At 40.7% G+C, this 57,671-nt stretch carries 45 protein-coding genes and 3 pseudogenes; 13 read left to right on the top strand and 35 right to left on the bottom strand.

What is annotated here, in order from left to right; genetic code table 11:
• The first annotated feature begins 92 nt into the window (after positions 1 to 92).
• The 3 genes from DYI03_RS01665 to DYI03_RS01655 are packed head-to-tail and all read left to right on the top strand — an operon-like array spanning position 93 to position 2,013.
• Positions 93 to 446: a plasmid mobilization protein gene (locus DYI03_RS01665; protein ID WP_021669723.1), complete on the top strand. Its 354-nt coding sequence runs from the start codon at positions 93 to 95 to the stop codon at positions 444 to 446.
• Positions 443 to 1,363: a relaxase/mobilization nuclease domain-containing protein gene (locus DYI03_RS01660; RefSeq protein WP_115367871.1), complete on the top strand. Its 921-nt coding sequence runs from the start codon at positions 443 to 445 to the stop codon at positions 1,361 to 1,363. Before DYI03_RS01665 ends, DYI03_RS01660 begins: the two co-directional genes overlap by 4 nt.
• Positions 1,364 to 1,365: 2 nt before the next feature.
• Entirely contained in the window at positions 1,366 to 2,013 is a 648-nt protein-coding gene (locus DYI03_RS01655) for a hypothetical protein (RefSeq protein ID WP_025064749.1), read from the top strand.
• A 61-nt stretch (positions 2,014 to 2,074) separates the two neighbouring features.
• Here the strand turns inward: DYI03_RS01655 and DYI03_RS01650 are convergent, their stop codons facing one another.
• From DYI03_RS01650 to DYI03_RS01615, 8 genes are all read right to left on the bottom strand, one after another.
• Positions 2,075 to 3,571, bottom strand: a complete 1,497-nt coding sequence (locus DYI03_RS01650) for an RNA-binding domain-containing protein (protein WP_021669280.1) — start codon at positions 3,569 to 3,571, stop codon at positions 2,075 to 2,077.
• Positions 3,572 to 3,634: 63 nt separating this feature from the next.
• Positions 3,635 to 5,101 carry a DNA-directed RNA polymerase subunit alpha C-terminal domain-containing protein gene (locus tag DYI03_RS01645; RefSeq protein ID WP_021669281.1) on the bottom strand — a complete coding sequence of 489 codons (1,467 nt, stop codon included), beginning with the start codon at positions 5,099 to 5,101 and terminating at the stop codon, positions 3,635 to 3,637.
• A gap of 3 nt (positions 5,102 to 5,104) precedes the next feature.
• Complete coding sequence (gene brxL / locus DYI03_RS01640; protein ID WP_021669282.1) at positions 5,105 to 6,568, bottom strand: BREX system Lon protease-like protein BrxL; 1,464 nt, start codon at positions 6,566 to 6,568, stop codon at positions 5,105 to 5,107.
• 13 nt (positions 6,569 to 6,581) lie between these two features.
• The gene (gene pglZ / locus DYI03_RS01635; RefSeq protein WP_021669283.1) at positions 6,582 to 9,002 is read right to left on the bottom strand and encodes a BREX-4 system phosphatase PglZ; all 2,421 of its coding nucleotides are present in this window, start codon (positions 9,000 to 9,002) and stop codon (positions 6,582 to 6,584) included.
• Entirely contained in the window at positions 8,995 to 12,396 is a 3,402-nt protein-coding gene (locus DYI03_RS01630; protein ID WP_021669284.1) for a hypothetical protein, read from the bottom strand. The genes pglZ and DYI03_RS01630 overlap by 8 nt, the downstream gene beginning before the upstream one ends.
• A gap of 13 nt (positions 12,397 to 12,409) precedes the next feature.
• Positions 12,410 to 12,799, bottom strand: a complete 390-nt coding sequence (locus DYI03_RS01625) for a hypothetical protein (protein WP_021669285.1) — start codon at positions 12,797 to 12,799, stop codon at positions 12,410 to 12,412.
• 50 nt (positions 12,800 to 12,849) lie between these two features.
• Positions 12,850 to 15,294, bottom strand: a complete 2,445-nt coding sequence (locus tag DYI03_RS01620) for a phosphoadenosine phosphosulfate reductase domain-containing protein (RefSeq protein WP_244916329.1) — start codon at positions 15,292 to 15,294, stop codon at positions 12,850 to 12,852.
• 49 nt (positions 15,295 to 15,343) lie between these two features.
• On the bottom strand, positions 15,344 to 15,553 hold the full coding sequence (locus tag DYI03_RS01615; protein ID WP_025064748.1) for a helix-turn-helix transcriptional regulator: 210 nt from the start codon (positions 15,551 to 15,553) through the stop codon (positions 15,344 to 15,346).
• Positions 15,554 to 15,683: 130 nt separating this feature from the next.
• Between DYI03_RS01615 and DYI03_RS01610 the strand changes: the two genes are divergently transcribed.
• The gene (locus DYI03_RS01610; protein WP_458693109.1) at positions 15,684 to 16,919 is read left to right on the top strand and encodes a transposase; all 1,236 of its coding nucleotides are present in this window, start codon (positions 15,684 to 15,686) and stop codon (positions 16,917 to 16,919) included.
• Positions 16,920 to 17,116: 197 nt separating this feature from the next.
• Here DYI03_RS01610 and DYI03_RS01605 read toward each other — a convergent pair whose 3' ends face one another.
• The 8 genes and pseudogenes from DYI03_RS01605 to DYI03_RS01565 all read right to left on the bottom strand — a co-directional run bounded on the left by DYI03_RS01605 (position 17,117) and on the right by DYI03_RS01565 (position 26,969).
• Positions 17,117 to 18,340 carry a site-specific integrase gene (locus tag DYI03_RS01605; RefSeq protein WP_021669115.1) on the bottom strand — a complete coding sequence of 408 codons (1,224 nt, stop codon included), beginning with the start codon at positions 18,338 to 18,340 and terminating at the stop codon, positions 17,117 to 17,119.
• 454 nt (positions 18,341 to 18,794) lie between these two features.
• Positions 18,795 to 19,871: a transposase gene (locus DYI03_RS01600; RefSeq protein ID WP_458693108.1), complete on the bottom strand. Its 1,077-nt coding sequence runs from the start codon at positions 19,869 to 19,871 to the stop codon at positions 18,795 to 18,797.
• A gap of 229 nt (positions 19,872 to 20,100) precedes the next feature.
• Positions 20,101 to 20,898, bottom strand: coding sequence for a cytochrome c biogenesis protein CcsA (ccsA, locus tag DYI03_RS01595; RefSeq protein WP_021668119.1), 798 nt, complete (start codon positions 20,896 to 20,898; stop codon positions 20,101 to 20,103).
• Complete coding sequence (locus tag DYI03_RS01590; protein ID WP_021668118.1) at positions 20,895 to 22,202, bottom strand: cytochrome c biogenesis protein ResB; 1,308 nt, start codon at positions 22,200 to 22,202, stop codon at positions 20,895 to 20,897. Before DYI03_RS01590 ends, ccsA begins: the two co-directional genes overlap by 4 nt.
• Positions 22,203 to 22,249: 47 nt before the next feature.
• The gene (gene nrfA / locus DYI03_RS01585) at positions 22,250 to 23,746 is read right to left on the bottom strand and encodes an ammonia-forming cytochrome c nitrite reductase (protein WP_021668117.1); all 1,497 of its coding nucleotides are present in this window, start codon (positions 23,744 to 23,746) and stop codon (positions 22,250 to 22,252) included.
• A 12-nt stretch (positions 23,747 to 23,758) separates the two neighbouring features.
• A pseudogene (nrfH, locus tag DYI03_RS01580) lies at positions 23,759 to 24,364 on the bottom strand (cytochrome c nitrite reductase small subunit).
• A 193-nt stretch (positions 24,365 to 24,557) separates the two neighbouring features.
• Positions 24,558 to 25,844, bottom strand: a complete 1,287-nt coding sequence (locus DYI03_RS01570; protein ID WP_115367856.1) for an IS1380 family transposase — start codon at positions 25,842 to 25,844, stop codon at positions 24,558 to 24,560.
• Between the two features lie 378 nt (positions 25,845 to 26,222).
• Positions 26,223 to 26,969, bottom strand: coding sequence for a hypothetical protein (locus DYI03_RS01565; RefSeq protein WP_244916328.1), 747 nt, complete (start codon positions 26,967 to 26,969; stop codon positions 26,223 to 26,225).
• A gap of 187 nt (positions 26,970 to 27,156) precedes the next feature.
• Between DYI03_RS01565 and DYI03_RS01560 the strand changes: the two genes are divergently transcribed.
• Together DYI03_RS01560 and DYI03_RS14005 are read left to right on the top strand one after the other, a co-directional pair.
• Positions 27,157 to 27,696 (top strand): beta-class carbonic anhydrase, encoded by a 540-nt coding sequence (locus tag DYI03_RS01560; protein ID WP_025064926.1) that lies wholly within the window; start codon positions 27,157 to 27,159, stop codon positions 27,694 to 27,696.
• 769 nt (positions 27,697 to 28,465) lie between these two features.
• Positions 28,466 to 28,615 (top strand): annotated as a pseudogene (locus DYI03_RS14005) (IS1380 family transposase); the annotation flags it as partial.
• A 195-nt stretch (positions 28,616 to 28,810) separates the two neighbouring features.
• Here the strand turns inward: DYI03_RS14005 and DYI03_RS01555 are convergent.
• The 8 genes from DYI03_RS01555 to DYI03_RS01520 all read right to left on the bottom strand — a co-directional run bounded on the left by DYI03_RS01555 (position 28,811) and on the right by DYI03_RS01520 (position 37,416).
• Positions 28,811 to 29,125 (bottom strand): hypothetical protein, encoded by a 315-nt coding sequence (locus tag DYI03_RS01555; RefSeq protein WP_147287657.1) that lies wholly within the window; start codon positions 29,123 to 29,125, stop codon positions 28,811 to 28,813.
• 151 nt (positions 29,126 to 29,276) lie between these two features.
• Entirely contained in the window at positions 29,277 to 30,161 is an 885-nt protein-coding gene (locus tag DYI03_RS01550; RefSeq protein ID WP_021669353.1) for a hypothetical protein, read from the bottom strand.
• 14 nt (positions 30,162 to 30,175) lie between these two features.
• Positions 30,176 to 31,726: a DUF438 domain-containing protein gene (locus tag DYI03_RS01545; protein WP_021669354.1), complete on the bottom strand. Its 1,551-nt coding sequence runs from the start codon at positions 31,724 to 31,726 to the stop codon at positions 30,176 to 30,178.
• A gap of 46 nt (positions 31,727 to 31,772) precedes the next feature.
• The gene (locus tag DYI03_RS01540) at positions 31,773 to 32,471 is read right to left on the bottom strand and encodes an HmuY family protein (RefSeq protein WP_025064743.1); all 699 of its coding nucleotides are present in this window, start codon (positions 32,469 to 32,471) and stop codon (positions 31,773 to 31,775) included.
• On the bottom strand, positions 32,468 to 34,819 hold the full coding sequence (locus DYI03_RS01535) for a TonB-dependent receptor (protein WP_025064744.1): 2,352 nt from the start codon (positions 34,817 to 34,819) through the stop codon (positions 32,468 to 32,470). Before DYI03_RS01535 ends, DYI03_RS01540 begins: the two co-directional genes overlap by 4 nt.
• 78 nt (positions 34,820 to 34,897) lie before the next feature.
• Positions 34,898 to 35,539 (bottom strand): DUF4903 domain-containing protein, encoded by a 642-nt coding sequence (locus DYI03_RS01530; RefSeq protein WP_004356095.1) that lies wholly within the window; start codon positions 35,537 to 35,539, stop codon positions 34,898 to 34,900.
• Positions 35,540 to 35,544: 5 nt separating this feature from the next.
• Positions 35,545 to 36,009 (bottom strand): hypothetical protein, encoded by a 465-nt coding sequence (locus tag DYI03_RS01525; RefSeq protein WP_021668167.1) that lies wholly within the window; start codon positions 36,007 to 36,009, stop codon positions 35,545 to 35,547.
• A gap of 15 nt (positions 36,010 to 36,024) precedes the next feature.
• Positions 36,025 to 37,416, bottom strand: a complete 1,392-nt coding sequence (locus DYI03_RS01520) for a leucine-rich repeat domain-containing protein (protein WP_021668168.1) — start codon at positions 37,414 to 37,416, stop codon at positions 36,025 to 36,027.
• A gap of 460 nt (positions 37,417 to 37,876) precedes the next feature.
• On the opposite strand from DYI03_RS01520, the gene DYI03_RS01515 reads away from it, so the two are divergent.
• Positions 37,877 to 38,266, top strand: coding sequence for a 4Fe-4S cluster-binding domain-containing protein (locus tag DYI03_RS01515; protein ID WP_021669123.1), 390 nt, complete (start codon positions 37,877 to 37,879; stop codon positions 38,264 to 38,266).
• Positions 38,267 to 38,635: 369 nt separating this feature from the next.
• On the opposite strand, the gene DYI03_RS01510 is transcribed toward DYI03_RS01515, so the two are convergent.
• From DYI03_RS01510 to efp, 6 genes are all read right to left on the bottom strand, one after another.
• Positions 38,636 to 39,400 (bottom strand): UDP-2,3-diacylglucosamine diphosphatase, encoded by a 765-nt coding sequence (locus DYI03_RS01510; RefSeq protein ID WP_021669122.1) that lies wholly within the window; start codon positions 39,398 to 39,400, stop codon positions 38,636 to 38,638.
• 30 nt (positions 39,401 to 39,430) lie between these two features.
• Positions 39,431 to 39,751, bottom strand: coding sequence for a metal-sulfur cluster assembly factor (locus tag DYI03_RS01505; protein ID WP_025064746.1), 321 nt, complete (start codon positions 39,749 to 39,751; stop codon positions 39,431 to 39,433).
• A gap of 213 nt (positions 39,752 to 39,964) precedes the next feature.
• Positions 39,965 to 42,094, bottom strand: a complete 2,130-nt coding sequence (locus DYI03_RS01500; RefSeq protein ID WP_021669119.1) for a TonB-dependent receptor — start codon at positions 42,092 to 42,094, stop codon at positions 39,965 to 39,967.
• Between the two features lie 816 nt (positions 42,095 to 42,910).
• Entirely contained in the window at positions 42,911 to 43,600 is a 690-nt protein-coding gene (gene radC / locus DYI03_RS01495) for a RadC family protein (RefSeq protein WP_004356028.1), read from the bottom strand.
• Between the two features lie 3 nt (positions 43,601 to 43,603).
• The gene (locus DYI03_RS01490) at positions 43,604 to 44,656 is read right to left on the bottom strand and encodes a glycosyltransferase family 2 protein (protein ID WP_021669880.1); all 1,053 of its coding nucleotides are present in this window, start codon (positions 44,654 to 44,656) and stop codon (positions 43,604 to 43,606) included.
• A 106-nt stretch (positions 44,657 to 44,762) separates the two neighbouring features.
• Positions 44,763 to 45,329 (bottom strand): elongation factor P, encoded by a 567-nt coding sequence (efp, locus tag DYI03_RS01485; RefSeq protein WP_004355999.1) that lies wholly within the window; start codon positions 45,327 to 45,329, stop codon positions 44,763 to 44,765.
• Positions 45,330 to 45,549: 220 nt separating this feature from the next.
• Between efp and rpmH the strand changes: the two genes are divergently transcribed.
• The 6 genes from rpmH to DYI03_RS01455 all read left to right on the top strand — a co-directional run bounded on the left by rpmH (position 45,550) and on the right by DYI03_RS01455 (position 50,640).
• Positions 45,550 to 45,705: a 50S ribosomal protein L34 gene (rpmH, locus tag DYI03_RS01480; RefSeq protein WP_004354441.1), complete on the top strand. Its 156-nt coding sequence runs from the start codon at positions 45,550 to 45,552 to the stop codon at positions 45,703 to 45,705.
• Between the two features lie 116 nt (positions 45,706 to 45,821).
• Positions 45,822 to 46,598 carry a PASTA domain-containing protein gene (locus DYI03_RS01475; protein WP_021669878.1) on the top strand — a complete coding sequence of 259 codons (777 nt, stop codon included), beginning with the start codon at positions 45,822 to 45,824 and terminating at the stop codon, positions 46,596 to 46,598.
• Positions 46,599 to 46,606: 8 nt separating this feature from the next.
• Positions 46,607 to 47,695, top strand: a complete 1,089-nt coding sequence (locus tag DYI03_RS01470) for an RluA family pseudouridine synthase (RefSeq protein WP_373277507.1) — start codon at positions 46,607 to 46,609, stop codon at positions 47,693 to 47,695.
• A 48-nt stretch (positions 47,696 to 47,743) separates the two neighbouring features.
• Entirely contained in the window at positions 47,744 to 48,739 is a 996-nt protein-coding gene (locus tag DYI03_RS01465; protein ID WP_021669876.1) for a D-alanine--D-alanine ligase, read from the top strand.
• A 94-nt stretch (positions 48,740 to 48,833) separates the two neighbouring features.
• Entirely contained in the window at positions 48,834 to 49,988 is a 1,155-nt protein-coding gene (locus tag DYI03_RS01460) for a 1-acyl-sn-glycerol-3-phosphate acyltransferase (RefSeq protein ID WP_004356027.1), read from the top strand.
• Positions 49,981 to 50,640, top strand: a complete 660-nt coding sequence (locus tag DYI03_RS01455; protein WP_021669875.1) for a NigD1/NigD2 family lipoprotein — start codon at positions 49,981 to 49,983, stop codon at positions 50,638 to 50,640. Before DYI03_RS01460 ends, DYI03_RS01455 begins: the two co-directional genes overlap by 8 nt.
• Before the next feature lie 239 nt (positions 50,641 to 50,879).
• Here the strand turns inward: DYI03_RS01455 and DYI03_RS01450 are convergent.
• From DYI03_RS01450 to DYI03_RS01430, 5 genes and pseudogenes are all read right to left on the bottom strand, one after another.
• A pseudogene (locus tag DYI03_RS01450) lies at positions 50,880 to 51,293 on the bottom strand (L-lactate permease); the annotation flags it as partial.
• A gap of 411 nt (positions 51,294 to 51,704) precedes the next feature.
• Positions 51,705 to 52,202 (bottom strand): 2-C-methyl-D-erythritol 2,4-cyclodiphosphate synthase, encoded by a 498-nt coding sequence (ispF, locus tag DYI03_RS01445; RefSeq protein ID WP_021669873.1) that lies wholly within the window; start codon positions 52,200 to 52,202, stop codon positions 51,705 to 51,707.
• A gap of 2 nt (positions 52,203 to 52,204) precedes the next feature.
• Complete coding sequence (gene porV / locus DYI03_RS01440) at positions 52,205 to 53,383, bottom strand: type IX secretion system outer membrane channel protein PorV (RefSeq protein WP_021669872.1); 1,179 nt, start codon at positions 53,381 to 53,383, stop codon at positions 52,205 to 52,207.
• An 85-nt stretch (positions 53,384 to 53,468) separates the two neighbouring features.
• Positions 53,469 to 57,011, bottom strand: coding sequence for a type IX secretion system sortase PorU (gene porU, locus DYI03_RS01435; RefSeq protein WP_021669871.1), 3,543 nt, complete (start codon positions 57,009 to 57,011; stop codon positions 53,469 to 53,471).
• Positions 57,012 to 57,046: 35 nt separating this feature from the next.
• Complete coding sequence (locus DYI03_RS01430; RefSeq protein WP_004355997.1) at positions 57,047 to 57,664, bottom strand: fumarylacetoacetate hydrolase family protein; 618 nt, start codon at positions 57,662 to 57,664, stop codon at positions 57,047 to 57,049.
• Between the last annotated feature and the right edge of the window lie 7 nt (positions 57,665 to 57,671).

Genomic DNA, 57,671 nt, shown 5'->3' with positions numbered 1-57,671 from the left:
TTGGGCATACCAAAACCACTTGCTCCACCTCCTATCACTCGGTTTGGAGGATTATCCCGTTGGTCTCCATCAAATCAATAAACGAAACAAGTATGATAAGAACAGAATATAAAAAAGGTGGTCGTCCAACCAAGGGCGTAGCCGAAAAGAAGAAATACCGTATCACGGTGAAACTGAATACGCAGGATTACTATACGCTCAAAGGCAAAGCTAAAAGTGCAGGAGTAACCATGAGTGAGTTTGTAAGAAAAGTTCTTGATAAAGGAAATGTCATTGAACGGCTGACCGTAGAGCAGGCAAACTTCATCCGTAAGCTGTGTGGCATGGCAAATAATCTCAATCAGTTGGCACATCGTGCTAATGCGGAAGGATTTCATACCATTGCTCCTTTCCATAAAATCATCATTAGCAAGATTGATGAAATCCTAAATCTGATACGAAGATGATAGCAAAGATAATGAAAGGTTCGGGCTTCAAGGGTGTAATCAATTACATCCTTGACCCGAAGAAAGGAACGGAGCTTATAGACTGTTCCGGAGTGCGGACAGACAGTATTAGTCATATTGTCCAAAGTTTCATCGACCAAACAGAACTTAATCCGCGAGTGGGTAAGGTTGTGGGACATATCTCCCTAAGTTTCTCTGTACAGGATTCTTCCAAACTCAGTAATGAATGGATGGCGCAGATCGCTTGTGAATACATGGAGAAGATGGGAATAAAAGATACGCAGTACATTATCGGTCGCCACTTTGACAAGGAACATCCACATGTTCATATCGCTTTCAATCGGATAGATAATAACGGAAAGACTATCTCTGACCGTAACGATAGGTTCAAAAGTGAGAAGATTTGTAAGGAACTGACCACCAAATATGGTTTATACTTTGCTGATGGCAAAGAGAAAGTCAAAGAGTATCGCTTGAAAGAACCTGATAAGACCAAGTATGAAATCTATCAGACGTTGAAAGCAGAGATTGCTCAGTGCAGGAATTGGAAAGACCTTCTTGCTCACTTGAAAAAGCAAGATATTGATGTCCGCTTTAAGTTCAAAAGCAACTCACAGGAGGTGCAAGGTATCATCTTTGAAAAGAACGGTTATCATTTCAACGGTTCAAAGGTGGATAGGGGTTTCAGTTATTCCAAGATAGACTTTGCCCTGCAACAAAATAACAGGGAACACAAACAGCAGATGCAAGGAACGATAAATCTTATATCTAATGTTGCAAGTGTTACGAGCGAAATTACCAACAACCTCATAGAAGGAGGATTGGATTTGTTTCAAACTCATGGTACTGTCCCTGCGGAGGTTTACAACACACTTGATAAAAAGAAGAAAAAGAAAAAACGTAAAATACATTTATAACTATGGCTGATAATAATACATTTGTCCTCTTTGAGGAAATCAAAAACAAACTGGAGACAATTTACAGGGAGCTAAAGGAGTTGAAAGAAAAGGAGAACGGTTCTGTTTCCCTCCCTGTTCAATCTACACTAGCACAAAGTGATGAGCAGAAAGAACAGGAATTGCTTAATCAGTATGAACAGCGTACAAAAGACGTGATTAACAAGTATATTGGAGTACAAGTACGCATCAAGGACGAGGAGGCTAAATCCATGGACAAATTGGTGGCAAGCGTCTTGACCATGTTGCACGAATGGCAGGAACAGAAAGAGCATCCAATACCGCAGAAACTACTTCACAGGCATAGCTTTGACATCAAGTCATCGAAAGCATTTACTACTATGGTGGCAGTATCTATGCTTTGTTTTGTTTCTTTGGTCGGTAATTACTTCTTGTGGCAAAGTAAACAGCAATACAAGGATGATGCCTTGAAATTTCGTATCATTAGAGTATGGAGAGGTTGTAGCCCTAAGGAAATCCTATGGCTTAACGATGTGTTTGACATTCATCGCAATGAAAAGATTATTAAACTAATCAAGGAAAAAGCAGATGATTACGATATGGAATTGAAGCACAAGGCAGATAGTCTGATACAAAGAAAATTGAGGTAGTTCTCCATATGTAACAAGCCCAACCAAAATTCTCGTTTGGTTGGGCTTGTTATGCAATATTTTAGTATATGATTTCCCAAAAACCATTTTTATCAGAGCCTACTCTACGAAGATATTTGCCACGCATTTTTTCAATATTTCGCATGATAGTACTTCCATTCAGCCCTGTAATTGTTGCCATTTCATCCTTAGTTATATAAGGATTTTCAACCATTAACTGCAAGATGGATATACGATTAGTTGTGAGCTTTTCTCCATTTACAGTTGCCTTTTCAATTAACCTCTTAATAAGGTTCTTGCTGTTTACAGTTGCATTTTGGGTATTTACAGTTGCATTTACAGTCCTCTTTTCTGCATTTGCAGTTGCATTTATTTGGTTTTTAACTTGAGATGAACCCTTCGGTATTGTAATTTTCAAAATAAAATCATCAAGATGGAAAGATAAATGTGGTGTACCATTAGCTTCCAACTCTCTGCACACTCGATCCACACCCTCACCAAATTCCTTCACGAAGTCGTATGCTTTAAGAAATTGGGCTATTTTAGGATTTCGTGAGAAATGCGTATGTCGGATGTTAGAGGGCTTGACCGTTCCTGGCAATCTACCCGGCGACTCGAATACAAGGCGATTGTCAAACATCTTAATTTGGATTTCCGTACCTTTAATATTGTAGGCACGGTGGCAACAGGCATTGACAACCATTTCTTGAATCACAAACTTTGGGTAATCCCTATTGGTTACAAACTGTCCATGCTGTCCAAGAAAGGTGTGTTCCTCTACTTGGGTTTCAAGATAAGCTATCGTGGCTTTCACCTGATCAAGTATCGTTCCTTCAAAAGTTACGTCCTTAATCACGTTCATTTCTGCGCCCACCCTTTCTTCTGTGCCTTTATAACGGATAAAGCGAGTACGCCCACGAGGAAAGAACTTTTGAGGATATTTACCAAACAACAGGATACAAGCCACACTAACTTGCTCCTCTCCCTTAACATTGGTAGTTATGAAGCCATTATTCTCATGTAGATATTGATTGGCAGACTTGGTATAACCAATCAATTCTGTATATCTTTCTACAGCAGCTATATCAATGTCATCAACCGTAGCACCATACACAGCCGTATCTTCATAGTAGCGCTCGCCCTTGTCATACATCAGCTGTATGCGCTCCTCAAAAGACAATTTCCTACTTTTGTCACCGACACGCATAAAGGCTTCATCAGCTTGATTGACATGCAATTCAGAGCTGGCAGGAATGTGCATCAATAAAATATGGTTCTCGTTTCCATCCTTATCCGTGCATGATAACAACTCGCTGGTAATAGCCACAGAAGGATTACAGAAATCTAAGGGCACACGCAACAATTCATTCAATTTTTCCGTATGCTGGTCAACCCCTTCTGTCTTCCTTGTCTTGTCAGACACACCGATAGCGATATCACCACCGTCAGCATTAGCAAACGCCACAATGGTAATAGCCAAAGCCTTCGAATCAATTTGAATGCTTTTGCAATCAAAAGTCTGGTCTTCCTTGCGAGTCTGTATTTCTTGTATCGTCATATATTTTTATTTTTGCTATTATGATAGACATCAAAAAACATGCAACAATTAAAGCTATAATCCTTATTTGAGGAAATGGGAGATCTTGCTTAAATCTGCATTTATCAATGTATTAACAATTTCATTGTTCGTCATTCTGAATCTAAGACCGAACTTTTCAATGAAGACTTCTATGTCATGGGCAGTCTTCCTCCCACAGTTTCGCACATTAAGTATGGTGGCTACTGTATCTATCTTGGGAATTTCACCTAAAGTAGAGATACCTAAAATATTTAATACGTTGACAGCTCTTACAGGAAGATGTAGATTCAGGATAGGAGTCTGGAGTATTTCTGAAATACAAGTATTGATATCTACAGATAGATTAGCAGGCTCTCTCAAACTTTCATCCTTTACTACGCTTCTTAATCGCTCTATCTCCTCAATATAGAGTTGAGCTTGCGCTTTTAGTATTATATTGTCTTTACATAGTTGTTCATTCTTTTGGGCTTCATTAATAAGAATAAACTTAACCTCTTCCAGTGTTTTCTTATATAGTTGTCGTATTCTTTCTTGTGAAAGATTATTCTTCTTGGCAACTTCACTTCTGGAATCACCCCTTATAAGATCTTTTAGGATGGAATAGTTTCTTTGCTCCATCTTCTTTTCGAGAGTCCCTATGATCTCAAGTAATAGAGAAGACAAATGCTTGTTTTCAGAAAAATTGTCGCTTTCATCTTTTCCATCTAAATAATCCTTAACATCTTCGTCTTCAGACAAAGGTAAATCGTTAAGAGCACAAAACAAGATGGATTTGGATACAGATTGCTTAACTATACTATCAAAACGAAACAAAAATTTGTCCTCTCTGACATTTGTGTTATCGTAGAGGATCGTTGTACCCAATGGCAACATGATTTCTGGTTCTTTGACACTTTCTATCAATCTGAAATCAGATACATTGTCTATTATATCGGATTCCTTGTCTATTTGAATCAGTATAATGCCATTGGCTATATGGCAAAAACAATAGTCACCAACGGATAAGTTAAGTTCTTTGGAGTAAATTCTAAAATTATCGGTTTCAGGTAGGTAAACCAGTTTCGGCATCCTGTTTGTAAATGACTCTTCTATAGGAGTCTCAAAAACGATGTTTATATTTTCTTCGCTCGTTAATCGACGAAGAACTGTTAGGTCCCAGTAGTCACATGTACCCTCCAGAATAGCCTGCGTGTCATTTAGGAAGTCGGTAAGCCATTCTCCGTTACAATCCGTCAACAGGAGCGAAACAAGAGCTTTATCGCCATTTGCCTTACCTCTCTCATATGGGGTACAAAGAATAGTGTCTGTATTTGGAAAGTGATAACCTCTCAAAGATTTTGTATCAATATAACGGAAGTCTCGAAAGATAGAATTATCTTCCACATCGCTATCGATATAAACCGTTTTTACAATATCTCCTTCATGGAGCATACAAATATCACCTTCCTTAAAAGGAAAGGTATATGTTCTCAGATTATCACTTACCTCATTTATATAATAGACAACCATCGTTTAAAAGAGTTTATTTTCAGTGAAACCTTTTTGTGCTACTTCAACGTAAGGCATCCGGCTCTTAAACTCAGGATCGATGTTATGACATTGTTCCTTTACGATGCCACGACGATGTACCGCTGGGTCAAGACAATACATCTTAAATTCTTCCTCATTTATATCCTCGGTACGCTGCCAGTGCGGGAATAGCAGTTTCATATAGGCTGTAGCAATACGCTTCACGGCATTACTATCTCGCACATCGGCTTTATTTTCAAAGCGGACGAGTTGATCGAATAATAATCCATAGGTATTCTGTGTACGCATTGTATGGAGAATTTCAGAAAAGTATTCCACATTGATAGTCCATCCTTTGAAAATCATGCTTTTGTCCACTCGCGGGAGAAGCCACCCTTCAATAAAGCAGTGAAAGCGGTCGAGCAAAGCCGACTCACGGAAATTCTCTGGCAGGTTGCTGAAATAAAAAGGCGACACTGGCATGTGTTGAACTGACAAAGGAATGTTTCCCATAAGCATCAAGCCACACTCCGAAGAAAACTCATTATTATCAATGGTAGTCTTACCACTTTCCAAATATGATTTTAGAGCAGCTTGAATCTCGGCAGGCTCTTGGAAAACGATAGTCTGTATTTCATCGAATACTGTAAAGTCATGGTTTTTGATAATACCATTCTGCTGTTTCGTTTTGTCAAAAAACAACTTAGCACGCGTCACCTTGCCACCACTTACCAGCCAGCCATACTTAGAAAGATTGCCAAAGACATAACTTTTACCCGTTCCTTTAGGAGCTAACTCTATCACATTCAGACGTGGCTCTATAAAAATGAGCAAACGGGTAAGGAACTCCAATTTTTGGGTTAGCGATGTGAATCCATCAGGGTCATACTCCATTGCAGACAACAACACGTCAATCCATTCTAAAGTGGTGAAATAGTTACGTGCCTCTGCAAGATAGGAGATATCCACAGAACTATAAGGTTTGAATGGTTTATAATCTACCATTTGGATATGGTTTTTTTTGCCATCATCGTCTGGCAGTAGACAAAGTTTGATAATACCCCATTTCTCACCCTCAACAAATTCGCCAGGGTTGCGAGAATAAACATATTCTGGAATTAGCCCCTCACGTTGTTTGATACCATAATCAGGAATGGCAAATTGACGCTCATTTTTTACAATGTCAATGTATACCACAAAGCGAGCCAAAAGTGTAACTTCTTCTCCATTTTGCAGTCTGTCTTTCACACTGCCTTGTTTTGTTGGAATAACTTTATCTAAGAATTGAGTGAGAGCCATTTTATCCACCTCACCTGTTTGGATATTTAAATAGCGTTTTAGCAGGAAATCTTTAACAAAGGCAGGAAGGTTTCTACCTGCAAAAAGACTGCTTGTAGATGCTGGATCTTTATAAATAGACATCGCAGAAAAGTGCTGTCTTATCTTTTGGCTTATTTCGTCTTTCATAAGGGGTTATTTATTAAAAAGCAAATAAATCTTCTTCTTGGATTCCTGTAGTTACCTTAACGTTGAAGGGGTGAGTAAATTCACCCAAAAGGAAGGTAAAGTTTGTAATGTTACCATCCAGTGTTATATCCTCAGTTTCGTATCTATCATCAGACACATGACGAACTCTGTATTTTATTCCATTGTAAAGGACAAAAGGAGTATCTATTGATGGCATGTTCTTAATATCAAATTGTATGCGTGGGTTAACACCACTAACTTCATTTGTTATCAGATGGAATGATACGTTGCTTGCCACAGGTGTATTTGAAATTATAAAAATGGGTACTAAGACTTCTTCTGGTGTGCAGCCACCATGAACACCTTGCCCTGAAGGAACTTTACCACAAAGCGATTCATGCTTTAGTGCACACAGTGTTTTGTTATCTTCTAAACGGAAATAGCTGTTATCCGCAGCAGAATCTGTCCTTTTGCGAATGGCAATGCGTCCGTGATGGTCGCTATCCACGCCTACCATATTTTTTCCATTTACAAGTTGTGACAAATATGTTATACCATGATCAGAGATGATAGCAATCTTCTTACCTATGTATTTATGCAAAATTTCTTCAATACTTCTTCGTACAACATCTATTTCTTTGATAATGGTAAATGGACTGATGTTGTCTGAACGATGAGCCAATGCATCAAGGTCGCCGGACTTCTCCAATTGAACACCCTGAGGAAGAAGGCGCTGTAGATCTTTCTTATTTATATCGGTCTTAGTAGGAAGAAGGGCACGAGCAATCCTAATTTCGTTGAGGAAAATCTGTTGGTCTTTTCTCTCAGCAATTATGCTTTTAATTAGAGGAATCCAGTCGACCCCCAATCCGTCAATCCAATAAAAAACTTCAATGTCGCCACGATTTTGTAGTAAGGTATATGTGGAACAGAAAGAATTATACCACATATCAAATGAAGACTCTGAACCATTAAGTTTATTTATAAATTGTTCTATATCTGTTGTGTATTGATTAGCAATCTTAGCTTTCTTATATTGCGCAATGTAAGAATTCACCCAATTAGGAACTCCTGTTGCAACTCCAATACCTTCAGACATATAGGTGTACAGGTCAGGGAAGAACTCCGATATTTCATTGGGTGTAATAAGACCTTGTCCCAACCAACTTACTGCAAATTCTTTTTCTTTGTGTGTGATTCCCGTAAAATATCTTAATGACCCAGCATAACCAATCTTTGCAGGCAAGCTCTGTAAAGATTTTGCTATCATGTTTTCTGCAGCATTCGATAATTGAACATTCTTTTGAGCAGCATAGGTAAGGCAGTATTTGCGTACTTGCATTTCTGCAGCAATTTCCGTTATATCCCCTGCCATTTTCTCTATCAGTTCATTTGTGCCATAAGAAGATATCGCATTAAGACATCTACATAAATAGCCTTCACCTTTTTCTTTGTTGATATAGAAACGTGCCAAAAGCCAACGGCTGAACATATAGGGATTGTCAAACCAAAGACGAATGAAGTCCATATATGATTCTATATCATTGATACTAAAGTATTGTTTAACGAAATTATTAAAATTAAAGCCATTACTAACATCAATGCTCTCTGCCAATATATTCCAGTTATCTCCGTCAGTTTCCAATGGCACAATACCATCAAATTCAAGATTCAAACCATCCGCTAAAAATTGGAATGCAGTATGACAGATCTGATAAGAGAAAGCATTGTCAGGTTGAGCAAATCGAGCATTGGCAAAGATAGCCTTTGACTTGCAGATAATTTGCGGTGAAATTTGTTGTGCGCTATCTTTCCATATATTCAGCCACTCCCGAATGCTGTTTACAATGGTATAGTTAGCTCCCAGCCCACTTACCCCAAAGTCTGTGTCTTCTGTTAGGATAAGTTTGTATGTCAAGTCTTTATCTCCTGATATCAGTCTCCAAATATTGATTTGGCTATCATTTTTGAAAGTATTCATCTTACCTTCCAGACCTACGAGTGGTATATAAACACGCTGGTGTTGTTTTTGAGCCATTGGGGTCGCTTGAATGGCTTTGATGGTTTTTATCAAAGCGTCAAAGGATTTTTTATCCTCGTTGTCATAAAAGCGAGCAAGTTCAGAGAATGGTGCAATCACGCAATCATTAGGACTTTTTTTCTTTATGTGTTCCTTAATTCGATCTGCAAGTTCCACATGTGTAATGAGAAGGTCAGGATAGTTAGTATCTATCCAATGATCAACACTTTCAACATATACACCTTGTTCTGTTTGTAGAAAATCTACAAAGTCATAACAGTTTCGAAAATTGTCAAACAGTACAAATCGTATTGGATATCTATCTAAGGTAGAAGCACCAATACCTTTTGCTTGCTTGTCGTCCTCAACATGTGCTTTGAGGGCATCCATTTCTCTGAACGGTTCCTTATACATATTTCAACAATATATCTATGACATAACTATCTTCTTCGGCAATCATATTTTCAACAGCTTGACGCAAGTCCTCACTATTGTTTATGCGGTTAATGGCTTTATTACGCTTCTTCTTTAACTCTTCAGAATTAATTGTGGGAGTGTCTACAGAGGGCTCAGCTACAATAGTAGAGGGGTTAAATGATGATGTAGGCTGAATGGTAGGCGTAGCTTTAGATATACGCCAATCTTTCAATTTGTCTTTCACCTCTTCCTCTGTCCACATGCCGATCTCACTTTCCAAATGCTCATGCAGATATTTTAGTGCTTCTTCCACTTCGTCATCCTGCACATTTACCTTGTCTATACTCTGCATATATGTTACAAAGCCTTTGTGGAAGTAGTCTGCAGAGGGTATGAGCAGATTACCAAAGTCTGTTTTTAAAGCATCGTAACCATTAATGGTGTTTTCCAGCAGACTTGGGTTCTTCATACTTTCTGGATCACTCACAACACGCATGAGATTGTCAATGAATTCTTTTATTTCTGGAGAACATTCTTCGATGTTTTTTAATGACCACAGCGGATAGCCTTTTTCTTTACAATATACATGAAGTACAGCCCAACGAGCATCTTTCAGACTGCTGATGTCAGAATAACCTTTCAGCTTGTTCAGATTGAACATTTTAATAAGGCTTTTGCAAACCCGTCCGGCTTCTTTACTCTCAAATATAAAGTTCAGCTTGTTGCTTGACCTGCCACTTTCCCAAGTTTTGAACATCTCCACGACATCCTCTACAAGATGCTGGGCCGTGCGCTGTTTGCCGTTGGTGTCAAATATAACATTGATATACTTGCGCATGGCGAAGGCTACCATTGCCATTGGTGCGTAACTTTGGAAGAGTCCAAAGGGTGCTTCTGTTAGTCCTATAAGTTTGTCACCAAGATTAAAACTTTGATTCTTGTTAGTATGCCTACCACTAAGCCATTCATCCACATAATCGCATACTTTTTTCAGTGGGTGATTGGGCGAGACGGTGTCTTTCCAAGCTAAGTTGTCATCTACACTGTCTTGTAACAAGAACTCTACATGGCGGGCGGGGCCTCCACACTTGTCTATAATATCTTGCTTCGTATTGTAACTTAACACGGCATCAACTGTTGCTTTCACCGATGCTTTCTTCCAGTAGGTTGCGCTAAATTTTGTTCGTATGGTTTCCAGCGATTCAGGGCCACTCGTAAAAATGCTTGGTGCGATGCTGCCATTGATGGTACTGGTCATCTTGCTTCCTACAATGGTCATGCTGTCCCCATTAAGATAGAACGTCACATTCCCACCGCGCATTTTGTTCACCCAGTCCTGTATCATATCTTCAGCTTGTTTGGTATAGGTTTGTTGTTGCTGTGGTAGATTGTGGCTTTGGGCACATTGTGCATTTGCTTGATATTCTATGAAACGTTCATACTCTTGATCGCCCAATGTTCTCTCAATAACGACAAATGTAATAGTTTCGAACCGTTCATCCTTGCAATTCTTCTCCGCAATCTCTTTCAGAAGCAAAAGTTCCTGATTGTTTCGAGCCACCATAATGGCAAGGAATGTCTCGTAACATTTCGCCTGTTTCTTTGCATTTTCTATTTGGTTCATTAACGTGTACTCGTTACTCTGCACACTGAAAAAATGGAATGTATAAGGGCGAGCCACTTGAGATAAATTTCGTTTGAAAGCATTATCAGCTGTGCATCCAAACTTAATTACCTGATCGGTAAACAGGAAGCGTGTGGTTTTTAGTTCTGTTTGTATTTTTTGTATCTCGTCGCCCGGCAATGCTGTGAAAAGAATAGAGAAGTTGCCATTCGGCTGACGTTGGATAATACTCTTATCATTAAAGAAATCAAGTATCTCTTCCAACTCATCTTCTACTTCCGTACCTGAGAATAAACTCTCAATATTCTCGGTGCTGGGTGTAACTGTATCGTTGTTTGCGATGTTATTCAAAGCATTCAGCAATAAAATACCCTTAAAGACTTTTAAGTAATTGCCCCCCTGACTTCCTACGTCTAAGTGGTGGCTGTTATACCTCTCGGTGACGGCGCCAAACTTGGTACTGTCGCTTTCAAAGTATTCTCGTACATAGTCCCATAGATAATCGGCTGTAATGGTCTGTTCTGCATGATAAGCTTCATCGTCATCAAGGAAGTCGCGCACAGCATCACTTGCCAAAAATTCAAATACGCTTCTGCTGCTAGCTCCTGCTTCGCGTGCATAATAAGTAGCAAGGTTGGCAGTGGAAGGGTGTAAAGGGAACAAGTTTTTGATGTTTTCTATCGTTTGTTCCGTATCAGTACTGGCGCTGCTGAACATCTCTAACAAGTCTGGATGCATGCCAAAGAAGCGTTCTTGGCGCATCATGTACAAAGTGTAGTTTACAATCTTGAACTTCTTCGACATGATTTTGAATGCCGAAACGGGTTCCATATTGTATACCATATAATGATAACGCCCTTTGGTCTTTTCGCGTTCTTCTTGTTTAAGCGTATTTAGAGCTGAGGGATGAGATATAAACAAGAAGTAAGTGTCATTCTCTGTGTTCATCATAGACTCTGCAAGTTCCTGAAGTTGTACCAACAAGCGGGTTCCTATGCTTGAGGTCATTACCTCGGTAAACTCGTCCCAGATAATCAGCATACCATCGTAATCGGTTTTTTCTCTAAGGGCATTCTGCACCTCAAATATCCATTGCTTAAGGTTGTTGCTTTTCAGGCGAATGTCGTATCCTCCTATACGCAAGGCTTGGCGCACACTATCAAGCACATCTGTGTCAGCTGCCATCAGACGTTGCTTCAACTTATTGGTATCTGGAGCCACACTTGCAAGTTGAGCATTTTGCTCTATGAGATTCTCCCAAAATTGTGACTGGTCCTCGATATGCTGCACATACATATCAAAGTCTGTCTGCACAGTAACATCTATATTTGCTGCTGAAAGAGCATGCTTTACCTCACGCTGCATTTGTAACGATAAGTCTTCCTCGTGAGCAATACTCTGTTGCCCATACAGATTTACGGGAAAAAGCCGCTTTGTTTCGCGGAGTTGCAAGAGGCTATTGCGTAAAACATCGTACCGTTCTTTCTTATATTCGTCCTCCACATATTCACGAATATCGTCTATGGGGTCGCACAGTAAATGCTGAATGACAGCCCCTGCGTGGCTCTTTCCCGTACCGTATGTCCCAGCAATCCAGATAGATTTGTGATTGTCAGCATCGTTGTTGCGCACGGCACTGATTACTTTATGCAAAACTCCGTTAAACTGGTCGTTCGCAATGAAAGTTTTCCATTCGCCATCGCTCTCCTCTTTAATATTATAAGCGGGACGCATTTGTCTAAGCGTCACTATTTTACTATATGACATACGATTATTGTTTTTATTCCTTGTTAGGATTTATAAAGTAATTTATGATGGTTTCTTTTATCTCGTTTCTTGCTTCTTCATTTTGTAAGAGCTGCCACAGATCGTCATCCAATTTTGCATACTCTACGTTTTCACGAAGGTATTTGGCAGAAGGATTCTTTCGGCTATAACTACCTACAAGATGATAGAATCCATCTCCTTTCAAATAATAGAAAGGATAAATAGGTGACGTGATAGACTGCTGGCAGTATTCCTTGAAGAAAGCCTCATAAGTATTTATCAAAGATTCAGTCAATACGATGCGATTATCAATTATACTACCGTTATTTATTCCTTGTAAGATTGAAAGCATGAGTATAGGTTTGGCATAATTGTTCTTGCCATTAACTCTTGATACTCTCATCGTACGAAGTAAATTCTTGTAATATTCTATTTTTAAGCGAGAATACATATTTACAAAACTAACTGTTTTAGTATATTCATCGGATTTAAATCTTCTCTAAGTGTAATGCTATCAAGACCCGAGTTTAGTTCAGCAATAAGAATTCTATTTGAAGCAGAATTTAATTGACGAAGCAATTTTGTAAACGTAAGTTTGGATATTGCAAACTCTTTAAAAGGTCCAGTTTGGCAATCTTCAACATAGAAGTCTGAAATACGTAAAGAACGAATACCCTTAGAAGCCGCATACTTATATATAGAATAAGCAAATGCCACTTCTGAAAGTTCTTCATGTCGCCCACGAAAATAATTCTTACCGTCATCCGATTGACCTTGACAAAGAAAATCACCAATTGGTGAATATTTGAATATTTGCATGAAGCCTCCTATAGCATAAGTTACGGTATTCTTTGTTCCATTAAATACATTAATAGCCAATTCATCAAGAAGTGCTTTTGTGAATTGCTGTTCTGGATTTATGGTGTTGATAAACCAGTTAGTGAGAACAGAACCGTATGCTAGATTAGTCCAAATGAGTTCCCACATTAAATCAAATTCATTTTCATGATGCTTAAAACAAAAATCGCCAAAAGATGTTAAGATTTTCTTTTGGTCAATCAATTCAGCATCTATCAGCCATGCTTTAAAGCTCTGTTCTTGTTTGTTTCCTAAAGAATTGCTAATCCAAAAACCCTCAGGGTCGGAAAGAAACTCTTGTAGCCATTCACTGTGGATTCCGAAGGTACCTATTTTTGAGATACCTCCACCTCTTGTATTTGTTGAAGTTGTCATAGTTAAAGAATTTGCAACAATGCATCCTTGGTCATGAAATAAAAGACACTTATGACAATGAATACATTTAGATTTATCAATTTTAATTTTGGGATAAACATATAGAGCTCCCGTAGGGCATTCTACTTCACACCCTTCACAGTTAATGCAAAACGCACTTTTATAAATAATTCTTTTAATAAGCTGTACCAGTTGAGGGTTTTGCACCTCATGTAAGGTAAATGTATAGTTTTGTTCAGATTTATATGTAATGTCAAAACGATATACCGTCTTATCAAAGTATAATTCCCCAGATCTTTTATTCCCCCCTCCTATTATATTATATTTACATAGAACAGGAAGCCAATCCTCTATTTTTTTCTCCGCATTGGAAACATGTGCTACAAACGTTGGAAACTGTTTTAAGAAGACTACTTTTGTTTTTGAACGAATATCATTCCCACTTGCTCGGAGTTTCCATTTGTGTTCTTTGATGTATTGCTCTAAATTTGGAATATGGCGTTGTTTTGACAAGTTGACCAAGCGTGACAAGAAAGGTTTTAGTTCTTTTTTATATTGTTTATTCACAATCATATCATCCCATGGAGAAGAGAAAGGACAAATTAGGCATCCAACTCTTGGCTTTCCAAGCCGATAAGCTTCATTAAGAGGTAAATTGTGAGCAAAAAGATATATGAAAATTTCTGTAGTATTCCAATTTAAGATAGGGCGAGCATTTATTACGGTGTCATGCTTAACTCCTTTTCCAATGCGTTCATAATTACTTCTCATAGCACTTTCTTCAGCTCTCACTCCTTCAAAAGCAAGAACTTTTGCCTGCTTGTTTGTTCCTTTAATTTTTAGCGAACGGTATAAAGGGGCTGTTTTCATTACCGAACAGCACCACCGATGCTTATCGCTTGGCGTTCCTATCTTGTCCCAATAATTGAGCACCCTCTCATGATTGCGAGTGAGCGAGAACTTTAAGTTAGGGAAGAGTTGATGATAATGGTCTTGCACCTGCTGATACAAATCCAATGACGGTGGCAATTCATATCCAGTATCAGAATAAATCACCTCGAACTCTGTGCTTGGAATGGCACGTGTGCAAAGGTCGAGTACCACCTGAGAGTCCTTTCCGCCGGAAAAAGAAGCGATGAACTTATCTATTTTTGTCGTGTGGAATACTTTTTTACCTTGCTCCTCGGCAGTATCGAGAGGCATTATCTCGAAACTGTCGCAGTCCTCTCGCACAATGGCCATCTTCTTTTTAATCTTGGCCTCCATGCGCTTTGCGAGAGCTTCATAATCAAGTTGATTCGCCTTCACCTCGGTCACACTTCTTTTTGCGCCAGCATACTGTGTGAACGTTTCGCGAATGAATTCTATGGCCTCGCTCTCCAGCAAGAACATAAATTCGGCGTTGCGCTCCAACATTTTCTTGACATCAACGGGCTTCAACTCTACTTTTTCCTTCCCAGGCTGAAATATAATAGTTGCAGGGTCGTAGATGTTGGCACCTTTAGCCTCGAACATCAGTTCGCCTTGATACCAATATTGCTTATTGACTGCCCACAACAAAGGAGCTTCTGTGTGAGGATATTTCCATCCTAATTCGTTGAGTTTAAGCAAATCGAGTTCTTCCCAGAATACAGGACGTGGAGATATACCAAGCGTTCCATCCACAATGCGTGAATGGAGCAGTACACCGCCCGTTTCTTTATCCCAAGTCATTTTATACATTGTTTTCTTTTCTCACTAATTCTGTCAGTTCAACATTTAGTAGCTTCGCTATTTTGAGATAAGTCTCCATAGTCGGTTGGCAAACATTGGTGCACCACTTAGAAACCGTGGTTGGTGCACACCCCAACTGTTCTGCTAACCATTTGTTAGTCCTTTTCTTCTCTGCAAGTACTACTTTTATGCGATTGATATCCTTGTCCATAATCAATACTCTGTTAATAATCACATAATTGTTTGAAAATGAGCGAATTGATTAACAAAACATAACTAAATAAATTTGGCTAAGTGCCTGATTTTCAGTACCTTTATAATTTATTCAAGACTTTAAAAGTATGATGATTTCAGAACCACTTAGCCAATATGAGGAGATCCTCAAGGGTGCAATCCGTACATCAATGAAAGAATCTGGTGCAAAGTTAGCAAAAACTTTCCAGACTCTGCTCATCGAGATACTGACTTTATATATGATTCTACCCAGAAAGATAAACTTCACACAGATGGCTCGCTACGGCAAGCATGGCGAGCAGACCTATCGTCAGAATTTCAACCGCAAGAAGAAAGACTGCATTGATTGGCTTCTGTTGAACCTGTCTCTTGCAAGGCGTGTGTTGGAAATGGAAGGCTTACTTGCCATTGCCATAGACCCATGCTATATCAGCAAGGCCGGGAAGAAGACTCCTCATATCGGACGGTTCTGGTCGGGATGTGCAGGGGCGGTGAAGCACGGACTTGAAATCATGGGCATCGGCTTGCTGGATGTTGCCAACAACAAGTGCATGATGCTGCGTGCCCATCAGACAATAGGGAACTCCGCGCTGAAGATGAGGAACAAGACACTCGTCGAATATTACATCAGTGTTATGAAGCGGTATTCAAAGAAACTGCTGAGTATCACTGATATAGTAGTGGCTGATGCATTCTTCTCCACATCCACGTTCGAGAAGGGCATATCGGAGCTTGGCTTCTATCTGGTCAGCCGCTTCCGTGACAACGCTTGCCTGCATTACATTCCCAAGAGGGAAAAGAGGCGTGGACGACCAAGAGTCAAGGGAGACAAGATTGACTTGGCAAACCTCAACCTCTCATGCATGGAAGAACTGCACATTGATGGACTGGACGGAAAGGCGTACACCCTCGAGGCTTATGCCAAGGCTCTGAAGAAGAGGGTGCGACTTGTCATCTGGCGAATGCCAGGTGGAAAGTGCAAGTTGTTCTTCTCGACAAAACTCTCAATGACGGGTGAGGAAGTATTGAAGACATACCGCACTCGTTTCCAGATAGAGTTCTGCTATCGCGACAGCAAGCAGTTTACGGGACTTATGGATTGTCAGGCAAGACACAAGAGACAGCTAGACTTTGCGTTCAACGCATCGTTTGCCTCACTGAATGCCGCCAAGGTCTTCATGAAAGACAATGGTATGGACAATTCCATGGCAAAAGTTAAGTCGTTGATGTTCAATGCGAACTATACGAAATTAATTTTCGATATATCCCGATGCCGACCGAACCGAACTTTAATTAGTAAGATTGTCAAAGAACTCATTGGTTGGCAGCCTAAGGCTGCGTAGCCATATACTCAAATTTTAACGAACTATTGATAATGGATAGTTTATAATAAGAATACAAAAATACACAATATAATTGAATATAATGCAGAAAATGGCTTTGTTTAGCCAATAACATCACTAAATTATCTTTTTTCTCACCACACTTGCTTGTTAGTAAGAAATAGTAATACTTTTAATTGACAATCTATAACAAATGCTTACAGCTTCAATTCAGGCAAGCTATTTATCGCCTCCGACTTCAATTTATCCACAGCACGAGTATATTTCTCCGTGTGCTTTAATCCACTATGCCCTAAAAGACTTGCAACGGTCTTGATGTTGGCGCCATTATTAAGGATATTTACCGCAAAGCTGTGGCGAGCACAATGCCAACTGATATGTTTGTTGATGCCTGCACGTTTTACCCATCGTTTCACAGATTTACAGCAGCTCTCATACGAGGGAAGATTGAATATAGAAGAATCCAAATCGTCTGGAGCTTCGCCTATCAATGATAGCAATCCATCGTTCAGAGGAATAACTACACCACTATACGCCGAATGCCCTTTAGTCTTGTTCTGCTCAAATTTCAATAGGCGGTTGGTGTAATCAATGTTCTTATAAGTTAGGTCTTTCACATCGCAGAAGCGCAGACCACAATACAGACAGAGGATAAATGCTCGTCTGACATTTGGGTTTTCATTATCGTAATGGCATTGAATCAGTGATTGGATTTCATCCATAGACAACACATCTTTACGCAGAATCTGTTCATCCACTTTGCATACCACACCCTTACAGGGGTCTTTCAGCATCACTTCGTGATCAATAGCATAACGCACCACTTTCTTGAAACGCTGATAGATACTCTTTGCTCCTTCACCAACACTTCTTGATTGCAAATATTCAACAAAGTGTTCCATCATATCCTTGGTTATTAGTTCGGGCTTAATACTGAACTCATAAACTGGATATTGCTCTTTCAGAAAATCCTTAAAACGATTCAAGGCTATCTTTATCATCCGCAGGTCTTTCTTTGTATAGCAATCAATGTAAGCCTGATAATAGTCTAAGAAGTTAACATTTCTGTCTTTCTTCAGACGATAACCAAGCATGCTCTCCTTAAACTGTTGTTCACGCTCCGCACGAATTTTGGTGGCCAGTTCAAGCGTTTCTTTGTTTTGTTGTCGTTCTATAGGAGTACGGGGCTTAGCAATCAAGTACAACTGCAAGTTTTCTTTTCGCCTATTGTGCTTGATGTGTACTTTGGGCTTACCCACCATTTTACCTGTTTCATACAAAACAGGATTACCATTATCATCCAAAACAGGCGTTTCTTCTCTACCAAGATAATACTCAAGATAAAGACTTATCCGACCATCAGAAAGAGTATTTTGTTCCAATTTCGGGTTTTCCTTTGCTTTATTTTCTAATTTTGCCATAGTTGATAGTTATGTACCTAAATGCGTATCAAACCGAGTAAAATCATTAACTCGTTTATTTTCAGATGTTTTCTTATTTTGCAAAGATACTAAAAAGTTTGAAATATCAAAGTGTACTAAAAGTGTACTATCTAACAAAAAACAGGCAAAAAAGGGCAAAATCACCAAATATAAGAAAATTGCAAATAGCTGATTATCAATATAATATATTCTTTTGGTTTCTCTTGTTTTCACGACATTGTACCGGGTCTGGGTACTAGAAGAAAAGCTAAGTAGTTTATTATTAAACACTTAGCTTTTTCTTATTTTATAAATGTTCCCAAATTATTCCCAATCAGAATATTATGGGATTAAATAATAACCTAATATAAACCTAATAAAATGGAAAAAGTAGAAAAATTCAAGAGACTCTGTCAAGAATTACAGAAAAGAAAATTAGATTTAGACAAAGAAGTCAACAAAAGACCTTGGCGGCATTCAGTGAGGCGAACGATGCGTTGAACGCAAAGTCTAACTGGCTCTTGTGTCTTGCCTGACAATCCATAAGTCCCGTAAACTGCTTGCTGTCGCGATAGCAGAACTCTATCTGGAAACGAGTGCGGTATGTCTTCAATACTTCCTCACCCATCATTGAGAGTTTTGTCGAGAAGAACAACTTGCACTTTCCACCGGGCATTCGCCAGATGACAAGTCGCACCCTCTTCTTCAGAGCCTTGGCATAAGCCTCGAGGGTGTACGCCTTTCCGTCCAGTCCATCAATGTGCAGTTCTTCCATGCATGAGGGGTTGAGGTTTGCCAAGTCAATCTTGTCTCCCTTGACTCTTGGTCGTCCACGCCTCTTTTCCCTCTTGGGAATGTAATGCAGGCAAGCGTTGTCACGGAAGCGGCTGACCAGATAGAAGTCAAGATCCGATATGCCCTTCTCGAACGTGGATGTGGAGAAGAATGCATCAGCCACTACTATATCGGTGATACTCAGCAGTTTCTTTGAATACCGCTTCATAACACTGATGTAATATTCGACGAGTGTCTTGTTCCTCATCTTCAGCGCGGAGTTCCCTATTGTCTGATGGGCACGCAGCATCATGCACTTGTTGTTGGCAACATCCAGCAAGCCGACGCCCATGATTTCAAGTCCGTGCTTCACCGCCCCTGCACATCCCGACCAGAACCGTCCGATATGAGGAGTCTTCTTCCCGGCCTTGCTGATATAGCATGGGTCTATGGCAATGGCAAGTAAGCCTTCCATTTCCAACACACGCCTTGCAAGAGACAGGTTCAACAGAAGCCAATCAATGCAGTCTTTCTTCTTGCGGTTGAAATTCTGACGATAGGTCTGCTCGCCGTGCTTGCCGTAGCGAGCCATCTGTGTGAAGTTTATCTTTCTGGGTAGAATCATGTATAAAGTTAGTATCTCGATGAGCAGAGTCTGGAAAGTTTTTGCTAACTTTGCACCAGATTCTTTCATTGATGCACGGATTGCATTCTTGAGGATCTCCTCATATTGGCTAAGTGGTTCTGAAATCATCATACTTTTAAAGTCTTGAATAAATTATAAAGGTACTGAAAATCAGACGCTCAGCCAAATTTATTTAGTTATGTTTTGTTAATCAACTCGCTCATTTTCAAACAATTATGTGATTATTAACAGAGTATTGTAATAAAAACTGCCAATGGTATTATTGTTACCATTGGCAGTTTTTTAATAGTTATCTTATTTATTTTTCTTTTAATAGATATACTTACTCTATGCTTCACTTTTATTGCATATTATAAGTATGCACGCTTACGCCTTGTGCAGATGGCAGATAGTTTATACCCCACCAACACATTTGCAGGAGAGCAAAGTTGATGATAAGTATCCACATAGCCACTTCTAAGTTGCAATTCTTACGCAAACGATAATGAATATAAGTAAGATAAGCCAACCAAGTGGCAGCTGCCCAAGTTTCTTTAGGGTCCCATGCCCAGTAGTGGCCCCATGCTTCTTTTGCCCAAAGAGCACCTGTAAGCATACCCAACGAGAGAAATGCCCAACCTATATAAACGAGATTGTCTGTTATATCGAGCTCCTTGTGGGTTACTATCTTGCTTTTCTTGAAGAACAACAGATAAACAGCCATCACGAAAGCACCGCCCAAGAGTGCATAAGCAAACATATAGATGATGACGTGTGGTGCAAACCAAGGACTCTGCAAAGCAGGCATAAGGGTTTTGCTATGAATTTCTGGTTTCAGAAGATTGAAGCAAATGAAAACCAGAGAAAGCACTGTGGAAAATGACAACAGCCACTTATAATCCCAACGACTGTAAACAATGATGCCTGCTAATGGCAGGAAGAAAGAATACCACAAACGTGTTTCGCCCATAGTACGCATTGGAGGACGGTCGAGAGCTATCCACATAATGAGGATATAACTGAAAAATACCGCCAATCCGACTATCGTAGCACTATAAGCAACTATCTTCTTATCTTTCCATGCGGCATAAGCACCTGTTGCCCAAAGCAACACAGCTGCTACAGCAAAATATATAAAGTAATTCCAGAACGCTATCATTTCTTATCTTCCTCCTTCTTATATTTATTACGACCTGCTGTGATAAACATGAGAACTGCACCTATGAGCAACAGATAGATGCCCACATAAGTGGCAGGCAACCAAGGGTCGGATACGAGTTCATACACGCTGAGGGTGCTCCACTTTCCTTGTTCCTTGTTGAAATCAAGCTGATAAATCTTCCACGAACCAATTGAAAATGGCTTGTTCACTTCAATATGCGCCTGAAAGGCATTACCATCTTGAGTGTAGACGTTTACATCTGACGCATAGCGCAATGGTTCGCGAGCCGACATTGCTATTTCAGTCTTATCGTCAAGCTTTAAACTCGACATTGGGAACATATAACTTCCCGAACTTACCCATCCTTTCTTTACTGCACTACCCTTCTGTGCCTTGATTAGAATGGCTGTAGCGGCACCTTTACCCTTATACTCAACAAATCCGCCAGCATTGATGCGCATTCCCAAATCATCCATTTTCATCATCTGCATCATCTGTGCCGGCATTCCTTTCATCATCTTGAGCATAGTTGCAGGCATGGCGTCCTCAATGTATTTCTCCACTGTGATGTTCCAACCTAAAAGTTCTTCGGAAGTGAAATTTTGCTCAATAATGATATTCTGCGGTTTGTCTTTGGGTAGAACCTTGCCAGTCTTGCTATCGAATATCGCCAACTTTGGAGGATATTCGTCAATGGTAAACTTCTGCAACTCTATGGCAAGTGGCAACTCGTGTACCTCTTGATAATCATCGATTCCACGCCATTCGGGTTTACCTTCTTCGCAATACATCTTGAGACGTTGCATATCGGCAGAACCTAATGTACCGCAAGTTACGAAGACAAACAATCCTAAGTGGCTGATGAGCGAAGGAATAAATCGCTTCTGGAAGTGCATAAGCTGTTGGATACCCACCTCTGCTACAATTACAATGTTCCAAAGATAGATGAAAACGAAAGGCCAGAAGCTGAGCATACGGGTAAGTCCGATAGGGTCTACAGCAGGACGACCTTCAGGAACTTGGCGGCTCAAGCCCATAATAATGGTAAGTACAGACGCAGCAGCAAGTGCTGGCACTGCCGCCTCTACTTGCGTCATAAACTTAAAAAGATATACTTTAGAGCGGAAAGCATAGAACAGTCCTAACGCTACTATAAGTATTGCCAATGCAATAATATTGGCTGGCCACATAAAGACAAGCCATTCCACAGGGCCTATAGAAACTTGTAATAGGGCTCCTGTAATCAGAAGCCCTACACTTATAGCAATTCCCTCGCGGTATTTCCAAGGTTTATTCCACATACCTTAATATGTTTATGTTCAAAGTTTAGAGATTTATGCCCCACACATTACATTTCCTTTGTAATGAATCTGCCATTCTTCTTGGCTGTCTTCACCCATTGAGGAACTACATTATCAATAAAGTTCTTCTTCTGAGCCTTGAGTTTCTTCATATCAAGACCGATGTAGCTTTGAGCTTTATCCTTAGTAGAAATGTCTGGCATTGGCACTTCCTTGCTGTAACCATGGCGAGCCAATACACGAGCTATATCAATACGTGCTGTCTGCGCATAGTTTAGGGCTACACCAAGCAGGCGAGTAACTTCCTGTGGTGCGTGGAAGCTGGCACCATGGCTTGCCACTGCATAGTCCCAACGCCATTGGCTCTTGCGCAGTGCGGTCAATATTGGTTCCATTTCCTTTTCAGTTGCTCCCTTCTCCCAAGCAAACTTAGCCTCGATATGTGCACGAGCCAACTCTTTCTCTACACGGTTACGAATATCAAAGACTTTCTCTTGACGCTCATATACGTTCTGACGCAATGTTTCTTCGCTTTGACGGTGGCAAGTCTGACAAGTGCGGTTGATATTTGCCAATGGTGATGTGATGTGGTGACTGGTGTACTTTATACCACCTTCTTGAATATAAGGCATATGGCAATCAGCACAACTCAATCCGCGTTGAGCGTGAATACCCTGCTTGAAAATCTCGTAACCTGGGTGCTGAGCTTTCAGAATCTTAGCTTTAGATAGTGGGTGTATATAATCGTAGAATCCAATAGAGTCATAATATTCCTCAGCAGCTTCACAAGTGAGTCCCTTATCCTGTGGGAACTTGAGATAGTTACCGTTGTCCTTTTCGAAATAATACTCAGTGTGGCACTGTGCACAAACCAATGAACGCATTTCCTGGTGGCTTGCCTTCTTCACGTCCTTACCAGCACGTTGCCAAGCTTCATAAAGAGCAGGACGAGCAGGTCTCAAATCCATATTGCGAGCATCGTGACAGTCCGAGCAACCTACTGAATTCATAACTTCGTTACCCCACTGGCTCCACTTAGCAGCATAGAAAGCATTCTTGCCTTTCTCACGCATCAAGCGAGGAACATCAGGACCTTTACAAGTCCAGCAAGTACCAGGCTGCATATCCTCCTGCCCATCTACGCCTGGCGAACCTGTACGCAAAATCTTGCGCAAATCCTCAACTGCATGACGATGCCCACGAGGAGTATTGTACTCACGAGAGAAAGCATAACCAGCCCACAGAATAACCATTTCTGGGCGTTGTGCCAATACATCAACCTCTTGCGAAGAGTTGTACTTACTCACAAAAGAAGTGTCTTCAGTCATTGCCCAAGTCTGATATTCCTTGGGGAAATCCTCAGCAAACTTCTCATTCTGACTCACAATTGAGTCGGTCATCACTGTTCGGCGATTGTTGAACACTGAGGCAACTTCTGCGCGACGCTCCAACATAGAAGAGCAAAGCATGCCCAGAATAAAGATGATAGCCATTGCTCCGCCGAAGAGCAACCATCCTTGCCATTTCTTTAACTGTTTAGCCATATTGTTAGATTTTTATTTTTTTTCGAGTAAATTCTGCAACCATTGTGGTACAGGAGATGGAGGTATAGGCACTTGCGTTTCGGCATTCGGGGTTCTGCTGAGTGTATTCATACCGCCGTGAGCAACTTCACGGTGGCAATCCCAGCAAGCCTTACCCTCGCCACGTTTTGCTTGCATATAATCAATCTTTCCTGTCTTTACGAACTCTGTATTAAGTTGTGTGTGGCAACGTATACAGTTGTCCATTATCACTTCTGAAGAAGCTTCTTCAGCCATAATAGCCTGATGCTCTGAACGGGTTACAAAGTAAGCCACATGCTTCATACCGTCCATACCTTTAAATAGGTATTTAGCAGCTATGCTTGAGTGTGGCACATGGCAATCGTTACATGTAGCATCTCGTCCGTGGCTGGAATGCGCCCATGTAGCATAATAAGGAGCCATAATGTGACAGTTTACACAAGCAGCGGGGTCGTCGCCCACAATATAAGTGTGCATACGCAGAAGATAGAAAAACTATCCTCCTAATCCCACAATGACACCCGATATAACAAGCGATACCACCTTTTGGCGATAAGTCAGTTCGGGAAACCATGATGTAAGCTTTCGCAGATTCATTGTGATATATATTTTTTATTATCCTCAAATCCGCAACTTAACTTTTCAACGTCCTTCTTGCGTGTACACATCCTCTCATTACTGAATTTGCAGATAATTAGAACTGAAATCCCCCACTTCAGCCTACAACATCCCCTTACCCCACAATGCGACTTGAGGCAATACGCAGTATCATACCCATAAATTGTAGGCGTTATCCAAAATCTGTCTGGAACACATCCGCGTAAGCATTGTTACAAGTATAGATATTCAGCACATACTGCCTTGATGTCCTGATCCACTTTGCTGGTACAGAGACAAACCTGAAGACAAGCGCTTTTATGCGGCTTGTTGTATTGAGTCCGAACCTCTTTACATCAAGTCTTTGGATAATGGCCTTGTAGAAGTTACGGATAAGTGCTGTAAGAAGAAGGAACACGGTGTTCTCTGCCATGAAGGATTTGGGCAATCGGTCCCATCCGAAACCATTGTTCATATCATCGAAGATACGTTCCTTTCCCCCTCGAAGGTTATAGAACTCGACAATCTCTCTTACGGAAGATACATAGTCGTTAGTCAGGATACAACGGTATGTGTATTCTCCTTCCCAGAGATCCAATACACCATCCAACCGTTTCTGTCTTTGAATCACAAGTCGGTATGCTTTACCCTTCCACTTTTCAATAAGGATAGAGTTCAATTCGAACTCAATGCCATTGATTTCCTCAGTTTTCCAACCTCTGAGAGCAAAGATTTCATTGTAGAGCGAACTGCAGCGGTTTGCGCGGATATAGAAGGATTTGCAGTGTTCCTCTACTTCTTCTACGATTTCCTCGGAACATGATCCACAGTCAGCTCTGAAACGATTGATAGTAAGGCCGTTCTGTTCAAATCTCTCAAAGAACCTCTTCAGCGTGTCCTTCTGATGAAAACGAACATTTGTGTTGCCATCGCTATTCTCAATGCCAACGATTAAGTCGCCAATAACCGCCACGCCAGGGCGATAACCAGGGAACTTCTTGTATGTAGGCTTTGCATCATACTTCTCTGTCTCTATGAACTGATGGTCGAAATCAACATCATACATCTCGTCCTCTTTCAGTTGGCCAGATGCAAACATACAATTGAGCAGTAAAGTATTGAGAGTGTCAGCCGTGTTGAAATCGTAGTTCTTACCCGTATCTGACGTGTATGAGATGTTTTCTTGCGTCAGCTCCTTTATCGCTCTGAGGATAGTATCAGAGCTACAAGTTCGAAGTGTCGGATGAAGCGAGAGATGGCTCATCAAATGAGTAGTGACATCCTCAACACATGAGCCACCACAGAAGTAGATACTCATGAGTGAACGGATGATTTCGCTGTACTGATAACCGAATGATCTACACCTTAGACCGAGGGTCGAGTCGATTACAGATGACAATGTGGAGTCAAATTGCTCCATGATTGAAAATATTCCTCCAAAAGGAGTGAGTTTATCGGATTTAATATGTATTTTTGCCATGCCATATCAGAGTTTTGCTTGCTTGTTTTGCAACACTAAGATAAGTGAATTCTTTGACATGGCAAAATCCTGGGCAACTTTTTGTTGCTCAGGTACTTAAAAAGTTTAAGTTATAATAGTGTTGCGGAATTAAGGATTATAATAATTTCAATTATTAACCTTATGGGGGCAAAGATAGTTAAATTTATGCAAGCTACCAATAGTTTATCCTCATTTATTAGGATTTAAATTTGTAATAAATGTTTAAAATATTAATATATTGTAAAAGATGCACCTATAACCACAAATGTTACCTTTTACCCCAAATTTACCAAATATTTTTGCAAATTAAAACATAAGAAACTATTAACAATAGTTCGTTAAAATTTGAGTATATGGCTACGCAGCCTTAGGCTGCCAGCCAATGAGTTCTTTGACAATCTTACTAATTAAAGTTCGGTTCGGTCGGCATCGGGATATGTCGAAAATTAATTTCGTATAGTTCGCATTGAACATCAACGACTTAACTTTTGCCATGGAATTGTCCATGCCATTGTCTTTCATGAAGACCTTGGCGGCATTTAGTGAGGCGAACGATGCGTTGAATGCAAAGTCCAGCTGGCTCTTGTGTCTCGCCTGACAATCCATAAGTCCCGTAAACTGCTTGCTGTCGCGATAGCAGAACTCTATCTGGAAACGAGTGCGGTATGTCTTCAATACTTCCTCACCCGTCATTGAGAGTTTTGTCGAGAAGAACAACTTGCACTTTCCACCGGGCATTCGCCAGATGACAAGTCGCACCCTCTTCTTCAGAGCCTTGGCATAAGCCTTGAGGGTGTACGCCTTTCCGTCCAGTCCATCAATGTGCAGTTCTTCCATACATGAGAGGTTGAGGTTTGCCAAGTCAATCTTGTCTCCCTTGACTCTTGGTCGTCCACGCCTCTTTTCCCTCTTGGGAATGTAATGCAGACAAGCGTTGTCACGGAAGCGGCTGACCAGATAGAAGCCAAGCTCCGATATGCCCTTCTCGAACGTGGATGTGGAGAAGAATGCGTCAGCCACTACTATATCAGTGATACTCAGCAGTTTCTTTGAATACCGCTTTATAACACTGATGTAATATTCGACGAGTGTCTTGTTCCTCATCTTCAGCGCGGAGTTCCCTATTGTTTGATAATCTCAAAAATTGATGCAAACATATTTTTCTTTTTTTGCGCACATAGACTTTGTTTATTTCAGAAAAAAACATTACATTTGTCTCCATATCAACAGAAAACTGCTCCCCCACCACCTTTAGAAGATGTTGAGGAGTCGATTCATGAAAAAAAGCAATATGATAGACGACATTTTAACATTTAACAAACAGTTCGTGGCAGAAAAGCGATACGAAGAGTATATCACATCTGGGCAGCCCAATCGAAAGTTGGCGGTGCTCACCTGCATGGACACCCGTCTCACCGAACTCTTGCCCAAGTCAATGGGATTGAAAAACGGCGATGCCAAGATTATCAAGGTGGCAGGCGGCACCATGATTTCGCACTACGACTCGGTGATGCGTTCGCTCTTGGTGGCAGTGTACGAATTAGGATGCGAGGAAATCATGGTGGTGCATCACTCCGATTGTGGACTATGCCACATGGAGGCGCACCATTTCGAGGACCTCATGAGAGAAAAAGGGGTGACAGACGAAGCCTTAGAACAAGCAGCACAGTTTGTCAACCTCGACGAGTTCCTCCACGGCTTCGACGACATCGAAGCTGATGTGCAACGCATGGTCGAGGCTATCAAGCAACATCCGCTCATGCCACGCAACTTTGTCGTGAGGGGATTCATGATAGATTCGCTGACAGGAGAACTCACCGAAGTGGTGTGAAAAGCAAAATTGCTTGACAATATATAAGCACTATCGCTTGACAATATAAAAGCGTGCCACTGCTTGTGAACTACCGATGCTACCCTTGTTTTTGGCATCGGAGGCGCAGAGTCAATCAGCAAGTGCAAAATTATAAAACGTATTTGAAGAATTCACACTTTGGAGTAGAAAAGTTTAATTTTTCTCTCGGTCTTTCGTTCAATTTCTTTTGTATCGACATAATTCCTGATGAACCTATTTTTATGTTCTTGCTCATATCAAATACAAGTGAATTTTAAAACCTATTGTTTTGGCATTCAAAATAGGCTATTTTGGAACTCAAAACAATAGGTTTTGAAAATAAAAGCATATCAACCATTATTTCAGAGGAATTTTTCTATTGGTTTAAAAGAACTTAAGGAAGCAAACGTGGTTTACGCTTGTGATAAATCCAATCACGCCTATAAGTTCAATAAGGATGAGAAATTAAACCAACGATTTCGTTAAGCCAGACGAAGCATGCAAATGAGTGAAACGAAATTTGTACATGCTCGTGGCGAGAAATCGCACTTTGAAAAAGAACGATTTCGTTAAGCCAGACGAAGCATGCAAATGAGCAAAACGAAATTTAAACATGGTCGTGACGAGAAATAGAACCTTTCGAGCAATGATACTTTGTAGGGGCGTGATTTATCACGTTCCTCTCCGCAAATTTAGTATATTAGGAACGTGATAAATCACGCCCCTACAAAGTATCATAACTTGCCAGAAAGCAGCTATTTTGCTCTCTAAAAAAGAACCTCTAAAGAAAAGCAGTCGTTTGAAGAAGTTCATATTACACTTCATCAACGTACCTGCCAAATGGATTAAGACAGGAAGGAGATACGTCTTAAACCTATACACACCTCAAAAGTATTATATCAAGATTTTTAAAGAATAGCTTCAAACTCTTTGCTGAATTTTATCTTCCCCATTTCCTATGGGTAAGGGAACTTGTGTCCAATAACCAACCTATTTGTAGTAAGTTGAGTAAAAAATGACAAATCGACCTTTCTCGTAGGGTTAAATGAGACGCAAACAAGTTTTGAAACAAACAAGGAAATTGTTTGCGGAAATAAGGATAATGATAAAAGGCTTACGTCTCCTTATACCATTTCCACGACTCATAGGCAAGCGTTATGCTCAGCACAACCAGCATGGGGTGGATAAAGAGCTGTGGAAACTCGAAAGTGAATATAAGCTCCGTGCAATGTGCTGTGCAAAATAGTGCAATGAGTGCGGCAAGGCAGAAATGCACTAACTTATACCGACTTTTGCAGGCATAGAGCGAAAGCAGCAGTCCCGTCATCGGCAAGGTGAAAGAAACGACCGCCATCAGCACAAGCATCGACATAGGAGCCACACCGTCATTGGAGATTGCTATGTTTGCATTCCAGAAAAGGGGTATCATATCCATTAATGAATGTGCAGACATGCCTGCAATTATCGATACCCAGAGAATAGAGATTTTGAAATTTTCTTTCATCGTTGAAGTTTTTTATCAAGACCGGCTATCAAGCCGGCTTTTGGGTTTATGATTAGGTTTGCTATATGCGTGGAGTTCAATCATTCGCCTTAGTTCTCCTGTGCAGTTTGCTCTTTATCCAAAGATAAAAGCCGAGAACAATGAAGACCGCGAGAATTGCAATCATCTGCAACCTGTACTTCTCGGGCTCAACCCAGAATTCCTTAAAGAAATTGATGCGACCGAGAATTTCCACGGGCGTCCAGAATACGATGACCGTGGCTATCGCCATACGTATGTTTGCTCCCCACGAGGCGATGTGCAGTTGGCGGCGCAGCATCAAGAGGGAACCTATTAGGCAGACCAGACCGACAAGAAACGTCACGGGATGATGGTCGCCGAGGAAGTTCTTGTCATAACAGAACATCAGTAACAGGTACAGTCCCCACAGCATCATGTTGAGTTCCATGAACGTGACGATGCTCGTGTGGCGTGTCATAGGTTGCACCACCACAACCTTGCGCTTGCTTCGGAAACATACCTTTTGTATCCATGTAATCAAGTCGCATCCGTTCTTTGTGCTGAACACATACATGGTCATCACCATCATCCACAAGCCAAACGAGGCAGGCATGATAAGGTATTCGGGCTTTGTTACCACCACGCCATTCTCTATCTCTGGCGGTACGCCGTAACGACGTGCATAATAGAGGAAGAGGAATTCGACCCAGCCCGTCCAGAAGAGCAGACCGCCAAAAAGTCCCCAAAGAGTTTGACGGGTGTCGCCCTTCACGAACACACCGATAATAACAAGGATTAATCCTACAAAACCCATCGCAAAACCTGCAACGTGCATGGCTCCTTCGCTCATGAACTTCTCCATCAATATCATCAGCGCATGACCTAAGGGCATAGCGAAAAGCACCAATAAAAATGAGGCGATGGTGCGCCACCAGTAGTATTCTCTTACTTTCTTATCCATATTATTGAGATATGTTATGATTGACTGATGCGATGTATGGCCTGCCGTATCATCGTGATGAGCTTTTGTGTTCCTAATCCAGACCGTTCTCCTGCCATCTTGATGGTAGCCTTTTTCAGAATCAATTTTCCCAATGCTGTTTGCAACATTTTAAAAGGTGCGTATTGCTGAGCCAAGGCTTCCTTTAGACCAGGATATTGAGAGAAAAGATCTTTGAGCATAGTGTCTTCGGTAATCTCTGCTATCTGTTTGTCGTCATCTTTCTCTGCTTTCATAGAGTCTGTCATTGTAGAGGTGGGTGGTGTGGCATACTTCTCTTTTTCGTCTGCCCATGTGAGAAGCGTCTGCGACCCAGTGAGAGTACGAATGCGAGTACAGTCTTGCATCACTTCAAGGATGCCTCTGAAATCGCCCTGCTTGTCTCTCACAGCATAATAAGTGATATAGATAAACAGATTAGGCTTGTTAATCCAAAATTCCGCCTTGTCCTGTTCGCCGCTTCGCATCTTTTCCACTATTTCACGAACGATGTGCACGCTCTTGCGTGGATGGCAGTTTTCTACTTTTCGCCCTATCACGTTTTTAGAGCGAGGAAATATGCGATGGTCGGTGTCAGAGTAGAATTGCACCAGTTCATCTTCGTTGACAAACGAGATGTCGAAAGGCAAATGCTGGTAGATGAGATTGATTTGCTCGAGCGTGAGCTTGCCTGTTGTCACGTCTAACGGTTGGTCGTGTTTCACGGCATAGCCATACTTCGCCAGCAGCGATTGCAGTTCTTGGGCAAAGCCGTCGGCAGGGCGGATGTTATCTTTCTTCTCTGTCTTTGCCACGTTGATAAAGGCAAAACCTATCTCTTGGTCTCCACTCTTCATTTCCTCAAATTCCTCTTCTTTGATTAAGGCGAGCGAGGTTGGATAGAGTATGGCCTCTTCTTTATCCATCAAGTCGCGGAGATAGGGTATCAGCTCTTTCACTTGTGCGACAAAAGTCTCTTCATCGTTAGCTTCAAGCAATGGTCTCAACTTCTTCACGCAGTTGGAAATCATGTCGTCAAAGGTCCACATGGTGACGGTGGGACGGTCAAATCCTTTCTTCTCAAGTATCGGATAGAGCTGGTTTTGTTTTCGGGTATAGTGTATGAGATAGGCAGAGGCTTTGTCCAACAGTTCCAACCATTGATTCTTAATCACAGGATACTGTACCAAGTCTTCGGCGGCATTCAGTATGCGACGCATCTCCTCATTCTCGCGATAGTAGTGACGAATGGGGTGATCATCAGGCAAGCTTGGAATGCTGTAATCCATCATCTCCTCCAATAGCTTGTTGAGTTCGGAAAGATTTTCCTTGAAACATTCCTCGGGGTCTTCTTCCGTCATTGTCTGCTCCATCAAGGCGTAATGATAGGGTTTCAGCTTGCCCACTTTCTCTTTCAGTTGTCGTTTGGCTTCCTCAAGCGAAATAGTTCCAAAAGCGTATTGCTTTTTGATGTCAGCCAAACATTGCAGTCGCTCCATCTCTATCTTAGGCAAGTGTCGCTGCATTTCACATATTTTCTTATTCATAGGAATTGTATTTTCACATTTATGATATAACGAGCAAATGTAAGCTTTATTTCAGCTCATCACAATAATAACTCATCTGTCCCCCCGTATCACCTATTTCAACATCGGCTTTGTACCAACTGATAATCTGTAGTTTGAAATATCGCTCTCCGTCGGCAGTGCGCACCACGTAGGTGTGAAACGAGGGAGCATAGACAGGCGGTGGCCCAGTAAAAGTCATCGCTTTTGCCAATATGGGGTTAGCATCTGTCTGTGTCGATGCGGGACCGCGATTGGGGTCGAACCAAGGATTCTGTTCAAAGTCGAGTTTATTAGCGATGAGATACTTGTTCCAGTCGTTTTGCGACATGGTGATATATACCGAATGGTCATCCACCACCCATTGCAAATTGGTTGGCAATTGCGCCACCGTTTTCCAAGTGTCGTAACTGCCGTATCCTAAGTCGGCGGCTCCGCCTTTTCCATTGCCCGATGTTCCGCTATTCGTTCGCATACGGTAGCCACAAAAGGCAATGTCCCAGTCGGTACGTTCCCGCTGTTCGCCCTCTTTAATGTCGCCATTGGGCTTGTCAAGGTTGAATATTTTTCCTGTGCGCAAATTGATGTACAGCCAATCGTTGGTAACGCCGGTAGTGTATCCCGTAACCCTTGGCAGCGTTTTGCCCGTAAACTCCTCCGCATCGTAACTCACGCACGAGGACAATGCTGTCGTTAAAGCGAAAAGTATGAATATGTATTTTCTCATTTCTTTATTTTTAATGATTTTACGATGTCATCAACAAGAAACTCCACTTGCACATATCCCTTTGCACCGCTGGTGGCAGGAACATTGAACATAGTGATGCCCGATCCCAAGGTGTGGGGCACATAGTTGAAGATGTTATCTACTCCGAGCGTAACTTTCACTTTGTTGTAGAATGTCTGCACCACTGCCAAGTTACAGAGTGCATAGGTAGGCAGCGTGCAGCGGAAATAGGCATCGTAGCTCTTATGATGTTCTTCCACCCACACACGATCTTGCACATCAAAGTTTTTCTCGCCCATGAGCGATGCACTGAAGATGGTTTTCAAGCGGTAGTTAGGCTTGCTATATACATAGTCGATGCTTGCCGTGGCAGCGTGTGGCGATGTGGTGTTCACCTGTATGCCGTTTTGCTTGCTTACGTTTACATAGCTGTATGTTCCATTCAGGGTAAACCGGTCGAGGAAGTGCCATTTCAGGATAGCCTCAATGCCCAGCATACGCTGACTGCTGAGGTTGGTGTATTCAAAGTTATACTGCATATCATAGATGTGCCATACTCCCTCTATCTTCTTTCTGAAAAAGTTTCCATAGGTGTTTACGTTGATGAAGAATCCGTTATGACTATACTCGGCACCCAGTGAAAAGTAATGATTCTTCTCGGGCTTCAAGTCTTCGCTTCCCCTAATTTGAAACATCCCTAAATGGTCCCAATTGAAAAAAAGTTCCTTGATGCTCGGTGCCCGGTAACCCATGGAGTAGTTGGCACGTATCGCCCAGTGGCCATCGGGAGAGTATTTTACCGCAATTTTGGGCATCCACATAAATCCGAAAGCTTTTGAAAAGTTGGTTCGCACGCCTGTGGAGAGCATCCAATGGGCATTTGCCGTCCATTCGTCTTGTACGAAGTACTCCGTCTCGTGCAGGGCGCGTGTGGTCATTTTCCGATTTACGAATCGGTCGCTAGTGAGTTCATCCGAAGTATGTTCCACTCCAAGTATGATGCTGTGTCCGCTGAAATAGTTACTGGTCAGCGTGAGGCGTGGCTCGAATATCTTGCTCTTATAAACCTTTTTGCGTTCATCGATACGCTCGTGCCGTTTGAAACGGTCGTAGAAATCGTTGTGTATGCTAAGGTTTACGGTAAACCAGTCTTTTACATTATATTTCGCCTTAACGCCTGCCATGAAGTCGCGACTCTGCGAGAAAGTCATATCTTGTATCAAGTCGTATGAGTTCATGAAGAACATCGAACCATACATCTGTACCGACAGGTTTCTGTTGGGCTCGTAATAGAACTTCTGCGCTGCCGAGATATGCTCCGTTCCCTCAATGCCCATTGGCGAACGTGCCGCCACACTGGTGAGCGTGATGTCATGAGGCAGAAAGGGGTTTGCCTCCTTGGTATAGGTCTTGCGGTCATTATCTGCCTGATACATGTAGAAAGCATCGCTTTCACTATACCACACATCGGTTTGAGAGGTAAAGGCATTGTGTTTCACTCCTGCAGAGAGCCACGCCTGCAAGTTAGGGCGGTCGCTGTTCTTCTCAAACATATATAGAAAATCTTTTGGAGACGGTGTTTTGTAGTTGCGCTCGTTCATCTGTGCCCAGCGCATACCTGCCTGAATATCCAATGGTTTGGTCGCTTTTTTAGAAATAAGATTGATGACCGCACCCGAAGCACGACTGCCATACAGAGTACTGCTGGCACCCTTTACAATCTCCACACGGTCAATGGCGTGCAGGTTAAAGCGTTCGTAGTCGAGGTTGCCTGCCATATCACCCGTCATTCGTTCACCGTCTTGCAGAAAAAGAACGTGGCGCGCATCCAGTCCCTGCATTGAGATTTCGTTGCCGAAACCCACTTTCTGAATGTTGAGTCCTGGTGTCTCTTGTTGCAGGGCATGTTGTAGGTCGCTGTACCCTGCATCAACGAGTGCCTTTCCGCCCAATACCTGTGTGGTGATGGGCGACAGTTTTACGGGACGCTCTGTTCGTGAACCTGTTACAACGACATCGTTCAGGTGCAGCACGTCTTCGCGCATAACAATCTTTATGTTGTTTTCCTGTGACGGCACACTTCCTTTTACGGGGACGAAGCCCGTTGCATGGACATTATAGTATAGTTCCTTTCCCTTTTCTATACTTAATATCACCTTGCCATCAATGTCGGTAATGGCATTCTTAACATCCAACATCTCTTTGCTCGTGGCATATTGCACAGTAGCCCCTACCAAAGGTTGCTGCGTATCTTTTTCAAGTATGGTTATCCTTACCATGCGCTGTGCCTGTGCGCTTATCGCCAAAAGCAGGCAAAGGAGTAAGAATAAGAATCCTTTCTTCTGCATCGTTTCTTTTTATTTTTGAAAAAGGAAGTGAAAGCACTCACAGTCCCTCACTTCCTTTATTATCATATTTGTAACGTATTACAATCCGTGTTCCTTCTTATAGGCTGCCAAGTCCTTCTCGTATTGGGCAAACTCGGCTTCGTAATTGTTGATACGGTTCTTGTCGATGGTCTGCAAGAAACACTCGGAACGCACGTTCATCATATTGTAATCGACTATGAATGTAATCTGGTTCGTTTTCACATTCAGATAACCTTCTACACCTGCGCCACTTCCTTGCTGTACTCCGGAATCATCTTTAGGATTTCCCGTAACGCTACCGTCCTTACCCTTAAACTTTATCCAACCATCGCCTTTATACTCATCTTTCTCCCAAGAATTGAGTTGCATAAATTTACATTGGCATGAGAAATACACAATCAATGGCATCTTGCCTACGGTAAAGCCCTCGAGTGAAAGTTTCATTGTCTTATCGTTCACCCAATCAAAACTAAATTTTGTAGGACATCCATTTGGCAATAATGTTTTGTCAACCCCACTCATCGTAGCTTTGGTAGACAAAACAATCTCACCATTCAAGATGTTTTTTGCCTCATTGAAATATTCCTCTATCGGATCTTTCTGTTCTAAATTCTCATCACTACTACAAGAAGAGAATCCCGCAAAAAGAACTGCAATAAGGCAAAATAAACTTATATTCGTAACAAACTTTTTCATCATTATAGCTAAAAATTCCCATCAAAAGTTACAGATGCAGGGAAGACAGGAACAGATTGCCAACCTGCGTATGTGTCAAGAACGAAATGGAGTTCATTATTTACAAGAGAGCCTGTAAAACTGGATAATTTAATTTTAATGGGTAATCCACCATCCAACAACATCAATTTACCGGCATAACCGCCTATGGGGGTCGTTGCTGTAACAACTCCGTTGTTGATAGAAACTTTAAGTTCTACTTTGATTGTTCCCGGCATCTTGCCAATAGGTCCCACTGTACCTGCCAAGTCATACAAGTTACCACCGGTGCTTATCAATGTAAAGCTCTGATTTGTAGCATTATTGTATGATTTCCCATTCATAGTAATGTTACTCAACGTACCATTGTAAGTACCTGTCTGCGCATTAGAATTTACTGCAAATCCTAAAATGCTGATTACTATCAATATGGTAGAAATAAAAAAATGTTTCATCTTTTTTATGTTTTGTTAATTATTAATTAGTGATGACCATTCAACTCCATCTATGTAGCCACCACCACTGGACAAGACCTTGAGATACTTCTTGATAAAGTCTTTTGTTTCCTGTCTGTCAAACACGTCTTGCGTACACGCAAAAGAGGTTTTTTTATCGTAGGTATGAAATTCCGTCAATTCCGGATAGGTAATACGACAATTCGCAGATAAACCGCCAAGTTCCAAATTGGATATCATCTTAAATTTGGACAAATCTACCTGCTCTATACTCTTCATATTCGCAAATGTTATCATATAAGAACGCAACCCGCTTTTTTCCGGTAAAGCTATCTTTTTCAAATCCGGGCATTCTACAAAAACAAGTGAGGAACCACCGGGACCATCCTGTTCCTGTTCTATTGCTCTCTGACCAAACAGGGTACTATGGCTTAAATCTATTTCGCTAATACCGCTAACCTTTACCCATAGGAAACCTGTCATGTTTGTAGCATCCTCAAGATTGATTCCTTCAGAGGCATCCACGTCTGTCAATGACAAGGTCATGAGACCGCTACAGGGTCTTAGGTACGGGAGTTTCGCTTTGTTTGTCAGGTTTACAGTAAGAAGTTTGCCGTCCCAATAAGGATTGTTCACAATATATTGTACCCCTTCCAATGTTGTAGCAGTGGCAACTCCATACCACTTATTAAATACACAGGCATTCGACCTTTCTTTGTTGCTTAACCGCTTGCTGATGTCAATATGAATACCGTCTTCATCAAAGATGCTGGAAAAGTATTTTTTGAAATTAGCCTTTATATTCTCATCAGGTATCTCGCGAATGGTATTGTATTTCTGCAAGTCGCCTTTTGCTGTTTCCATCTTCACGTCTATACTGCCAGACTCAATCTCAGCCTTCTTCTCTCGATAGAAACGCACAAGGTCTTTGATATTAAACTTTGCCGTCTGTGGCAAGTACAATTTCGTGATTTTGTGCAGCTGTGTTACGGTTTCATCACCATTCTCTTCCGTCTTTACATTCACCAGTCCTTCAAAGTCATAAATGTTGTTGCCCGTCAAATCTACACTAGTAATTTGTGCCGGCAGTTGGGCAAAGTCGAAAACAGGTCCATACCCATTATTGGAGAGTTTCACCTCCTTCAGGTTGGGCAGAATGTCAAGTCCGCTGAGATCTTTGAGTTTGGTTCCGCTTAAATCCAATGCGGTGGTTTTCTCCGCCAAGTCGTTGAGTTCCAACTTGCCGTCTTTGTCAAAGGTAAAGCCCCTCGTTTTCAGAATGTTCATTAACTCTGTGTTTTTAAGGGATTTTGTACTGTAATTAATTGCCTCGTCCTTGCTACATGAGGCAAGTCCCATCACAAGGAATACCAATACTGGTAATGTTAAATTCTTTACTATTTTCATTTTCGATAATAAATTAATTGTTTTGAGTTGCAAAGGTAGACATCTTGTTTGGATTTCACAATACCTATTTTTTATGATTTTATTTTTGTTTTTGCAATCCTCATTTATTAGGATTTTTCTGAAATAATGGTTGATATGCTTTTATTTTCAAAACCTATTGTTTTGAGCTCCAAAATAGCCTATTTTGAATGCCAAAACAATAGGTTTTGAAATTCACTTGTATTTGAGATATGAGCAAGAACATAAAAATAGGTTCATCAGGCATTTGGAGTGATAGATATAATCAACGTTGTCGTAGAAGATAACAAACCTCCATTATAACAGCTTTATACAAAAGGATTTAACAATGTCGCACAGCAGTTCGACAACGCTGACTTTAGAAAAGCTTGAATTATGATTTTTTGTTTTTATAAAATGGCTTTTTATAGGCTTTTAGTGGAGGCTATTACTTCGTAACTATATGAATATAAGAGCTTATGGTTCATCACTCCAAATTTCGGAAGAACATAAAAATATTTCAATGACAGATGAAGTAGAAGATAAATTGGTAAAATTCATTTCATCTAATGAACAGGCAAAACAACTTACTGTTACTTGGTTTGGAGGAGAACCATTGTTAGAATTTAAAAGAATTGTAAGTTTGACAAAAAAAATGCAAGCATTAAATCTTGATTATCAAGCTGATATGATTACCAATGGCTATCTTTTAACCGAAAAAGTTGTTGCAATGTTGCCTTCATTATCTATTTCCTCTTTACAAATAACAATTAATGGCATGAAAGCTGTCCACGATAGCCGTAGATGCTTAAAATTGGGTGCGCCTACTTTTGATAGAATATATGTTTTGTAAGTTATTGATTTTCAAATATAAAGTTACAAAAAAACAACGAGATTACCAACCTTTTTTACTTATTCTTATCCTGAGTTCAGGTTAATAAATGGTAAAAGGTGATTGTCATCACGACAACCACCTTTTTGACTAAACTTAATCTACAAACCTGAGTTTTATTCTAAATGATGAATTTCTATATCTAAAATGTTTATTCTTTCTAAAATTATTAGCCAAATTCAAGTCTTTAACCCCTCTTTGACTAATTTTTAGCAAATATACATCTTTTTCTTTTACCCACCAAATTCTTTCAACGAAATGCCTTATTTCTTCAATGAATTCCTAAATATTTATCCACAAAATACTAAAAACACACTTTTGGGCGATTTTTTATGGTTGACTTTCTCCTTCAATATATTCCTCTAAAAAAATATGTTCACCGTCGAAAACGACATAAGTAAACTGCCAAATCCAATCACCCAATATGAACATGCGCACTTTTCCCTCCAATTCTAAGTCGAGTTTGATGTGCCGATGCCCGTAGATGTAGTAATCCACGTTCTCGTGGGTTTTCATATATTCTTTGGTGTACCTTACTAAAAACTCTTTATCTTCTCCCATGAAGGGTTCTTCCTTGCCATCGGCTCGTTTCATTCGGCTTTTTTTTGCCCAACCGAGTCCTAATTGCATACCCCACCAAGGGTGGAAAAAGTTTAAAAGTCGCTGACATGCACGGTTATGGAATACTTTTCGCAACATTTTAAATAGTGGGTCAGGGTCGCCAAGTCCATCTCCGTGTGCAAGATAGAATACTTTATCGTGAATTTCTGTGGTGATATCGCTTCTGTGAAGGATTACTCCGCACTCTTTTTCCAAGTATCCGTAAGTCCAAATATCGTGGTTTCCAATGAAATAATGCACCTCAACGCCACTATCAGTCAATTCGGAAATCTTTCCCAAGAAGCGTGTAAATCCCTTTGGAACAACATATTTGTATTCGTTCCAAAAGTCAAACATATCGCCCAATAAGTAGATAGCCTCTGCCTTATCTTTTATGCTGTCCAGAAAACGTACGAGCCTACGCTCTTGAGTTCGCCTGTGTTGTATGGCAAGCGAACCCAAATGGGCATCGGAAAGGAAATATACATTCTTCATTTTCTGTGCGTTCTATTCGTTTTTATACTTTTATTCGAAACCAAGTTCTACTCTTGCCTCTTCCGACATCATACTTTGGTCCCAAATAGGCTCAAAAACAAGGTTAATGTTGGCAACTTTAACGCCCCTAACTCCCTCTACTTTTGTTCTTACATCTTCAAAAATGTAGTCAGCAGCAGGACATGAAGGCGATGTAAAGGTCATATCCATATCCAAAGTGCCATCTTCTTGGACATCAATCTTGTATATCATGCCGAGGTCGTAAATGTTTACGGGAATTTCAGGGTCATAAACCGTTTTTAAAACCTCTACAATATTATTTTCTATTCTTGCTTTTTCTTCTTGTGTCATTTTTATTTTTTCTTTTTTATAGAGCACTTCATCGTTCTATCCATAAGCAATGATAATGCAAAGCTATTGCAAACGAGGGCAAAGAAAATGTATTTTCAATTTGCCGAGTGCAGCTATGGGTTATGCAAAGATAGCGATTTAATTTTATAATTTCGCCCTCTGACCTATGAAAGTTGTTGTATGCACTAAAAAAAGAGATGGCCACTCTATTTTTTAGTTTCTTTTCATGATACCCGTGTCTGTATCTTTGTGTTCCTTGCGCTTTTTTGTGTGGCTTTTTTGCTTTCCAAACTCTAATTTCCATGAAAGATTAAAGTTTAAAAGGTTACCAAAATCGTTTCCACGCTGTACAATATCTTTTGAAACAAAGCGATTTAAAATTTGGGCGTGGAGGTTCTTCGGATTTGTTATAAAAGGATTTTGCCAATAAAGCGACAACTGTAAATTGCCCACTTGATAGCTCCCACCAACGTAAATGGCACTGCCAGAATGGGATTTAGTTTCACCTTCGTTAAATTCCCAACCATTATCAGCGTATGCGCTTAGTGTAAAACGTCCTAAATAAGCCTGAAGATTGGTTATAAAGTTGAAGGTTGTCAAGCTGTGTTTATAATCATCTCCCTCGTTTATGAATCGGTAAATAGCACCATTTAACCCTATTTCCAATACGTCAGGAATGATTTTAAAGTTGATATAATCGGAAACAGACCACATGGTGATGCGTTTCTGATTGGCTTGCATATAGTAAAACTGGTCGTCAGAGGTGCGTATGTATTTTGACATATTCGGATTTGAATTGATACGCAGGAAAGCATCAAACGTATTTGTGTAGCGTGGTTGGACATAGGTTAAGCCAAACGTATGTTCTACCACCTTGTTAGGTTCTACATTAGGGTTTCCAATGCGCCACTCACGACTGTTTTCACGAATTTTTGTATTACTAATCATTGCCATTCGCGATATATGCTCAAAAATTTCAAAGCCGTATCGTAATGTAAGAACTTGCGAAATATGATAACTCAAGGTGAATTTTGGACGAAAAAGCCAATAATTATATTTGTCAGCAGCTTGTTTATAGCGAGCATTTGTAACGCCTAATCCCGCCGTATAACCTAAGTTTTTCCACATTCCTTTGGCTTCCGTAAACATGTAAAGCGTGGAATAATCCATTTTGTTTAGCGATTCTACATTGCCTAAATATTGGTTTTTAATGTGTTTTAGCGAACCTTTCAGTCCCATAGAAACCGTGAATGGGCGTAGTTTCTGTTCGTAAATGAGTTCAGAATAGAGCGAACGCATGCGCCCGTCTACTTTATATATATAAGATGTAGCCTCGTTGAAATAATTATCGCCTTTGGTTTCGATGCTCGTACCTACTAAATTAGCTGTCAAATTGCTTGTTTTTCCCAATCGATGGTAATAATATAGGTCGAGCGTAGGGGCAAAACTTCGTTCATTATTTCGTATTTCCGAGAGGAAAGTAGCTTCGGGCGTAATGGTATGATAGGTTTTGTCAGCATTGAGCTGGTGGTTAAATCCTGTTGATAAAGTTGCTTGGAAAACATACGAAGCCGAATCAGCAAGCGTATATTTTAGTTGCAGGTCATTGTTAAACGCTCGATTACGGCTCGAAAGGTCGTTTCGCTCCATCTGATAAAGCGTATTGTTGTTCAGTAAATAGGTTGCTTTTTCTTTTGTTCTGTCCCCTTTAAAATCTTGATAATTAGACGAATAAGAAAGCGAAAAATCTGATTTATCGCTATTTAGTTTCGCATAAAACGTATTATTACCATTGATTGCCGTGAGCGAATTGCTTAAATCTATCCCGACAGATCCTCCTCGTTCTGCTTTCAGAGTGCGAATGTTCAGCACATAGCCCACTTCATTGCCATAACGCACACTGGGATTGTCAATAAACTCAATACTTTTCACCATTTTGGGGTCTAAACTAATCAACTCGTTTTTACTGATTATGATGCCATTCAAACGAATTTGCACCTCGCCTTTGTTGTTCAATGCACTGATTGTGTGCATAGCTTCGTCCACACGAAGATGCGGTAAAGCGAGTTTTGCCAACAAGTTGTATCCATTTGCCGACTTTTCGCATTGCTTTTTCGATGGAAAAATGAGTTGTCCGTTAGGTTTTTGCACCACCCTTGCCGCTTGAATAGTAATCTCTTTAAGTTCAATCGGTTGGTTTTTCGGGTCGGTTTTAATCGTGTCTGACAATTCTTTTTCGGTTAAATCGTGCTGAAAAGTCGTTGTAGCGGTTGCAAACGAAGTTGCCCACAAAGCACTTTGCCCTGTCATTGCAATTAAAAGTAAAGTAAAAAATCGTTTCATTGTTGTTGAATAATTTTAGTTTTGCTTGTCCGTCACCCTATTTGGTGTTATTGACAAGTCGTTCTATATTACTCAACAAAATTAGTTGAAACTACAAAAAGTAAGGAAAAACAAGGCTGACATGTAGCTGACAATCGCCTGACAGCTACATTTTACGGCGTTTTCAACCCACGAATGCCCCCTTGTTCGGCTAAAATGTTGTATCGAAAACGGTTTTTCGGCTCACTAATAACACCCGTTCTCTAACATCTAAATCCTTTCTCTCTAACGTCTAAACTCTATTTTCCTACTCTAATTACGGAAATTTAGAACAACGACTATTTTCCCCATTTTTTAAACATGCCGTTTTGCAGCTCAAAACCTATTGTTTTTTGCTTCAAAACCTATTGTTTTGCGTGGCGAAACAATATGTTTTTAAAATTAGCAAGATAACTCGTTGATTTTTAAAGACATACAAAATTGTTGAAAATTTCCACATTTTCAGCTGCAATAAAGATAATTTAGCCAACTTGTTTAAAAGTTCTTAATATTACATTTAAAGATTTATCATGATTAAAAAAACTTGTATATGTGATATATATGCCGAACTCAAATAAATATAGGCTGGTTCTATAAATTAGCTTTGTTAGATTTTGAACTTATTTTTGAGGTCAAAATGCAAGAGAGTGAAGGAGTGTAGCGAGCTACACGACTGAACGAACTTACATTTTGAACCCAAAAGAAGCCAAAAGATAACAAAACGTATTTCATAAAATTTAATGACAATATGCGGTGGTAATTTATAGAACCAGCCTATAGTACTTTTTTGTTGGCTATCTATATTCTTCCTTCTTCACGATAGGAATAATATGCCCCGTCGGTGATGATAAGATGGTCGAGAAAGTAAAGTCGCATGATTTCACAAGCCTCCTTTACACGCTTCGTAATGATGTCATCTTCGCGACTTGGGTGAGCATTATTGCTTGGGTGATTATGGCAAATGGCTACAACGGTGGCATTTTTGAGCAATGCCGACTTTAATATGACACGCACATCGACCGATGTTTCGGTGAGCCCACCACGTGAAATAGGCTTAGATTCTATGAGTTTATAGTTTTGATTCATCAGTAAAACCCATGCTTCTTCCATGTCCTTATCTTGCAATTTGGTGTGCATGAAATTGTAAATGGCAGAAGCAGAACCTAAATCTTGGCGGTCGGCGGCGGCTTCGGCTTGACGACGCTTACCCAATTCGCAAGCTGCAAGAATGGTAACGGCTTTGGCTGCTCCAATTCCGTTGTACTGTTGAAGTTCGTCAATGGACATTTTACCCAACGTATTAAGATTGTTTTGGCAATCGTTCATGACACGTTTCATCAGTTCAACGGCACTTTCACGAGGCGAACCAGAGCCAATAAGAATGGCTAAAAGTTCAGCATTGGAGAGCGAATCAGCTCCCAAACGCATGAGTTTTTCTCGTGGGCGGTCTTCTTCAGCCCATTCGTTTATACTGAGTTTCGCCTCCATTTTTTATTTGTAAAAGTTCTTTTCGTAGGCTGCAAACTCACTTTTACGCTGCACACAACGTTTCCACCATGCCTCAAGAAAACCACAGCCATAGCCCATAAGTTGAACAAAAGTAGCATGAATGGAAAGGAAACCTATTTTCAAACTCTTATTTTGAATTGAGCTATCTGCCAAAATAAGCAATGAATAAAGTAAAATAGGAGAAATGGCATACACGCAAAGCAGTATGCCAACGAGTTCTGAAATGTAAAAAAGGTTTGGCACAAAGAAAAAAATAAGTCCGATAAGGAAAAGTAAAGTAAGCGAAAATACCCCTATGGTGAAAACCATTGGGAGGAGATGAACTAACTTTAACGATTCAGGATATTTCTTGTAAAGATTGATTCGTGCAATGCCAGAGTTGTAAACTTGTCGCCAAAACTTGCGAAAATCGGTGCGACGTTTGTGCCATACCCATGCTTCAGGGAACAAACGGCAACGCTTTCCAGCTTTGAAAATGCGAATAGAAAAGTCAATATCTTCGCCAAAGCGCATTTTAGAGAATCCTTCAAGTTCCATATAAACATCACGACGAATGCCCATATTGAACGAGCGAGGATAGAATTTATCCAATTTTTTCTTACCTCCACGAATGCCACCTGTCGTAAAAAACGAGGTCATAGAATAGGAAATAGCCTTTTGCGTATCTGTAAACGAGTCGTGAGCAGCATCTGGTCCACCAAAAGCATCGGCAGGTTCACGTTGCAATTCGTCTTCAACAGCTTGCAAATAGCCCTTTGGCAATACTACATCGGAGTCGAGAATGAGCAAATACTCACCGCTTGCACGTTCAGCACCATAGTTACGGCTCTGTCCCGGACCTGAATTAGGCTTCATAAAATAGTGCAAATCAAGTCGGTCGGCATATCTTTCGCAAACATCTTTGCAAGGTTTTTGCGAACCGTCCTCTACAATAATCACCTCAAAATCGGAAAATGTTTGGAGAAGAAGACTCGCTAAAAGTTCTTCAACCTCATCAGGACGATTAAAGACAGGAACAATAATGCTGTATTTCATAACTCTTATAGCGGCAATGAATGAGAAAAGATTGAAATGAAAGGTATAAAAAAAAGAACAAAAAGGTATGGGAGATTATCCCAAATCCTTTTGTTCTCTTTGTTTTTTATGAGTTTACACGACCGAGATAGCTACCGTCGCGAGTGTCAATCTGAATAGTTTCGCCTTCATTGATGAATAAAGGAACGCGTACAACTGCGCCCGTTTCGAGTGTTGCAGGCTTTGTTGCGTTAGTTGCAGTGTTACCTTTTACACCTGGTTCGCTGTGAGTAATGGTCAAAGTTGTCTTCACAGGCATTTCAGCAGAAAGGATTGTACCATCTGAAGTATCTGTAACAACCTCTACAACATCGCCTTCCTTCATGTACTCAGCACCTGTAATTTGGTGAAGAGGAATTGGAATTTGCTCGAAAGTCTCTTGATTCATGAAGATATACCCCGTTGGGTCTTGGTAAAGATATTGGTAAGGACGACGTTCAACACGCACATCTTCCAACTTAAAACCAACTTGGAATGTACGCTCAAGCACACGGCCGTCAGCAACATTCTTAAGCTTTGTAATCATTACCGTGTTTCCCTTGCCCGGTTTTCTATGTTGAAAGTCGATACAAGTCCAAATTTTTCCATCAAGACGGATACATGTTCCGATTTTGATTTCTTGTGAATTAATCATAATCTGCTAATATATAATTTATTATTTTAATTTGCGCAATTATTTAATTTGCGGTGCAAAGTTACGCAAATTATAGAAAAAAACATAAATTATTCAGCTAAAATTCTTTGTTTTCTTGGTTAATTAAAAAAGAATCCGTAATTTTGCAGCCCGTAATGTTGGATTATGTCTTGGCGTAACCCTTTTATTTGCATAATAACAATAAAAATAATATAAAGCAATGAAGAGAACATTTCAGCCTCACAATCGTCGTCGTGTGAACAAGCACGGCTTCCGCGAGAGAATGGCAACAAAGGACGGTCGCCGCGTATTGGCAGCACGTCGCGCAAAAGGTCGCAAAAAATTAACTGTATCTGACGAGCACCACGGAAAATAAATCCGAATGGCTTAAAGAAATTAAGTTGAAAGCGGAAAGAAGGAGAGAGTATTCTTTGCTTCTTTCCGTTTTTTTCTTTACCTTTGCCCCTATAAATTAGTTATTAATAAGGTAAGATGGCATCAAAGAAATTCGTCCACGGATTTTTTAGCACCTACATTTGGGGAAATATTCTCGCTATTGTCATTGCTGTAGCTTTGCTTTCGATTGGCATAAGATACGGTATTGACTATTATACCCATAAAGGCGAGTCTATCGTTGTGCCTGATGTGATACACAAACAGTACGACGATGCGTTGGATATTATGGACAAAGTAGGACTGAAAATTGAAGTTTCCGACACTGGATATGTGAAAGAATTGCCGCCAGATTGTATCTTGGAGCAAACGCCAGTGGGTGGAAAACGTGTCAAATCAACACGTGTCATCTACGTTACTATCAATGCTGCAAGTGCGCCAACCTTGCCTTTGCCTGACCTTGCCGATAATAGTTCCCTACGAGAGGCACAAGCTTTGTTGCTTTCAATGGGCTTTAAGGTGGGCGACCCAGAATATATCCCAGGCGAAAAAGATTGGGTTTATGGTGTTTTAGTCAATGGAAAACGAGCAGAAGTGGGCGATAGAATACCTAATGATGCTATCATTGTCTTGCAAGTTGGCGACGGAACACGCGATGCAAATGACACAACGGGCTTCCGTTCAGATATACAATACGAAGAAGTAGAGGTGGAAGAGCCTGAATACGAGTATGAATACGAATGGGTGGAAGTGCCTGTCGATGAAAATGGAAACGAAATAAAGGAAGGAGATGAGCAGTATCCAAGAACTGTACCTTCTGTTCCAACACAGCCAGCGTTGCCTCCTGACCCAAGTTCACCTAAGCCTACCGATTAAAAAGTATGATGCAGTCAGAAGAAGAGTATCTTGAAGAAGAATTGTTTGATGACTTTCAGGAAACTGAAACTCCAGAAAGCAACGAGCAAGGGCTTTACGAACATTTTCGTTTAATTGTCGATAAAGGGCAGGAACCTGTAAGAGTAGATAAGTATATCTTTGAAAAAATGCAGCATTCCAGTAGGAATCGCATTCAAAAAGCTGCTGATGCAGGGTGCATTTATGTAAATGATAAGCCTGTAAAGAGCAATTATAAGGTTCGCCCCGATGACATTATTACACTCATGCTCGACCGTCCGAAGCACGACAATACGATTGAGGCAGAAGAAATTCCCCTTGATATAGTCTATGAGGACAACGAAATAATGGTCATCAATAAGCCAGCAGGATTGGTAGTCCACCCTGGAGCAGGCAATTTTCATGGTACACTCATCAATGCTATTGCTTGGCATTTGAAAGATTTAAAGGACTTCGACCCTAACGACCCTGCTGTCGGCTTGGTACACCGCATTGATAAAGATACAAGCGGACTGCTTTTAATAGCGAAAACACCCGATGCGAAAACATTTTTGGGAAAGCAATTTTTCAATAAGACAACCCATCGCAGTTATAACGCATTGGTTTGGGGCAATTTAGTAGAGGACGAAGGACGCATAGAGGGCAACATTGGGCGCGACCCGAAAGACAGATTGCGCATGGCGGTATTCCCTCCCGAATCAGGAATCGGAAAAAATGCGGTTACGCACTATCGAGTTTTAGAGCGATTTGGCTATACTACACTTGTAGAATGCAGACTTGAAACAGGCAGAACGCACCAAATTCGTGCTCACATGAAGCACATTGGGCACCCACTCTTCGCCGATGAGCGATACGGAGGTATGGAAATTCTACGTGGAGAGCGTACTGCGGCTTATAAAGCATACATCAAAAATTGTCTGAAGCTATGCAATCGTCAGGCATTACATGCTCGAACATTGGGATTTGTCCACCCACGAACCCATGAACAAATGGATTTTACAAGTGAACTTCCCGAAGATTTAGGAGCAGTCATTGATAAATGGCGGAATTATATAAATGGTAAACAAGAACTAATGTAAGTTCATTCGATAAGAATCCTTGCAAGGTTAATAAATAAAAAATACAGAATGAAAGATATGAAACGTACAATAGCCATCGTCTGTGGTGGTGATTCCTCAGAACACGATGTGTCGCTCCGTTCGGCACAGGGGCTATACTCTTTTTTCGATAAGGAGCGTTACAACATCTATATTGTAGATGTGAAAGGCACCGATTGGCATGTGAACCTTGATAATGGTCGTATTGCTGCTATCAATAAGAACGATTTTTCTTTCAACAATGAGGGCGAAACGGTCTTTTTCGATTATGCTTACATTACAATTCATGGTCGCCCAGGTGAAAATGGTATAATGCAAGGCTATCTTGAGCTCATCAATATGCCTTATTCTACCTGCGATGTGCTAACATCAGCACTAACTTTCGATAAGTTTGTACTGAATCGTTACTTGAAATCATACGGTATCCGTGTGCCAGAGAGCATTCTTTTGCGCTTAGAAGATAGCTACGATGAAAAGGAAATAGAGCAAAAAATGGGCATGCCTTGTTTCATTAAGCCTGCAACAGACGGCAGTAGCTTTGGAGTTTCAAAGGTAAAAAATGCTGACCAAATTGCTCCTGCCTTGCGCAAAGCATTCATGGAAAGTTCAGAAGTTATGGTGGAAGGTTTCCTTGATGGTATAGAAATTACACAAGGTATTTACAAAACGAAAGAAAAGTCTGTTCCTTTCCCTATTACTGAGGTGGTTACAAGTAATGAATTTTTCGATTACAACGCAAAATACAATGGTGAAGTTGATGAAATTACGCCTGCTCGCATCAGTAAAGAGTTAGCCGACAAGGTTTCAGAAATGACTTCTCGCATTTACGACATACTTCATGCAAACGGAATTATCCGCATCGATTACATCATAACCAAAGACGAAGCAGGCAACGATGTTATCAATATGCTGGAAGTAAATACTACTCCTGGAATGACCGCGACAAGTTTCATTCCGCAACAAGTACGTGCTGCAGGTCTTGATATTAAGGACGTGTTGAGCGAAATTGTTGAAAATCAGTTTTAAAACATAGTATAACATGGCGCAATCCGTATGGGTTTGCGCCATTTTTCGTTTCCTTTGAAACGAAGAAAAAGCAATAACGTAAATAGAATCAGTTATGAAAACACCATCTGAATTTGACGATATACGTCCTTACGAGTCTGAAGAATTGGCCGAAGTGTATGCTCGACTTTTGGCAAATCCACAGTTTCAAAAAGTGATGCAAGTGCTTTATCCTGGTGTCCCAACAGAAATGGTGGGGCAAAAGATGAGTCAATGTAAGACCAATCTTGACTTTCAGAAGGAATTTGCTTATCCTTTCCTCAAAGATTTAATTGCAAAAGCAAGTACAGGGTGTGATATGGACGCATCGAAAATTGACAATTCCAAGCGTTACACCTTCATCAGTAACCACCGTGATATTGTTCTCGATTCAGCTTTTCTGTCTGTAATGTTGATTGACAATGGGTTTTCAACAACTTGCGAAATCGCTATTGGCGACAATCTTCTTACCCTTCCATGGGTACGTGACTTGGCTCGCATCAACAAAAGTTTTATTGTAAAGCGAAGTTTGTCGCCTCGCGAACTCATGGTAGCCAGCATGAAGATGTCGCGTTACATGGTTTATGCACTTGAAGAGAAGAATGATAATATTTGGATTGCCCAACGTGAAGGGCGTGCAAAGGATTCTAACGACCTCACACAGAAGTCTATTCTAAAAATGTTTGCCCTCGGTGGCGAAGGTACACTGATAGAAAAATTACAGAAATTCCACATTGTTCCGCTTTCTATCTCTTACGAATACGACCCTTGCGACTATCTGAAAGCAGCTGAAGCACAAGGAAAACGTGATGATGCTAATTGGAAAAAAGGTGAAAACGATGATGTTATAAGTATGCAAACGGGCATCATGGGCTACAAAGGCAAGATTCATTACCAAGCAGCACCTTGCATTGACACTTATTTAGAGGACTTGAAGGCGCAAAACCTTCCAAATGGGCAAGTTTTAGATGCACTTTGTGCGCATATTGATAAGGAAATCCATGCTAATTACCAACTTTTTGCGAACAATTATGTGGCATTAGACGAACTCGAAGGCACGCAAACTTATGCTGATAAGTATTCGACTGAAGAAAAAACAAGGTTTGATGCTTATGTGGAAAGGCAAATTGCAAAGATTGAAATCCCTAATAAAGACGAAGCTTATTTGCGTGAACGCATCGTAGAAATGTATGCTTACCCTGCTAAAAACTACTTGAAAGCCCATGCGTAAGTTTCTTTTTGCACCGTTTTTGATGGTCTTACTATTTGCAGCCTGCACGCATGAAGCCTACGAATCGGGCGATAGTAAATATTCTTATTTACGTTCCGATTTCGTTGAGGCTACGACCAATGCTGCTGCAACCTTTGTAATGGCAGAGACAGACGATGGAGAAAAGATTGTGCTTGCCCCTCCTTTGAAAACTAAATGGGCAACGTCGCCCGATTCAATCTATCGGGCGTTGCTCTATTACAACCGCTTTTCCGACCGTAAAGAGTTTATTTCGTTGGTTCAAATCCCCGTTTTAAAGGTGCAACAAACCAATGATAATGCAACAACCATCGACCCCGTAGGTTTTACGAGTGCATGGCTCGCCAAAAACAAGCGGTATATCAATTTAGAATTGGCACTGAAAACTGGAGAAGTGAAAGCCGAAAAGCAACCTTTACAATCGCTTGGAGCTGCCGTTATAGCGCAAAAAGTAATGGAAAATGGTGCTACAAAATATGAAATTCAGCTGCTCCACAAGCAAAAAGGAGTACCCGAATATTACACAACTCGCACTTTCGTGAGTATTCCCACCACACTTTTCCACGCTAATGATAGCATTGAAGTGGTTGTGAAAACTTACAATGGCACAATTAAAAAAGGCTTCAGACTCTGAAGCCTTTTTTAATTGTGCAGAGATTGGGTTGTCCGACTAGTCGGGCGTGTCTGATTCTTCGGACTTAATCTTAACTTTTTTGCCCTAACCGGATTGGTCGGACAAGTCAGACCAATCCAACTCGTCCTCTTTTCACTAAAAACTCACACTGCCAGTAATACCATTAAACCGCCTATGGCAATGTATGCCAAAGCATAAGGGAGGGCAGCACGGAGTATTTCACCATATCGTCCTTGCATGTTACAAGCTGCTGTTGCAATAACAGGCACACCAACTGCACCAAAACCCGTAGGCACGGTGTTGGCAATTAAGGCTACAAGTGCCGAAAATACAGGTTTATAGCCCAACGAAATCAAGATAGCAGCGGGAATGGCTACTGCTGTTCCGAAGCCTGCCATGCCCTCTAACAGTCCACCAAAGCCCCATACCAGCATGAGAACGGTAACGCCTTCATCGTCGGAAAAGGACGTAAATTGATTTTTAATGACATCAATTTCTTTGCTTTCCACTAGCACGTTGTAACTGAAAATAGCCATTAAAATGATAATGAGAATTGGGAAAACGGCTTTCAATACGCCTTCTACAACTGCCTAACCAACGCCCATCATTGTGAAATTCTTGGGGGTAAAGCCCATTTCGGGGGCAGCAAAGATAATATTTTAGAGAATAAATTACTTAAAACAAGTGTTAAAAGATTGCATCTTTTACAATATTCGTTGAATTCATCGCCTGAGTTTCATATAAGAAATTAGGTTACTTTAAAGGAAATAAAGACCGTTATGCAGGTACTATTTGTACACCTGAGTTAGTTTCTCAATGAGAAACTAATAGTTTTCATAAGAGAAACTAATAGTTTTCATAAGAGAAACTGTGAGTTTCATAGGAAGAAACTAAATGAAGATTTAGGATTGAATTTGGGAAAATGATAAGTATTTTGATAAGAAAGATAATTCATTTGCTGAGAAAGATAATTGCCTTTCGAGCAAATAGTGCGTTTTTCTATGCAAAAAGCACTTATATCGCTCAGATATAAGTGCTTTTGTAAATTGAATTGAACCTGAAAATTATTGCTGCAAATGGCGCATTGATTTCTTTTCTATTAAGCAAACGGCATAGGCAACCATTCCTTCTTGTCGCCCTACAAAGCCCATTTGCTCGGAAGTGGTAGCTTTAATGCTTATCATATCGGCATCGCAACCAATAACATCAGCCATACATTGCGCCATGGCGGGTATGTGTGGATTTATTTTAGGTTGTTCGGCACAAATAGTTGCATCAATATTTATCAGCGTATAGCCACGAGTGGCAATTAAATCAATAGTTTTTCGGAGAATAACTTTAGAATCCATATCTAAAGTTTCGGCTGAGGTATCGGGAAAATGGTAACCTATATCACGCATATTGGCTGCTCCGAGAATGGCATCGCATATTGCGTGGATTAAAACATCGGCATCGCTATGACCTAACAAGCCGTGATGATAATCTATTTTGATGCCTCCCAACCATAAATCACGCCCTTCGACTAATTTATGGACATCGTATCCCATTCCAACTCGTATCATCTTTATCTTCTGTTAAATAAGTCTTTAATTCCGTCCATATCGAACGAGAGCGAGAAACGGAGAGTTTGGTCTAATGGATTGCTCTTTGCGGTGGCAATAACATAGCCTGCGTCTAACGAGAATACGCTCATTTTGAAGCCAGCACCTACGGTAAAATACTTACGATTACCTTTGTTTTCGCTTTCATTGTGGTATCCAGCACGGAGCGAGAACTTGTCGTTATAAACATACTCAGCACCTACGCTCCAGTTTACTTCTTGCAACTCTTCTTTTGCACCATTTGGAGCATCGCCAAAGCTCTTAAAGATACCCGAAATAGACGAAATATCGTAATATTCTTTCTGTAAACGGTCTTGATAATCGGTTTCCGACTCGTCAGCATTCTTCTTTGGATAAGTTGGAACCAATAGTTTATTGGCGTCAGCCGAAATGGTAAATCGGTTAAATTCATCAATTGGAATCATTAACGAAGCACCTAAACGCAAGTTAGTAGGGATAAATTCTGAACGATTGTCGCCTCCAAAAGTAATTTTTGAACCGATATTTGAAATGTTCATACCAATTCCCAATTGGCATTCACGACTTCCTAAATTTATATAATTCTGATAATAAGCAGAAAGGTCGGCTGCAAAAGCAGAACCAGGAGTGGTTTCTTCATTGAAATTATAAGTCAAATCAGAATAAATCCAACGCACAGCTGCTCCCAAAGAAAACTTTTCGCTCAACATTAAGGAGTAAGCCGCATCGACAGACAACTCGTAAGGTTTGATAGTCATCGCTGCTGAACCATCAACACTACCGTCTGCTTGCACTTCACCCAAAGAAAAATAACGCAAAGAAGCTGATACTGCACTGTAATCGCCAATGCGATAATAGCCAGCAAGGTAAGCTAAGTCCATATCACTTACCAATTGGCGCAACCAAGGAGTATAGTTCAAAGAAATACCCGCACGGGAAATGGTGAAAGGATATTTAGCTGGGTTCCAATATTGTGAGTTTACGTCTGGGTCGGTAGCTACACCCACATCACCCATACCTGCTGCACGAGCATCAGGCGCAATGGTTTGCGATGTTACAGCAGAGTTTACAGGATTGAAAATATCTTTTTTATCTTGTGCTATTGCTGCTGTGGCAACAAAAGACAGACAAAGCAGCACAAATATTTTATTCAACTTATTCATTATTTATTATGTTCTATTGTTCAAAAGTTAAGTTAATGGCGGTAAAACGAACCACCTTCACTACGCTATAAACGCTCTATTGAGTTTAATTATTGTTCAAAATGATGAGTTTCTTTGCTTTCGATTCCTTCACAGCACCGCCAGAACTCAATCGGACACGATAGAGATAGACTCCCGTTTGTAGTCGTGCGCCCGAAACAACGGTCAAATCCCAATCAACAGTATAGGCATTCCCGGCAGAAACTCCGCTCTCATTATGCTTCCACAACAAACGTCCTGATGTGTCGAAAACATCGATTTCAACATCAACATTCGCCCCAATGTAATTGTGAGTTACTATAAATGTAGTTTGCGTTTTGGCAGGATTGTTGGTAACACCAATGCTTTCAATATCAGGAGCTAATCCCTTTACGACATTGAAATCGAGGGTTGCCGTTGATGGATTATTGAGAATATCCCACACAGTGAATTTCAATTGGTGGCGACCTTCGGCAAGTTCTGGAATGCTAAAGAAGGTTGAGCCCTTCGTATAACTACCAAAGTCGAATCGGAAATTATCGTTCAAGTTATAAGTGCGCACCATTTCGCCGTCAATCATGAGGGTCATATCGTGTCCAATGCCGTTTCCTGCGGCATTAATACCGTTCTTATCGGTTATTTCGGCTACGAAATAAGGAGTCGAATTTACGTTTCCACCATTGATAAAGGCTGGCGTATTGAGGTAACAATAAATAGACGGACCGATAGAATCGTTGCTTACTTGTTCAGAACCATTGATTTGGAAATTATCGTTCATACCATTTGCCAATAAAGTATGGTCGTTATTCACTGCAAAAACATTGATTAATCCGCTTCCGTTGGCATAGTTTAAGTCGCGAGGAACGGCAAAAGTAAAGGTAAATTCGCCATTGCGCACACTATCAGAGCCATTGAATAATATTTTTTGTCGGTCGTAATATTGAAATGGAGTATTGGTTTCATTGTCTTGCATCTTACAAGTAATGAGTTCACGTGTATCCCGTACGGTGGCGGTCATCATACCATTAAAGTTAGAAACCTTATCTTTGCCGTCAGAAATGTGTCCCTTTACCTTTGCAATAGAACCACCTTTAAGAGTTAATTGACTGCCTGGAGCCAGCAAATTATTGTTGATTGAGTCGATAACTACCTTTAAAGTAGGCAAATGTAACGACAAAGCTGGGTCGCCCAACAATGCAAATTGCAGTTTATTAGGGGTATGGTCGTTCTTCGAATTTATCATATCACCCTTTGCACGGCGTTGTGCTTCTCCCAAAGTTATAGGTTTTCCATTGTCCAAACTTAACACATGCTTCATGAAAGCCGTGTTAATGTATTTGTTATAATTGGCATAAACCGTTCGAGTAGTACCCCAAAATGCCATTGTACCACCTTTCTTATTCAAGACAGCTTCCTCTCCTATGGTTGGAACGAAACCGTCGTAAGGCATAATATCGCAACTGGCGGTAATCCAAAGTGGAAGATTCGTATTGGTAAAGGTTGAAAAATCGGTAATACGAAGCACTGCTTCATGAGAAATTTGTATTTCAGAACCATGCCCAGCATAGTCCATTATGAGTGCGCCCTGTGCTTGTTGTTGCTTGATAAGCGCACTTACTTCAGGATAAGTATGACCTGTTGAGGAAGTAACACGGGTATAAGCGTCCCACATTACTTTCTTTGCGACAAATTCAGGATATTGTGCTGTAATGGTTTCAGCCGTCTTATCAAGGTCGCGCATGTGCAAATTGTTATTGCCATCATCGCCCATATACATGATAACATTCTGCCAACTGCCCGCATTTTTATTGGTTGCATAGCTGATTGTCTTATCTACCATGGTTTGAGCATCAGTAGGATTGCTAACAGGGAAACGACCTACACCCACATCTTCTTTGTCTTTGTCAAGCAATTGAACTCCTTCACCTTCGTCCATGAGGGTAAACCAACCATCGTTAATGTAACAATCGGTAAGTGAAAACGAGTTATCGCTCTCGTAAGCCAATAGGTATTCATTGCGATTTAATGTTTTACAATCGGGTGTTACCATACGATTATCCCACACACAGTCGCCAAAAAGAAGTAAAGATTTTGGTAATTCTGCATCAGTCGTAGCACGGTCGTAAAGCATTTTTAGGTAACGGCGATAAGCCATAGCATCTGGAGTACCACTCGAAAACTCGTTAAAAATCTCATCTTCGGGTACAATGCGCACCTTCATTCCGTCGTGTTGCTCGTGGAAAGTAGCCAAACGTTGGGCTTGAGGCAACAAACGTTGGGAAGTTGGAATAACAATAAGCAAATCAACTGGCTTATGACTATGCAAATCTTGGTTGGTAATGTTGTGAACATATTCTGGAATAGGGAAAGTTCCTCCCTTCAAATCGGGGGCTGGACGGGGTGTATCGTAGGTCATTGCAATGTAATCTAACTTTGCTGGACCTCCCGAAATGGTTTTAATCGTAACCGAATCAACGGCTTGAAGATTTTGTAATGTGTAACTTTCTTCAACTTCTGAACCTTTGTCATACTCTCCAGTAGACATGGAAAGGTTGCCTTTGCTGACTCCATTGACTTCTATTTCAACCGTAGTTCTACCTTTTCCAGCAGTTACGCCTATGCTCATTGTTCCATTTTGGGCTTTGGCTATATTTGGTAAACGATAGGTTTTTGATTTTCCAACATTGATTGGCGTGTTCTCAAAGAAACGACGTCCACCGGGAAACCAACTGAAATTGTCTATTTCGTGCAAACTATGATAATCATCGGCTAAAGGATAAACCTGAGAAAGGAAGGCTTCTTGCTCGATTGTCAATGGTGCTTTGTCGTTTTCCGTAATGAAATAATAGCCATAATCGGAATAATGGTTGCGAATGCGAGTAGTGGAGGTTTTTGATTCCCAACTTACAGGACCACGACCATAGAATAAATGTTTGCCATCGACTACGCAAATGGGGACTTCCTTTAAGTCATCAAACTCCTTTAAACGTTCCTTTGAAAGTACTTCATTCTGCAAATTTCCACCATAACCATAGATATGCACCTTATTAATATCGCTAAATCCAGCTTTTCGAATCACATCGGCAGTTAAATGATAGATTCCATTTTCTTTTACACGAATCTTTGCCCACTTTCCATTTGCTAAAACAGAGTGAGCAGCGTATATATCTGTATTCGTTGCGCCTTGACGTTGCTTCGCCAAAGCATGCTTACTCTTGGGTTTAGAGGTAAGAGCAACCATGAAACTTACTAAGAATTGCTTCTTTCCATCGCGCTCAACAATCGGAACAAGCGAAAATTCTAAGATTCCTTTCTTACGATTTACGACTATCTGCTGAACGATTTCAGGCATTGCGGGAGGGACTTCTGCCGTCAAAGCCTTATAACGTGCAATGTCTTTGGCGTTCATATCCATAAACTCAGGGTAACGTATTTCCAACTGATAAGTAGAATCGGCATAATTTTCGCCCAATGGAATGGCGTAATTAAAATGCGGAACGACTGAATCAATCGTAACATCTTCAACGGTAAGATTGAAAAAACGCTGCCTTTGTGCATTTGCCACCGTGGCAAGCAAAAGAAGAAAGACCCCAAGTATTGTACGTTTCATTTTGTTTGTCGTTTATTTAAGGGAGAAAACTCCCATTATTTACAATAAAAATTAAGGACTTTTCTGTCCTCAACATAGCCTTCCAAGTGGTCGTCAATGGCTACTGGCGCACAACCAGTAGGACAACCCGTGTAGAGAATATCGCCTGTTTTCAGTGTAAAGTAACGGCTGATGTAACTAATTATCTCGTCTACCTTGTAAAGCATATCACTTGTGCAACCCTCTTGAACCGTTTTGCCGTTAATATCCAAATGAAAGTGGAGTCGTTGAATATCCAAAAACTTATCTTTGTCAATCCATTCGCCTAAAACAGCAGCCCCATCGAAACTCTTTGAAAGTTCCCAAGGACGACCTTGCTCCTTTAATTTTTTCTGCAAATCGCGTGCCGTAAAGTCTATTCCAACCGTTACCGCATCATAATATCTATGTGCAAATCGTTCGGGAATTGTCTTGCCCAAGCGGCAAATACGCACCACTAATTCTGTTTCATACTCTATCCGTCCTAAATCATCGGGAATAAAGAAAGGTTTACTATCTTTCAGCAACGAAGAATCGGCTTTCAAGAATATAACAGGTTGCTCTGTTTTATTTAACGTATCATGTAACGATTTATTGTGTTCGGAATAATTCATTCCGACTGCAAATATCTTCATAATTAAT

Origin of the sequence: Prevotella disiens (genome assembly GCF_900454955.1) — a bacterium.
Lineage (GTDB): Bacteria > Bacteroidota > Bacteroidia > Bacteroidales > Bacteroidaceae > Prevotella > Prevotella disiens.
This window is presented reverse-complemented; position numbering and strand designations above follow the sequence as displayed.

Bases quoted from the DNA above. Each gene is read 5' to 3' on its own strand.
- radC (WP_004356028.1), bottom strand. From the start codon at position 43,600: ATGGAGGCGAAACTCAGTATAAACGAATGGGCTGAAGAAGACCGCCCA.
- DYI03_RS01465 (WP_021669876.1), top strand. From the start codon at position 47,744: ATGAAAGATATGAAACGTACAATAGCCATCGTCTGTGGTGGTGATTCC.
- DYI03_RS01565 (WP_244916328.1), bottom strand. From the start codon at position 26,969: ATGAGGAACAAGACACTCGTCGAATATTACATCAGTGTTATAAAGCGG.
- DYI03_RS01540 (WP_025064743.1), bottom strand. From the start codon at position 32,471: ATGAGAAAATACATATTCATACTTTTCGCTTTAACGACAGCATTGTCC.
- DYI03_RS01630 (WP_021669284.1), bottom strand. From the start codon at position 12,396: ATGTCATATAGTAAAATAGTGACGCTTAGACAAATGCGTCCCGCTTAT.
- DYI03_RS01470 (WP_373277507.1), top strand. From the start codon at position 46,607: ATGCAGTCAGAAGAAGAGTATCTTGAAGAAGAATTGTTTGATGACTTT.
- DYI03_RS01590 (WP_021668118.1), bottom strand. From the start codon at position 22,202: ATGTGGAATAAACCTTGGAAATACCGCGAGGGAATTGCTATAAGTGTA.
- DYI03_RS01610 (WP_458693109.1), top strand. From the start codon at position 15,684: ATGATGATTTCAGAACCACTTAGCCAATATGAGGAGATCCTCAAGGGT.
- ccsA (WP_021668119.1), bottom strand. From the start codon at position 20,898: ATGATAGCGTTCTGGAATTACTTTATATATTTTGCTGTAGCAGCTGTG.
- DYI03_RS01515 (WP_021669123.1), top strand. From the start codon at position 37,877: ATGAATATAAGAGCTTATGGTTCATCACTCCAAATTTCGGAAGAACAT.
- DYI03_RS01500 (WP_021669119.1), bottom strand. From the start codon at position 42,094: ATGAAACGATTTTTTACTTTACTTTTAATTGCAATGACAGGGCAAAGT.
- DYI03_RS01460 (WP_004356027.1), top strand. From the start codon at position 48,834: ATGAAAACACCATCTGAATTTGACGATATACGTCCTTACGAGTCTGAA.
- rpmH (WP_004354441.1), top strand. From the start codon at position 45,550: ATGAAGAGAACATTTCAGCCTCACAATCGTCGTCGTGTGAACAAGCAC.
- DYI03_RS01555 (WP_147287657.1), bottom strand. From the start codon at position 29,125: ATGATACCCCTTTTCTGGAATGCAAACATAGCAATCTCCAATGACGGT.
- DYI03_RS01550 (WP_021669353.1), bottom strand. From the start codon at position 30,161: ATGGATAAGAAAGTAAGAGAATACTACTGGTGGCGCACCATCGCCTCA.
- DYI03_RS01475 (WP_021669878.1), top strand. From the start codon at position 45,822: ATGGCATCAAAGAAATTCGTCCACGGATTTTTTAGCACCTACATTTGG.
- DYI03_RS01535 (WP_025064744.1), bottom strand. From the start codon at position 34,819: ATGCAGAAGAAAGGATTCTTATTCTTACTCCTTTGCCTGCTTTTGGCG.
- DYI03_RS01530 (WP_004356095.1), bottom strand. From the start codon at position 35,539: ATGATGAAAAAGTTTGTTACGAATATAAGTTTATTTTGCCTTATTGCA.
- DYI03_RS01430 (WP_004355997.1), bottom strand. From the start codon at position 57,664: ATGAAGATATTTGCAGTCGGAATGAATTATTCCGAACACAATAAATCG.
- DYI03_RS01645 (WP_021669281.1), bottom strand. From the start codon at position 5,101: ATGGTTGTCTATTATATAAATGAGGTAAGTGATAATCTGAGAACATAT.
- brxL (WP_021669282.1), bottom strand. From the start codon at position 6,568: ATGAAAGACGAAATAAGCCAAAAGATAAGACAGCACTTTTCTGCGATG.
- DYI03_RS01455 (WP_021669875.1), top strand. From the start codon at position 49,981: ATGCGTAAGTTTCTTTTTGCACCGTTTTTGATGGTCTTACTATTTGCA.
- DYI03_RS01660 (WP_115367871.1), top strand. From the start codon at position 443: ATGATAGCAAAGATAATGAAAGGTTCGGGCTTCAAGGGTGTAATCAAT.
- DYI03_RS01605 (WP_021669115.1), bottom strand. From the start codon at position 18,340: ATGGCAAAATTAGAAAATAAAGCAAAGGAAAACCCGAAATTGGAACAA.
- DYI03_RS01490 (WP_021669880.1), bottom strand. From the start codon at position 44,656: ATGAAATACAGCATTATTGTTCCTGTCTTTAATCGTCCTGATGAGGTT.
- DYI03_RS01520 (WP_021668168.1), bottom strand. From the start codon at position 37,416: ATGAAAATAGTAAAGAATTTAACATTACCAGTATTGGTATTCCTTGTG.
- DYI03_RS01510 (WP_021669122.1), bottom strand. From the start codon at position 39,400: ATGAAGAATGTATATTTCCTTTCCGATGCCCATTTGGGTTCGCTTGCC.
- porV (WP_021669872.1), bottom strand. From the start codon at position 53,383: ATGAATAAGTTGAATAAAATATTTGTGCTGCTTTGTCTGTCTTTTGTT.
- DYI03_RS01600 (WP_458693108.1), bottom strand. From the start codon at position 19,871: ATGATGATTTCAGAACCACTTAGCCAATATGAGGAGATCCTCAAGAAT.
- DYI03_RS01570 (WP_115367856.1), bottom strand. From the start codon at position 25,844: ATGGCAAAAATACATATTAAATCCGATAAACTCACTCCTTTTGGAGGA.
- DYI03_RS01615 (WP_025064748.1), bottom strand. From the start codon at position 15,553: ATGGACAAGGATATCAATCGCATAAAAGTAGTACTTGCAGAGAAGAAA.
- DYI03_RS01505 (WP_025064746.1), bottom strand. From the start codon at position 39,751: ATGACACAAGAAGAAAAAGCAAGAATAGAAAATAATATTGTAGAGGTT.
- DYI03_RS01525 (WP_021668167.1), bottom strand. From the start codon at position 36,009: ATGAAACATTTTTTTATTTCTACCATATTGATAGTAATCAGCATTTTA.
- ispF (WP_021669873.1), bottom strand. From the start codon at position 52,202: ATGATACGAGTTGGAATGGGATACGATGTCCATAAATTAGTCGAAGGG.
- porU (WP_021669871.1), bottom strand. From the start codon at position 57,011: ATGAAACGTACAATACTTGGGGTCTTTCTTCTTTTGCTTGCCACGGTG.
- DYI03_RS01560 (WP_025064926.1), top strand. From the start codon at position 27,157: ATGATAGACGACATTTTAACATTTAACAAACAGTTCGTGGCAGAAAAG.
- DYI03_RS01545 (WP_021669354.1), bottom strand. From the start codon at position 31,726: ATGAATAAGAAAATATGTGAAATGCAGCGACACTTGCCTAAGATAGAG.
- pglZ (WP_021669283.1), bottom strand. From the start codon at position 9,002: ATGTATAAGGAACCGTTCAGAGAAATGGATGCCCTCAAAGCACATGTT.
- DYI03_RS01655 (WP_025064749.1), top strand. From the start codon at position 1,366: ATGGCTGATAATAATACATTTGTCCTCTTTGAGGAAATCAAAAACAAA.
- efp (WP_004355999.1), bottom strand. From the start codon at position 45,329: ATGATTAATTCACAAGAAATCAAAATCGGAACATGTATCCGTCTTGAT.
- DYI03_RS01625 (WP_021669285.1), bottom strand. From the start codon at position 12,799: ATGAGAGTATCAAGAGTTAATGGCAAGAACAATTATGCCAAACCTATA.
- nrfA (WP_021668117.1), bottom strand. From the start codon at position 23,746: ATGGCTAAACAGTTAAAGAAATGGCAAGGATGGTTGCTCTTCGGCGGA.
- DYI03_RS01665 (WP_021669723.1), top strand. From the start codon at position 93: ATGATAAGAACAGAATATAAAAAAGGTGGTCGTCCAACCAAGGGCGTA.
- DYI03_RS01650 (WP_021669280.1), bottom strand. From the start codon at position 3,571: ATGACGATACAAGAAATACAGACTCGCAAGGAAGACCAGACTTTTGAT.